We start from the raw sequence: 56359 nt of genomic DNA on the forward strand, positions 1-56359 counted from the left end.
TTTTTCAAATCAAAATGACTTGCTACTGCCGTGATGTAGTTTTTCTCAACAACAGGTAACATTTTTAAATTTAATTCGGTTAAAAATTGAGATGGATCTTTGATTTTCGGTGCAATTTCCAGAAAATTCACTTTCAACATCCCTGCAATGAGTGCGGCAGCAATCCCATGACCCAAAACATCGCATAACAAAAAAGTAAGTGAACCATCCTCGTGAATGTAGTAATCAAAATAATCCCCACCAATCTTTTCCATAGGCATAAACATAGAGGCTACATTTAGAGTTTGGTATTGAAATTCCATAGGTGGGATTAACTTGGATTGTAGACTTGCTGCCATGACCAAATCATCATGTAAAAGTTTATATTGTTTTTGTAATTCTTGTGTTCTGAGAGTTACAATCATCTCCAAGGATTCATTTAAATTACGTAACTCTCTTTTGGTTCTCGAACTTTGTAAGGCAATGGCAAGAACTCCAGAAAATAAAAATGTTAATATTCCATATTGGGTTAAGTATGCATTTTTTCCTGTGATGAAATCTGTTAATACATCAGCAATTCCAAAAAATGTAGCAAGTAATGCACCTAAAGAGACAACAATCGCTTCCGGTGTTTTATTATAATTTCGGGCAAGAAGTTGGACTAATATTGGTACTTTAATTCCAAGTAAAATATACCAAACATACACAAAATAAAACCGAACATCGGGATTGAGTTCCAATAATTGGATCAACGCCAAAATAGAATCGAATAAAAAGGTTAGGAAGGCAATCTTTGTTATCCTCCGTTCAAATAATGTATGAACGAATAACATGATAAATACGGGAAATATAAATTGGCAAAAGAAAAGTAACCTTACCAATATTTCTGGATTGATCCCTAGATAATGAATTTTGTTTAAAGCAGGTAAACGCCAACATACAAAAAAAATAGCAGTTCCAGCAAGATACAATCCAGATTTAGATGAACGATTTAAGGCATATCCAATTGCCTGTTGTAAAAAAATTCCAAAAAACAAGGCCGCCATAACGATTTGATTTACATCTTCGTAAATCATTTTGTCTTTGATCTCATTTTGAGTTCCAAACATTGGAGTTGACCTGAACAATCCACATCGGAATTGAGTTTCTCGGCATTCAATATCTACTTCTAGGTGATTATCACCTAACAATACAAGCGAATTTGGAATTTCATAATAACGAACCTTATGCCAATACGCATAATAATTAGGTGACATACCACCCGTCGTACCAATTCGTTTTCCATTCCAATAAGTTTGGTCTGCGGAATGGACACGATCTAGGTACACTGATAAGGAAGATTCTGGTAATTTTGTGATGGGAATTGTTAGATGGTATTTCCCTTTCAGAGGTACTTTATATCCCTGTTCGACAAGTGGGATTCCAACCTGAATTTGTTTAGGATTGGATTCTCCCTCTAATTGGAAAGTCCAACCTGATTCTAATGGAATCATTTCCGCTGAGAGGGAAACACTAAACAAGGATACACACAAAAGGTACTTCATCATGGTACATGGTGGGAACACCGAGAGGATTGAAATGTGAATCTTGAGAAGTGCAAGGATTTTTTTTTTAGCATGGCAGACTCACAAATAGAATCCCCACTCTCTAAAAAACCATCACAATCAATCATCCCTGATTTGAAAATTAACTAATGTTAGCTGACCATTAGTTACAGATGATCAATTGTAAAGAGTTCCAAATCCTTTGCAAACCGAATGGGTCTCGGAAAGGTACAGTGGTTTTGTAGTAAATTCCACAAGTTAGGAAGAAATTCCCAAGAAAAGAGTCGACTTTTACATTTAGACTTAGTCTAATTATTGACAAAATTAGGTAGGGAGGGAAATTGAAATGGCAATGGATCTAAGTTACCAAAAAACAAAGGAACTTTTGGAATCACATGGAATTCGGCCCACTTCCCAACGATTGGAAATGGCACACCTACTCCTTGAGAAACACCAACATTTGTTTGCCGAAGAAGTTTTTCATTTGGTGAATACTCACTTTCCCCATGCATCCCGAGCTACCATTTTTAATAACCTAAAATTATTCGCGGAAAAAGGTTTGCTCGGAACGTTAGAGTTGAAGTCAGGTGTCACTCATTTTGATTCCAATATGGGTGTCCACCACCATGCACTGGATGAAACTTCTGGAGAGATAGTAGACATCGAACTCAATGATTCCTTGGAAGAAAAGGTTCTAAAAGAATTAAAGGAAAGTTATTTCCAGAAAACGGGAAAAGAATTACAAAACCCAAAACTTGTCATTACCTTAAGAGGGAAATAAATTTCCCCCAAGGATTTTAGAAACTTATTTTTTAACTTTATCTCGGTATTTGATCGCAAGAGCGGAGGCATTCCAAATCACTCGATTCCAAACAACCAGGAAAATACTTTTTTGTCTAATTTCAAATCGATAGTTAATGATATCATCCCCACCTTTTTCTCTCGCTTGTTTTAATAAATCACTGTAACCTGTTTCTCCTGTTAAAACGACTAAAAACCAAGTGACAAATTCACCTTGGGTTTCAACAGGACCAACGATTTGGTAGTCATCAGAATTCATTACATACTGAGTCATGTTGGCAGCAAGACCCGGAGTACGTAACTCTGAGTAGACACAATTCCCGAGTACGGAACCAACTAACAACAATGGTAAAATGCGAAACAGAATCTTTTTCATTTTAGACCCCTTTTTGATGGATTTCTTTTTTTACTGAAATTCAAAAAAGAGTCAATAAAAAAGAGAAGATTTTTCTTTATGATAGCATAGAATCGTTTTAAATATGAACGATGGATATCCTTCGATTGCAATTTGTGGAATTGGCTCTGTTACTGTTACCATAGTACATGCCTTTCACCAAAACAAAGTTCCTTATAAAATCCTTTGCAAAGACCAAAACAGGCTTTTTTCCTTAAAAGAAAAACCAATTCAATTTAAAGGTCCAAATGGTATTACAACCGATATAAACTTAAAAGACCATTTAACATTGGTTCGAGACAACACTGAAACCTTTGACTACATCATCTTAGGATGTAAAAACCTAGTATTGAACGATTATATTGATATCACAAAAAAACATTTAAACCCTAACGGGAAATGGATCTTAATCCAAAACGGCTTACCCGAAGAACATTTTTCGAATCTTAAAAACAAAATCATTTCAGGGGTTGTTGGATGGAACACACAAGTATTGGAAAATGGAGTCTACTTTCAGTCCAATCCTGGTAGTTTAGTACTCGGTGGTTCGGACCAAACCAAACCAAATTCGATCTAGGAAACTCTCCTAAAACCTTGGATCGATGTTGTACTCACCGAGCACATTACTGGCTTTAGGTGGCATAAACTTGCCATCAATTCCATCATCAATGGACTTGCCGCTTCCAAACAATTAAGTTTGGGACAATTATTTCTTAACCGAAATGGTCGGAACCAAGCAATTACGGTTCTCACTGAAATCAAAGAATTGATGTCCAAGTTGCAGATCAAAGAAGGAGTGGTTCCTGGTTCATTTCCCATACAAAAACTTGGCGGAGGAAAAGGATCATTACCACTTTGGATTCGCCATTTGGTTCTGATCTTGCTTGGTTTAAAGTATTTTAAAATCAGAACGTCAATGGTCCAGGACTTAGATCATAAACGAAAAACAGAAATTGAATTTATCAATGGCGAAGTCGTAAGTGAAGCCATTAAAATTGGATTACCAGTTCCCGAGAATGAAAGGATAGTGAATGAAGTATTGAAGATAGAAAGTGAATTCCCCTCGTAACAGATTTGAGAATTACTTTCCTAATTTCAAAAGTTCGGAGATTGTATGATTGGCTTCGACAGGGTGTCTTAGTTTTTGATCCGTTTGGATGATGTATTGATTCCGGCGCCCATCCTTACTTTTCTGTAATACAGACGCATCCACTAAGTCTTTCACAATGGTTTGGACAGCTCTTTCCGTAATCCCAACAAGCACTGCTACATCCTTCAAACGCATTTCGGGGTCTTTACTCAAACAAATGAGTACGTGAGCGTGATTTGATAAAAACGTCCATTGTCCTAATTTTTTAGGACTTTCTTTCGGTTTCCGTTTTAAGTCTTTTGTCATTCGATCTTAGAACCTTAATTTTCGATTATGTAGATTCGGACAATTTGAAATCACGAACGGCCCATGCCCAATAAATAAACAAAAATTGAAACGGTAACCTAACATATAATGCCCAAATTGGAACTCCGAAGTCCTTTCCGTCTAACGCTTCTAACAACATATTGATATTAGCAGGATAAATCGCAAGTAAGAGCAGGATAATTCCATAACATGCCAATTTTCTCATCCTTTCGTATAAAACAAGAAGACCCAGTGTGATTTCAGAAAGTCCACTGGTGACATTGAGTAATTCGTGAAAAGGTAGATAGTCAGGCATCATTTCCAGGTAAAATTCAGGTGAAAAGAAATGGTTTGTGCCTGCGACTATATAAAACAATGCAAGGGAGTACACGAAAAACTTTTTCATCACCGAACTAAATCACAGTTTGGAAAAATTGATACAAATTTTAGAAGGATTAGGCAACAATTTGACCCTCTTTTGATTTGAAGTGGCCCAATTTTTCTTCCAAACGTTTTCTGCTTTTAATGGTAATGCGGTTGGGTTCGATCACAAGATTTGTATCTGCCTTGAATTCATCGATACTTTCCTGTTTTAATTTGATGATCCCACACATATTACATAACTCTTCCATTTGGATATAAATCGTATGGGGAGTGGATAAACTTACATCTAAATTTCGCCCGAGTCGAATATCCTGGTCACGGATGGAATTGTACAAATATGCATAAAGTCTGGTGACTGGTGTTTTCAAACGTAATATGACCAGTCTTTGGTGGGAAAACCAAATACGACGTGCAATACTTTCAAAAATCTTTTGCAGTAACGACGGTCCTACTGACTCAAATAAATTCTCAGGAGTCACTCTTAAGATTTTGCTCTTGGTTTCGGTGATCGCAGATGCCATCCTCGGAGCATTGTCAATGAGGGACATTTCTCCAAAAATCTCACCTGGCCCGAGGACATCGATTACGTATTCAAATCCGCGGACAATTCCAAATAGTTTTACATTCCCTTCTAACACAACGTAGATTTCGTTACTCTTTTCGCTTTCGACAAAAAGAACTTCGCCAGCTTCCAACGTGGACTGCATATTGTCCCAAGGAAATGGTTTGTAGGAAGTTGCAACTGACTTAAATAAGTCGGACGCTTCCTGTACATTTTCATTCGAATTGTTTTCTTTAGACCATTTGAGAAAGGCTTGCAGAGAATAGGCTGCAAGACTTGGTTTTTGCCAGGAAAGATAGGTCCGTGCATTTTGTACCAAACGTTCAGGGTGGTATTCGCGATCCGCTGGCTTATTTGCTTTTGATAGATGTTTTTGAAGGGTTCTTAATTCCCTTGAATAAAGGCCTAAAATTTTCATCGCAAGTTCTTTACGTTCTTTTAGGTAAGAACCAAGTAGGCGGATTGGAATTTGCACCAGTTCTACATCTGTGTCAGCAAATAAAGTGACAAGGAACCTATGTTCCGTGAGTGCAGAAACCAAACCAAAACTATCCCCCGCTTCATAATAAGCAAGTTCATGGTCTACAACGATGTGTTCGGAATCTACCGAAACCCGGCCCGATTTAACGATGAAAAAATTCCCAGTATTGACGGAATTTTGGACAACAATGGCTGCCCCTTTCGAGTATGTTACAATTTTGATATCTTCTACGGACACTGAATTAAAAAAAATGATTTATAAAGGTACGAGTCAAACATTTAAATCTCCGAAGTCATCTGCTCCCAGATGAAATCGTACACTTTTATAGCAGAAATATTTTTCTTAGGGAGAGGGATTTCTGCTGAAAAAATAGGGTAAAAATCTGGACTCTTTGGAAATCCACCATGGGAACCTCTTACCAAACCTGCATCTAATGGAATCACATCCATTAAGTAACGAAAGCCAAGTTTTTTCTTGATTAATGTCCAAATCACCTTCCATTTTACAAACTTTTGACTTGGGTTTAAAAAGAGTTCTGCAGGATCATACCCAGGTTTTCGATGTATGTCCACCAAGCGAGCGTAATCTGGAGCTTCTTTGTCGTTCATCCAATAATAGTAAGTAAACCAAAAGCCGTCTTTTGCAACTAATACAAGATCTCCCGATCTTTCATGCTGAATGTGGTATTTTTTTTGTTCTCTTTTATCAAGGACTAACGCAACACCTGGTATTTGTTTCGCGATTTCTTTTGTAAGTTGTAAGGTTTTTTCATCCTTACAATAAATATGTGAGACTTGGTGGTCAGATACTGCAAATGCGTTGGATGCACCTGGGTCTAAAAGTTCGTACCAACGTTCCTTTCTTACTTGTATGAGATTGTTTTCTCTTAAAATACGATTGATATGAATGGGTGTGTGAACATCACTAATTCCATACTCAGAAAGTAAAATCACTTTGGCATTTTTCTTTCGGTAGGCTTCCACTAACTCTTTTACAATCTGATCCAATTCAAATAGTTCTTTCTTTAGTTTGGATACGTTAGAACCAACCTTTTGTAACCCATAATCCAAATGGGGTAAATACACAAGTGTCAAAGTAGGATCATATTTTTCATCCACATACAAAGTGGCATCTTTGATCCATTTTGTAGAACGAATATTTGCATTTGGTCCCCAAAAATGAAATAGAGGGAATGCTCCGAATTTTTTTTGTAGTTCGTCTCTCAATTCAGGCGGATGGGAATAACAATCAGGTGCCTTAACTCCGTCCGCATGGTATTGTGGCCTCGGTGTTACAGAATAATCTGCCGAAGAGTACATATTGTACCACCAAAACATTTTGGAACACGTAAAATTAGGGTCTATTTTTTTAGCTTTTTCCCAAAGTTTTTCTCCATAGACCAGTTGATTGGATTGTTTCCAAAATTTCACTTCTGAATCAATTCGGTCATACCATCCATTCCCCACAATTCCATGTTCACTTGGCCATTTACCAGTTAGGTATGTACTCTGTACGCTTGTCGTAACGCCAGGTAACATTGGTTCGATGAGTGTATGGTTTTTAGATTTGAGATATTGTTTTAAAAAGGGAGTGTGTTCCGAAATTACACTTTTCGAAAGCCCCACGATATTGATGACTACTGTTTTTTGGAATTTTGTTTTGGTTTGTTTCATTTGGGATCGTTTATCTTCTCGCTCATCATTGTTTGCACCCAATCAAGTTCTCTTATGATGGATGCTTCTAAAGAAATTTGTAAGGGTTTGGGAAGGACATTCCAAGTGTAAGTTTCAATTTCCAATACATTTGTAAAAGGTGATTGTTTCTGCATTTTCAAAACTGTAATCAATTCTTCTTGGGTAGACAAAAACTCACCATACGAATCCAAAAAGATAGGAACATGGAAATGGATTCTCCATTCTTCACCCATCTCTGCACCATTGAGGATCGCTTCCCCTAAATCTTGATATGAAAGCATCGTTCCATTTTGTTTTACGGCCACTACTTGGTGTAAGTATTTTTTTTCATCAAAGGGTTTTAAAAAATTGAGTTTTCCTTCGATCGATCCAGAAAACTCCACCTTTAAAGCGGAACTCACTTGGATCCTACCTACTTTGATTCCAGTTCGTTCTAACTCTGAAAACAAACCATCGTTCATCTCGTGTGTGACTGCTAGGTGGCACACATCCAAACATAGTCGAATGTGTTCTTTGGTATTTTGGATGGCAATTCTTTCATCAAATCCAAATTCTTTACTTAAAATTGGTACTGCCATAGGCAAAAGTTCTTTTTCGTACCAATGGACCAAGTTTGCAAAAGTTCCGAGGAAACCATCAGGTTCTGGTTCAATGTCTAAGTGTAGGATTCGTGATTCCTTTTTTTTAATTCGGATCAAGTCGACTAGTGTTTGGATGATGAAATGATTACATTTATTTTTTCTTTTTTCAAAATCTGTTTCATTGGACTCAAAATAGAGATACGAAAGTGGAGGGGTGGAAACACCTCCCTCTACACCTTGAGGTAACATTTCATTTAATAATAAAAACAATCGTTTTGTATAATCATACCTTTCTAGCGTTGACCAATCGGGATGATAAACTTTCTCTTTCACAACATCAGAATGGAATCCTCCATACGGGAATCCATTGATTGATATCACATACATCGATTCCTGTTTGAGCCAATTTTTCCATTCGAATAGATTTTCTTCTTGGGAAAGGCTTAGCGAAGCTTCATTGGATAAACGAAGGCCTATTCCAAAAGGTTCATTCGGTGAAATTTGTGATTTGATCTTAGGAAGATAGATTTTTAATTCCTGAAAATGGTCTTCCCAAGATTCTCCGATATGGATATTGGAACAATAGGTTAAGTGTCCAAATTTTGTTTTCATCGGAAATTAACCATAATATCAAAAGCAGACATTAAAATAGAATGATCCATGGTATACACTTCTTTCGGTTTTCCGATTCCATCTAACATTAGCAATGTGAGTTTACCACCTAGATGTTCTCTAAACTCTTCCAAGGCTATTTCTAAATTTTCTTTTCCTTTCTCTAATAGAATTGGAAAATTCAATGTAAACCCGAGTCCCAATAACAAACGTAAGATACGCAAATATTCTTTTTCTTCTAAATCACCACACAAAAAAGAATAGATCGAATCGAGTGCAATTCCCACCGCCACTGCTTCACCATGACGAATGGAAAAATTGGAAAGGTATTCTAATTTATGTGCAAACCAATGCCCAAAATCCAAAGGCCTTGAGGAACCAAATTCGAAAGGATCTCCACTCCGAATATGTTCTATATGCAGTCTTGCACAGTCAAAGACTAACTGTTCCATCACACCGATGTCTCGGTTCACGAGTGATTGAACATTCGATTCAATCCAACGAAAAAAAGTTTCCTCTTTAATCAACGATACCTTTACAGCTTCCGCTATCCCAGAACGCCAATCTCTCTCATCCAAGGAAACAAGAAACGAAGAGTCATTAAAAACGGCAACGGGTGGTGCAAACGTACCTAAGAAGTTTTTTTTCCCAAGGTAATTGATGCTATTTTTGACTCCTACTCCCGAATCATTTTGGGAAAGGACAGTTGTTGGAATCCTTATCAAACGAATGCCTCGATGGGATACCGCTGTTGCAAATCCTACCATATCAAGGAAGGCACCACCACCAATAGCCATCACATAGGAGTGCCTATCAATCCCATACTCACTGATGGCAGAGGAAACCAATTCCCAAAATTCATTTTGGTTTTTTGCATTTTCACCTCCAGGGATGGTCAAAATATTTTTTACTAATTGAACAGATGTTACATTAGTTTCAAAATAGGTTTGTATGGCCTCCCGAATGTTTTTCTGATGCAACAGAATTCCATCATCTACAACAACCAAAACTTTCTTTTTGGTTCCTTCTTGTTCCTTTAAATTAAAGAAGTCACATAATACCAAATTATTGACAGCAAACAAATGTTTTGTGAAAAACACTTCATATCGATATGATATTTGAAACTCAGATTGGATACTATTAAATCGATTTGACATTTTATCTGTTATGTGACTGCAAAATACTTTGCGATTAAAAAGGATAAAGGTAACAAAAAAAGAATGAGAATTGCAATTGGTAGCACCCCAGAAGCGGCAGCAAAACTGGCGTTCAAAAGAATTAATGTTAATACTCCCGTTTTCACTGACTTCCCTATCAAAGTTGGTATGGGATTTTGAATGGCACGCCAAAGTGTTGGGAATAAAATCAAAGAATGTAATGTGATAAAAGGCAACGTATAACCGATGTAGTGATTATAAAAGGAATACATCAACTGTGAACAAAATACACCTAGATACAAAATCCCTGCTATAAAAAACCGAATTTTACCACCACCAAAAACTTCATTTTGGCTAATGGATGTAATTGCTGCTATATAAAATATAGGCAATACAGATAAACTAACAAGCGATAATGGAATTGATTTTAGGATTGTCATACCTAATACCAAATTAAGCCCTCTGCATAATCCCATCACGAAGGGACCCAATACCAAATGGTGTTTTGCAAATCGGTTGTAGATGATGACAAATACAACTATACAAATTGCTATGATAAAACTGATTTCACTATAAAGGAAAGAGAAAAGAAGTCCCATACCAAACAAGAAAATTCCCATAGACAATGCATGTTTGGCAGGTACTTTTCCCGATGGGATGGGTCTTTCTGGTCTTTCGATAGAATCGATATTTCGATCAAAATAATCATTGAGGACAACACCACCACCATACAAAAAGATACTCGCGAGTATTAAAAAACTACCTTCTTTCACCCAAGGAAAAGAAACAATCGCCATACCCGCTAAAATATCAGCAATGGCTGTGATAAGATTTGCTGGTCTTAATAAAATGAGATAACTTTTAAAATTCATTTAATCGATGTAGAGAGAGTTTTGATTCCATTTAGGAAGTTGCCCACCTCGCAAAACAGAATTACCATGGAATTTTTCATTTGGATCCGAAGGGGTATTCAATTCAAAATCGGATACTTGGATTTGGCCACTTTTGGCAAATGCCTCAATTGCATTTTCATACGTCACCTTACGAATGACATCATGTGGTATCCCACGGCTTACCATAAGTGCAGCAGTTTTCGGAATGGCAAGTGGATCCGATATGCCCCAATCAGCACTTGAATTGATCATAATTCTTTCAGCACCATATTGTTCTACAATGGATACCATTCTTTTGTTTCCCATTTTTGTAAATGGATAGATTGTGAAGGCAGCATAAAATCCTTGGTCTAACACCGACTTAACGGTTTCTTCATTATTATGATCCACAATGACCCAAGAAGGATCTAATCCATGTTCTATGGCGATCGACATACTCCTTTCAGTACCTCTTTTTTTATCTCGATGAGGGGTATGGATTTGTACTGGTAATTTGGCTTCTTTTGCTAATTCCAACTGTAAACGATAGTATTTTTCTTCTAATTCCGTTTGGTCATCAAATCCGATTTCACCAACCCCAACCACTCCTTCTTTATATATATAAAGAGGTAAAATCTCCATGACTTCTTCCGCCAATCGTTCGTTATTTGCTTCTCTCGAATTAAGACCAATGGTACAATAATGTTTGATTCCAAATTGAGAAGAACGAAACCGTTCCCAACCAACTAAACTACTGTAATAGTCTTTAAAACTTGAGAGACCTGTGCGAGGTTGTCCTACCCAAAAAGCTGGCTCAATGACAGCAACGATCCCTGCTTGAGCCATATTTTGGTAATCATCAGTTGTCCGAGAGACCATATGGATATGAGGGTCAAAAAATTTGAATCCTTTGATTTTATCTTTGTATTCATCCCATTGTAAATCCATGTGCGTTGGTGTATCATTTGTTTTGTTTTGATTCTCAAAATGGGAAGGATTTGTTGTTAAATCTGATTGTTTTTCACACATAAAAAATTAATGATTGTTTCCTAATTTAGACCAATCCCATTTCCCATTTTTGATTTCTTCTGGGAATTTTGGATGTTTTGTTCCTAATAATTGGTATGAGTTCAATTCTGATTGTGAACAAATTAGACTAGCTGCAATCACATCTTCCTTTCTTTGTGATTTGAATAAAGTTTCGACTAGGTAGAGTTCTCCTTCTGAAAGATAAGGAACCAGTAATTGCCAAACATCGGGAGGGACATCTCTACCTGCTGACCACCTTTCTTTTACAAAACTGACTAAACCGATTGATAGGTTTTGGTTATTTCTTTCTAACAATCCATAAATCATTTGGATTGGTTTTTCATTGAAGATTGTTTTTAAAACCAATTGGTTCCAAGCTAACTCTGGAAATTCATGGTAAGGAAATGGGTTATGTAAAGCAATTGCATCAAAAACAAATCCCATATTCGATCGAACTGCATCCGTTGCTCTCGGTAACCAAACTTGTGGATATGGGAGAATCGGTAATGAGGAAAACAAGGCAACCAATTCATTTAATTCCGCAGTATCAAATAAGGTCTCAATTTTTTCGATCAATTCGTCTTTTGGAAGTGTTACTAGAAGACTCAAGAACCAAACACGACTTAAACGAACGAAATTCCAGTGATTCACTTGAAATCCAGGGAGATTTGGAATCAAATTTTGATATTCTAACTCTTCTTGGATAATGGTTTTTGAAAGAAACCTTGGTGCTTTGACAAAGGCAGTCATCAGTGCATTCGGATTATCTTTCGGAATCGAGTCCAACCACTTCATTTCTGATTCGGTTGTATGTTTTTTCAGCAAAGGATAAAAATAGGAAGAATAAGAAGTTGGCATAAAAAACAACTAAGAGAATGATTTTTGGGAACAAAAGTGGAGTAAACCAAATATTAGTGGTTTTACGATGCTTTCCTCCTTCTGCTTAATTTTCAATCATTAGTATGTCTCTTAGCAAAACAAAAAAAATAGTATTCAAAATCTTCAATAAACTGTACAAAAACCATCCTTTAAATTAGGTGTCCTACGCATTCGGAAATTTATGGATAGGAAACAGGTTAGGTCTCATGTTCACTGGCAAAAATCACGGGAGTACCAAATGTACATGCAATTTTATAAACTCATCATCGGACTATTTATCAGCACAACTCTCTTTTTTGGTACAGGAGAGATAGAAGCTCAGTTCATTACACCTGTTAAAAAAGAAACACCAGAACCACAGAATCCGCCACCCGCTCCACCACAGGTATCACCTCCTCAGGAACCAACGAAAGAAACTCCAGTTGTTCCAGAAGAACCAGCCGAGTATGTAAGTCCCATGAAAGGGAATCTATCGGGGGAATATTTCCGAAGTTTTCAGATCACAAATAAACAAAAAAAGGCCATCCAAGAAAACAAAAGTTTATGGTTTGCCGATCGTTTCCGTGTGGGATTTGGATTACGTCCCAAAGCAGATTCCTTGTACAATACCGATTTCGATCGTTCAACTGCGGATAACAGAAATACGGTGACGAACCAAACTCAATTTTATTTGGTAGGAGACGTATCACCTAACATTACCTTTAAACTTACCTTCCAAGATGTAAGGTTATGGGGAGGTGAAATCACGACTGGTTCGGCGGATCAAAAACTTGGTGTGATTTCAAATGTGGGAACAACAATTGATACAACTAAACAGAGAGAATTTGCTTTAAACAATTTTACTGGATTTAGAGAAGCATTTTTGGACCTTAAAACCACAAACCAAATGTTTCGTGTGAGAACCGGACGTCAAATTTTAGACTTTGGTGATGGTAGGATCCTTGGTGCACGGAATGATAGTTTGAATGGTAACTCGTTTGATGCTGTACGAACAACCCTAACTATCCAAAAACAAACGTTAGATGTGTTTGGTGCCATCGTAAGTTCCGAAAACAATGCAAATAGTATGGTTTCCAATAATTCAACTAGGTTAAATGGCCCAGGGAATGCATCTTATTATGGCGTACATTATGGTGTCAAACCTTGGGAATGGTTGGGTATAGAAGTTTATAACTTTACATTATACAAACAAAGGTTAAAGGCAACCAATACAACTCCCTATGGATCTGAAATTTATTACCGTGATCCTGACCAACTGAATACAACGGGATTTCGATTAACCAATCGTACAAAAAGTAATTCATTACCGAAAGAAACAGGGATTGACTGGATGGTGGAAGCGGCTTGGCAAACTGGATTTAATGGCGAAAGAGTATCCCCCGATTGGATCAACCAAAACGGTGCATTAAAATCCAATAAAACAACTGGTGCCCCTCCTCCTTTTTCTGATCCGGTTCGTTATAAGGCAAATATCGTAGCGGCGCAGTTAGGTTACACTCCTGTAAAAGAATTTAGAATTGGGATTCAATATGTACAAGCTTCTGGAGATCCAAATCGAAACGATGGAAGTGTTGCCACATACAACCCTTTATTTGCAACAAGAAGGATGGCGGGAGGTGCTATTCCTTTCGCAGGAAATGGAAATTCGGGTTTAGTATTTTGGCAAAATATCAAAGATTATTCCATTCATATCAAATACGAATCACCGACTTGGGGAACCTTTATCATCAACCCTCACTGGTACTACAAAACGAAATTACAAGATGGTTATTATGAAAACAATAACTATGTGGCAGGAAGTAAGGCAACAGGTGAAACCGCATCTACGGAAGATTTTTATAACACAGAAGCTTACAATCCGAATCGACCAAAACTGGGAAAACATGTTGCTACTGAAATCAATTTGATTTATATCATTACCCCATTTGAAAACGTATCCTTTTGGTTTGGAGCAAGTTCACTTTATGCTGGAGACGCGATTCGAAACCAAAAAAACAATCCTTACCAGGCTGATCCCTACCATAGGTATGATTTCAAACCAAATGCAAGTTTTTTTACATTTCAAACTGTATTTGCTATTTAAAAATCGTTACAATTTGGGATTTGGATGGAATCCATCCAGGATTAAGTCCAACCCAAATTCAAAATTATGTTTTCCATTGTATTTCTTAGTTGCCACATCTTTTGTTAGTTGGTAAAAGTATGGCAACTGATCTTTTGGGATCATTGGTAAGTATTCACTCGCTTTTTCCGAATACTCTTCTGTTTTAAATGGAAAATTCAATTCCTGTAATAAAAAACCATAGATATGTGCATCAATGGCATTGATCATTTGGTCTGCTTGTTTATAAGAAAATCCTGCTTTCACCAAACAACCTAAGGTATCATTAAAATATTGGAGTAAATTTTCTCCTACATTCACTCTTGAAACAAGTAACATAGTCAACCATGGATGTAAAAGGAGGATTTTTCGCACAGATTTTGCACGTTTTTTCATTTCCTTTCTCCAATTGCCACCTATCTTTGGAAAGGCGAAATGTTTTACACAATCCTCAACCATCCCGTCTAACAACTCATCTTTATTTTGAATATGATTGTATAAAGACATGGCTTCAACACCTAACAGATTTGCCAAATTTCTCATGGACAGGGAATTGATCCCTTTTTTGTCTGCAAAAGAGATTGATGTCTCAATCAAAAGTTCTTTCGAAAGTGACTTCTTCGGTTTTTGAATCTTTTTTTGAAAAGTCAAACCACTGATCTCCCTTTTTCATTTTAGTTGATATAACAAATTTTAATCTACCTTTATCATAAAATCCACTACTTATTAAAATTTTCATCGCTTCACTGGAAATATATTTTCTTGACAGACTTACACTGTAAGTTATTTTCATCGGAAGGAGTTTTCCCATTGAGAGTCATCACAAATAGAAAATATGGACCACCAGAAGTATTAAAACTAGAAGAATGGGAAATCCCAATACCAAAAGAAAATCAAATATTGATCCGGATTGTGAATACTACAGTCAATTCTGCTGACTGGAGACTCCGAAAACCAGATCCAAAAGTAGTGCGTTTGTTTTTTGGAATCTTCAAACCTAGATCTGTTATATTAGGCATTAGTTATTCTGGAATCGTTGAAGCTGTTGGCAAAAAGGTTACAAAATTCCAGGTTGGAGATAAAGTCCTCGGTTCACCAGGAATGAATATGGGAACGTATGCTGAATATATTTGTGTATCTGAAAAATCCACGATCACAAAATTTACATCTGGAATTGGTTTTGCAGAAGGAGCAACTCTTTCTTTTGGCGGTCTCACTGCCATTGATTTCCTTCAAAAATGTAATGTGCATACCAAACAAACAATCCTCATCTATGGTGCATCAAGTGCTGTGGGAACATCTGCAATTCAAATTGCAAAACATTTTGGAGCAATTGTTACAACTGTTTGCAGTAAAGAAAATATACCACTCGTAAAATCATTAGGGGCAAACGAATCCATTGATTATGATCAATTTTTTTCACTACCTGATACCAACAAATATGATATTGTATTTGAATGCGTTGGTAAAACTACGATTGATAAAAATTTAAAACATTTAAAGGAAGGTGGTAATTTAGTTTTAGTAGGAGCTACGTTTCGCCAAATGTGGGATGCGTTTTGTTTATCTCTTTTTAAGAGAAAAAAAATTCACTTTGGTCCCATTAAAGAAACATTAGAGAACCTAAATTTCCTTGTTTCCCTTGCCAACCTTGGCAAATACAAAACCTACATTGATCGGCATTATCCTTTAGAAGAAATGGTAGCGGCTCACCACTATGTAGAAGCTGGTCATAAAAAAGGGAATGTTGTGATTGATGTCACTAAAGGTTGAACTTGAAATTTGTAATCCCACCTAATGCAATTTAGGTAGGATTACAACCAAATCAATTGATCTTTGCTTGAGTATGGTTTTCCTGTTTTTTATTTCCACCGAATGTCAAATCAGTATACACTCGATCTGATTTACATACCTTCACATTTGCTGCAGTCGAACAAGAAGCTGTTCCTGAGATTTTGCATCCTTTGGCTTCACAAGCTTTGCGGTCTTTTCCTCGACATTGTTGGCATCCATTTGTGCTTCCATTCCCACACAAAAAACAATCCTCAGCGAAGATTGCCGTTGATGAAAACAATACTATCAAGGCAAAACTAAACGTGACCAATGTTCTCATATATTCTCCTACTTTCCCACCAACTGGTAGAGAAGAAGGGAAATTCTATACATTCGAAATATTTTGACAAACCTAATTTTTATTTTGGTACAGTTGGAATCACATAAAATAAAATCGCAAAAAAATGACAAATGCTCCCTGATAGAACGAAGAGATGCCAAATTGCGTGGTTCATTGGCAGACGGTCCCATAGATAAAAAATCACACCAAACGTATAACTAAGTCCACCGGCGACTAACCAAGACATTCCACCTACTCCAATGGCAGCTCGGATATCTTTTATCACGAAAATGGCAAGCCAACCCATAATGATATAAACCGCCACACGAAGCCCACTATACTTTCCAGGGAACAATAATAATAAAATAACCCCAATGAGTGCAAGGATCCAAATCAAACCAAATAAAACCCAACCCCATTCAGAATTCTCACGCAAACTAACAAGCGTAAATGGAGTATAAGTGCCAGCGATTAATAGATAAATGGATGCGTGATCGATCACTTTAAATACTTTTTTTGTCGCTGTATGGTATATACCGTGATAAAGAGTAGAAGCTAAGTATAAAATGATTAGTGTTGCTCCATAAATGGCAGAACTTACGATATGCCATATATTTCCATATAATACTGCCATGGTTAATAACAAAGAAAGACCAGCAATGCTTAAGCCCCCTCCAATTCCATGTGTCACTGCATTTGCAATTTCATGACCAATCGAATATTCATGAACCGTATCAATCAGTTCTTTCATTGGATGAAGGTTTTCCTCACTTGCAGATTTTGTTTCAGAAATGGGCTGAGGATTGGTTCTATTTTTTTTCGAATTCACATTCGAAGTAGAAATAGTCTTTTGATTCGAAATTGTTTTAGATGTTGGTTTTTGTTTTTTAGGAGAAGGTTTCTGTTTTGCTTTCGCTTTTTTGGCTTTCATTCGTTTTGACTGCTTGTATCACACTCTTATTTTATAAGAAGGTCAATCGAAAGAAAGGTTTCAAAAAAATGATGGAATGGGAAGAAATTGGTTTCCTTTTGCCATTTTGAATTGTTTGAAATTTAAAAACGACAGAATAACGGGTATTCGGATTTCATTCTAATGGAGAACCGTTTCTCTCATTGTTTCCCCTTTGGAAAATTCAATAAGAAACAATTAAACGATCCTCCACATAAATGTTCTAGATTACTCTGAATCTTTGGCTTCGTCTTTTTCTTTCCCTTGTTTTTTCTTTTCTTTGGCTTTATCCTTCATTTTCTCTTTTTGGTCCATCCGTTTCTCTTTTAATTCTTCCATAGAAACAGAACCGTCACCATCTTTGTCCAATTCTTGGAAAAAACCATCATGGAATTTTTGCCATTCTTCTTTTGACACTTTTTTATCATCATTGGTGTCCATCTTTTTAAAATGTTCACCAGCCATAGGATGTTTTCCTTTACCATCATGGTCATGGGCAAATACGGAACTTGTCACAAGGAAAGCGAGACAAACGAATAAGCTTAGAATTTTTTTCATAGAAAAACCTCAGCTGAATTGTTAAACCATTTCTGGAACAAGTCAACACCTTCATGAAATTTTTATGATATTCCTTTTTTTAAAATGATTCTATTTTTTTGATTTCTGAACGACAATTGTTTGTTTATGCTTTTTATAATTTAGTCATCGGCATTCGAAATGAACCTCAAAAAATCTTCCATCCAACTCATTCTTATTGCTCTCACTGTCGCTAACTCGAACATTCATTCGGAACCACCGAAGATTGAAATTTGTCCGAAACCCATTTTAGATCGGGAGTGGCAAATCCTAACGAACGTAGAAACAGAATTTGATCAAAATCTGTTATGCGGGTATGTAAATGAAATTGCTTCCGAAGACAGTGAATTCCATTCCTTTCTCATCGAAAGGCATGGGAAAATCGTAACTGAAGTATACAATACAAGACCCGATCACCCATTTAACAAACGCTATGGAACCAGGTTCCCATTTGACGGGGAAACTCAGTTTGATGCAAATACATTACATGATGTAAGGTCTGTTAGCAAATCCGTTGTTTCTCTTCTTTTTGGCATTGCGATCGATAAAAAAATAATCGATGGAGTGGATGATTCAGTACTTTCAAACTATCAAGAATTACAAATTCCAAAAAATGATCCCAAACAAAATATTACTTGGAAACACCTTCTAACGATGAGTAGTGGCCTTGATTGGGAAGAATGGAGGTATGGATTTTTATTCAGTGATGAAACACGACTTCTTTGGAAAAAAGACCTAACCAAATTCTTTTTTGAAAGGGACTTAATCCATACACCAGGATCTAACTTCAATTATAATGGAGGAGGAACGTCTGTTCTTTCTGATCTTCTAACTAAAAAAACAAACAAATCCTTAAAAGAATTAGCGAAAGAATGGTTATTCAATCCTTTAGAAATCCAAAACTTTGAATGGGTAGAAGATAGAAATGGAAGAGCACTTGCCCATGCAGGCCTCAGGTTAAAACCAAGGGATATGTTAAAATTGGGGAGATTGGTCTTAAATGGAGGAAGTTGGAAAGGAAAACAGATTGTCTCAAAACAATGGTTAAGTGATTCTTTCAAAAAACAAATCAATTCGCAGGTTAAAATATTCCGTAAGGATGGAAATCCCCTATTCTACGGATACCACTGGTGGCTTGGAGAAACCATTTTGGTAGAGAAAAAAATTCCTTGGTCAGTTGCACTTGGGAATGGCGGGCAACTCATTTTCGCCTTCCCTAGTTTCGATATGGTCATTGTCACAACCACTGGCGGTTATGGAGATCCGACTACCATCCAAAGGATATTGGAGGTAGTCGAAAAAATTCTAACCACCGTTAAGTGAAAAGATTCTATCCATTGAATCAATCAAAATATTGGATTCGATACAGGCAAGACTGAGCAGTAGCAGCACTATCAATTACATAAGCACGGCAATCTTTTTGCCAAATTTCTTTGGTATCTGCATCTTTAATTTTTGAAATTGATTTTTCATATAACAAACTACAAAGGTATCTTGCCATTTGAATCATTAAGTTTTCTGCAACTGTTTCTTTTTTTACTTCTTCTTGGATGTTTCGCATCACTCGAATTGATTCTTCCAATACACGTTCTTGTTCTAATAAAAAAGTAGATGGGGATACAATCTCTGCTTTAAGTGAATTGAGATACTTTCTAAAATTTCCATCACCTGCCATTCCTGCAAGGATTGCACCTGTTGCGATTCGCACATGGATTTGTGAAGTTCCTTCGTAAATGGTATTGATCCTTGAATCACGAAACATTCTGGAAATATCATAGTCTTCCGTATAACCAGCACCACCAAATACCTGTACCGCGATACTTGTATTTTTATGGCCTTCTTCAGAACTATAATATTTTGCGATAGGAGTCAAAATGGAAGCAAGTGTAGACCAGTATTTTACTTTTTCATCCTTTCTGATGTCACGATCTGGTTTTCCTTGTTTTTCTAGGCGAATCTGATGGTGTTGGTACATATCAATCACACGAGCGGTCTCAAGCGTCAGAAGTCGCATAGCATTCGTTTCGCGTTTGATTTTATGCACCATCTCATAGACAGCGGGAATCTCATAAATTGGTTTTCCGAATTGGTTCCTTTCATTTGCATACTTCAGGGACTCATAATAAGCCGCAGCTCCTCCACCACAACCACCAGAGGCACTTACAAGTCTCATAAAATTTGTCATTCCAGCAGTATAACGAGTGAGACCTAATCCTTCCTCTCCCAAAATTTCACCGTAACTATTATCATAAACAATCTCACAAGTTGGTGATCCATGGAGACCCATCTTTTTCTCGATACCAGCAACGGAGATGTCAGAACTTTTGACTAAAAAAACAGAAAGTCCACGAGCACCACCATCAGGTTTTCCCGTTCTTGCAAGTGTCAAAAGAAGTGCTGGATACTCACCAAGACCACATCCTTGCGAAATAAATCGTTTTGTTCCTGTTAAACGATAACTTCCATCCTCTTGTTTTACGGCGACTGTCCTAACACTATTTAAGTCCGATCCAAAATCTGGTTCTGTGAGTGACATTGCAAACAAACACTCACCCGTTGCAGCTTTGGTAGCATATGTTTCAATTTGTTCTTCTGTTCCAAACCTAGATACAATTTGTGCTAAATTTAAGAGTGTGGTTGTCATACAAAAAGCAACATCCGCACGAGCCATAATCATCGCATAAAATGCACCAACGGTTGCAGGGAAATTCAATCCACCTGCTTCTCTTGGAAGTGAATAACCCATAAGTCCCGTACTACGAAATTTTTCATAAATTTCTACATTTTCTTTTGGGAAAATTACTTTTCCATTTTCATACTTTAATTCGTTTCGATCCATAATTTGAGATTTTTGAGAGACATCTTTGCCAAAAAAATCTCCCATTGCATCCAAACTGGAAGTGTATAATTCCATAGCTTCTTCTAAGGAAGAAGGTGCCATTTCGTATCGATTATTTTTGGTTTCATTATAAACTTTATGGTCAATAAAACCATCACCTTCTGTTTCTTTTACAATTGATTCCCAATCAATGAGTTGGTTATAAATTAATTGTAGGTCTTTATCATCTGAAAAATAGTTATTTGCGATCATATTTGTTTCCTTAAATGTTATAAGCTGCTTCTAGTCCTTCGAAAAATGCTCGTTTTGCATCGATGTTCTTAGCATCCTTTGCTCCACCGATTAAAATGATTTTTTGGTTTTGAGATTGTTTTACGTATTGTTCATACAATGAATCTTCTTTTTCCTGACCAACACATAAGATGATCGAATCACAAGGATATAAAAACTCTTCTCCATTTTTAAATACAACAACAAGTCCCTCTTTTGTGACTTCCTTATATGTTAAACCTTGGAAAAACTCAACCCCTTCTGATTCTAACTCTTGTTTTAATGCCCAGAATGTGGTTGGGCCTAATCCTGCGCCATGTTTTCCATTCCTACGAAAAACTCCTACCTTTCGTTTTGCTTTTGCAGTTTGGATCACAGCATTTGTAAATGAATTTATATTGTATTTTTGATTGTATGATTCAATTGTCGGATCATTTTCTTCTGTTAAACGATGAGCAACGTCTACTCCAATTCCACCACCACCAATCACTGCAACCGCTTTTCCAGGAACAAATTTACCTGTTAAGTAATCTGCATAACTTCCATGAGGTAATAAATCTAATCCTTTTAAATGAAATTCACGTGGGATTACTCCACTTGCAAAGATAACTACATCCGAGTTTTTTGCTTTGATGTTTTCGATTGTTGCTTCGGTGTTTAAATGAATTTTGACTCCAATCGCATTCAGTTCATTTTTGAAATAACGAATGGTTTCATTAAACTCTGATTTTCCTGGAATATGTGATGCCAATTGGAACTGACCTCCAATTTGGTCTCTTTTTTCAAAGATGGTAACATCATGCCCTAATTCTTTTGCCACTCTTGCGGCTTCCAATCCAGCAGGTCCTGTTCCAATCACTAAAACGTTTTTTGGGTTAGTTGTTTTTTTGAAGTTATACTTATCTTCATTCATTGCCACAGGATTTACAATACAAGAAACATGTTTTTCTTGGAATGCATGGTCGAGGCATGCTTGATTACAAGCAACACAAGTATTAATTCGTGCAGAGTTTCCATTTGATAATTTTTGAACAATAGATGGATCAGCTAAAAACGGTCTTGCCATTGAAATCATATCCACACTTTGTTCGGAAAATACTTGTTCAATTGTGGATGCATCATTTACACGATTGGAAGCAATGATCGGCACACCTGGAGTTTGTTCTTTGATACGACGTGCGATGGGAACCCAAGCTCCTCTTGGTACAAGTTGGCTAATGGTAGGGATTCTAGACTCATGCCATCCAATTCCAATATTCAGAGCGGTAACTTTTTCATCACGTAGGGCATTTGATAATCCGATCACTTCTTCGAAACTAGGATTCCCTGGTATCAGATCTATGCCTGACATTCGGAAAATAATCGGGAATCCTTCGGGAAGATTTTTTTTAACGACACGTAATACTTCGATCGAAAAGTTCATTCGGCGTTTGGCATCACCACCAAAATAATCATCACGGTGATTTGTCACTGGTGAAAAAAATTGATTTAATAAATAACCTTCACTCCCCATAATTTCCACAGCACCAAACCCTACTTCATGAGCGATTTTTGCGGAACGTCCAAAATCTTCGATGGTTCTCCAACATTCGTCTTCTGTTAACGCTCTTGGCACATAACGATTAATTGGTGCTCTTATGGCAGATGGAGCAACACAGTTTCGGTCAAATGCATATCGACCAGCATGAAATAACTGCGCACACATTACCCCTTTTCCTTTTAGGGCTTCGTTGAGTAGTTTGAGTTCATTTGCATGGAGTGGGTCTAAAAATTGAAAAAATGATTTTGATCCCTTCCCTTCTTCATTGACACTAATTCCGCCAGTGACAATCATTCCGACTCCACCATCAAAACGTTTGCCATAAAAGGTAGCCATTCTATGAGCAACTCCAGTCTCTCCTTCCACGCCTAAGTGCATAGAACCCATTAAAAATCGATTGGGTACTGTCACATTTCCTAGTTGGATCGGTGTAAAGGCTGTATTCATAAAACTCCCTCAGAAAACGAATTAATTTACCATCGGTAATATATTCAAATTTAGAAACAAGTATTAAATTACCAACGGTAAATAACTGGTAGTCATAAGATGGAAAACAATCCAAAATGGCAAAAAATGGTAGCAAAAAAACGAAAAGCGAAAGCTAAAACCATCACAAGGGTTGGCCGCCCCAACAAAATGAACAGCGTTAATGTTCGTGAGGCACTGATCCAAGCGGGTGTTGCATTATTAGAAACTACTTCTCTGGAAGAAATTTCCTTACGAAAGGTTGCTGCAAAGGCAGGTGTCAGCCATGTAGCAAGTTACCATCATTTCGAAAACAAACATGCGTTATTTTCTGCAATTGCAGAGATTGGTTTTCAAAAATACTTTGAATCCTATCAAAAGGAATTAGAAAAAACAGAACAAGACTTCAAAGGTCGTTACCGAGCACTTGGTTGGACTTATTTTCAATTCATCATGAATAATCGTCAATTCGCAAGGATTATGTTTGGTGGTATGGGAGTTGAATCTAACCTCAATCCCACTTTGTCTTCTGTCTCAAGAAGAACCTATCGCCAATTACACGAAATCATCAGAATGGGACAAAACCTAGGTCATTTAGAAAAGGGACAAACAAGAGAAAAAACCTTAGCTTCCTGGGCAATGATCCACGGAATTGCTATGTTGTTCTTGGAAGGTCGATTACAAATGAAAAATGATCTAAACGAGATGGAAAAGTTTATCCAAACTGTTACTGAATATGCATATAATGGAATGAAAACTTAATTATTTTCTTGGTTCACAAACTTCAGGAAAATAGTTTAATAAGTAGGATATTGTGGCTTTTTTTGCTTCTGCCACCATCCATGGAGTAAAGTCTCCGTAGGTGCGATAAGAGAGTTTTAACAAAGAATCAGGAATCGAAATAGCGACACCAAATATTTGGTCTAAGTTATCTAAATTTGGTAAAAGGAATCGATCAATTAAACCTTGTTTGGTGAGATTTGCCAATTTTACATCTAACTCTTGACCAACTAATCTCATATCAGGATTACTCATTCTATACCCATAGATTAACCGAGGGAAGGCGATCTCAGAATTTGTTACTTCGATGGCAACATCAATGGATCTTTCAATGTATTCTTTCCATGTTTTGAAAGTTTCCTTTTTTAAGGCAGTGAGTTTTTCAACCATACCTTCTGAATGTAACAATCGGATTCCATGGAAAATTGCCTCAACATTCGGGAAAAAATGGTAAGCGGAAGGCCTCGGAATTTTGGCTTTTTTGCAGATATCCGCAAAACTAATCTCTTCTGGTTTTTTTTCTTTTAAGAGTTCAAAAGCAATAGATAACAATTGGGCACGTCGATTTCTTCCTTGTTTACTTGTGAATTTAAACGGCCTTGAAGCAAGGTCAGGAGAGAGGGACGCGTCTACCAATTTATCCATAGTACGATCATCTCTCGGAATCTCACCTAGTCAATCCCGTTGCGAAGAAAAAATCCTGACCCATTCCTGGGCCAGGCGAGGTGATTGTTCAGATATTCCTATTGGATCGTAAAATTGTTTGTCACTCCTTGGTAGGCAGTGATGGCACCAGTCCAACCCGATTTCCAGTGGCCACGATGGCGAATGCGATAAGTTCCTTTTGGATACGCAGTAGAATCCCAGGATGTTGTAATTTTCGAATATGCGATTCCATCTCGTTGCCATCTATAAGTGGTAGATGGATCGTTGTCTCGGGCAACCACTGTCCATGTGGAACCGTTTTGTCGTTCAATGTCGACAAAGCTACTTCCAATTAACATATTGTTTTTTGGATGAGCACCCCAGAAAACAGCCGTTACTTTAGATCCACTTGCATAACTAGGAGACGGTTGTGTGATCACATTTCCAAAACTTTTAAATAAAGGAACATCATCAAATACAACTCCAGTTTGGAATGTAGCTTGGTTATTTGTCAGATCAGCTGGGGTTGGACCATTCGGAACAGATACACCATTTCGTAAAGCGGATGCTAATTTTCCAAATTCTTGTTCATACGCTTTTAGTGTGTGTGGTCCAAATTGAGTAGAGGCACCTTCATACTGTTGGGAAGAATATTCTTCTCTTGTCGTGAGGTAGGAAGTGTAGGAATTGGCTAATGCTGAAATGACTGTATACTCGTTTTGCATTATATTTTTTACAAGAGAACGAATCCTTCTCCCAGCCATTGTTGAGACTTCTGCAGGGATTGCTAAAATGGATAAATTTCCGATTTTGATAATTTGAATCGGAATGACAGGTGGTGTCCAAGGATTTCCATCAAAACTTGCAACACCCGTTGGAATGAGGACTGGTTTTTCCGCATGACATAACTTATATGATTCACTCACTGAAGTTGGCCATAATACTCCGAGAGCGCCTCCAAGAAAACTCGCTTTGAATGCATCTGCAGTATTTGTATTCCAATCTAAAGAATCTACAGTAGTTCCTTCATCAAAAAAATCAACAGAGACAGCATTGTCTTCAACACTTCCAGCAGAAAAAGATGCACCCATACCTGCAGGACAAGTTGTGGTTCCGACACTACTTACATAGAGATTCGAAAAGTTAACAAATGTATGACGAAAATCAACAGATCCAGTCAATTGAGTATTTGCAGATTGGTATAAACTGACTGCTTTTTGGTATTGTTTATCTGCAATGATATTCTGCCTACTATAATCATTCACACCATCAGCAGGTCCCCATAAATTTGGAGTTACATCACCCGCATTTGACTGAGCAAAGGCAGCAACAAAGGTTTGGTTTGCAGAATAGTTGGTTCCCTTTGTTTTTTCAAACAAATAAGAAGCCAATCCTTTATTATCTCCACCAATGAGTTTGTTTGAAGGTCCAACATTTGTTGGATGAACTGCAAACCAGTTTACCATTCCAAGTTCTCTTCCATCAGAAGCCACAAGTTTTAAGAGAGTCATTGTTTGGTCGACATTGGATGAATAAAAATTACGTTCACTTGCAGGATTTTTATCATATGCCTCAACAGATCGGTTTTTACTCGCATCTGTAAGTTCTCCTTGGTTGATATAAACATTTCCTGGAACTAAATTCTGATGAGCCAATTTGATTGATTGGTATATTCCATTTACTATCACATCAAAGTTTTCTTTAATGAAACCTGCTGTTGTAGCGTTGTATAAAAAATAATGAGAATAACCACCTGGCCCACTATGTGTATGAGTTGCTGATAATAATACATTGGCTTCAGAATAATATGGTGCTAGTTCCCCATCAGTGGCAATTTTTTTGCTTACTGCTTGTTTGATGGATTGGAAAATCATTCCTAAATCAGCACTGACAAACACAACACGTTTGGAAGCATCGCCAATGATGTATGCTCTTGACCAAAGGCGCATATAAATCCCTTCCGTCTTTTGTGCAGTTTCTGCAAATCCCATCATACCAACTTCTGCTGCAGGCCCAGTAATGTCAGAGATTCCAACACCAACTAAGTAAGGAGAAGAACCAAGACTGGGAGCTACGGAACGACTGAGGCCAGAACCAGAATTAAGTTCCGAATCCAAACCATTCGATTGTGCCAATTGGTCGGTTCCAACTAAACCAAGTATGGCGGACTGGGACGGCTTTTTGTCCGAACAAGCCAGCACAAAAAGAAAGGACACGATGGATACACTCAAGCGAACCAAGGGACTTATTTGGGATTTCATATACTCTCTCCGAATCTAAATTTCTGAATCATACAATTTTCGCTTCTATCTGCCGAAGGAACCCTTGGGTCAAATCTGGGGATTAAGTCTAAACGATGTTAAAAATATGGCAAGTGAATAATCGACAATAGTCGGGTTTTATTTGACCAACGTTCAGAAATGCCTCTTTTCGCCGTTTCTAGCGAGTCGATGGAATCTTCCCCGCCAAACTATGGTATTTCTATGTCATTTTTTACTCGACATGTGTCGATTATTGTGAAGGAACTGTCACCTAGTCACAATGAGGGATCAGAGGGGAAAGTATGGAACAACGAATCAAAGGAATCTTTAAGTGGAGACAAATTGTAAGCTGTCTAGTAACAACCTTATGTTTGTTTTGTGCACCAACGAACGAAGGACCCAAACTCCTACTTCCATTTGTACAAACATCTCAAACGGAAACAAACTTTGGTTCTCAGACTTTCGGTAGTGAAAAGTCCATTACAGAACCTACAAATTTGATTCATGATCTAAATTATCTCAATTCCGCAGAAACTCGTGAGTTATTTGTTTCCTATAAATCATTTGGAAATAACACGGATGCCATTTGGATTGATGGACTTGGACGTGAAACTACATTCAGAGGGTTTAATGTATCTGGTAACGTTAAATTAGTCGAACATGGATTCAAACCGTTCAAAAATGTAAATGATATAGAAATTGCATTGAATGGACTAACGAAGACAACTGGTTCCAATATCATTCGTTACACAATTGCATGGGAAGGTGTTCATCCAGAAGTTGATAAAATTGATTATTCTTATTTGGATGAAGTGATTTCTCAAATTAAAAAAGTAACTTCGAAACATATTTACGTTCTACTTGATTACCACCAAGATTTGTTTTCAAGACACTTATTCAATCAGAACTCCTGGCATACGGGAAATGGTGCACCTTTATGGATTACTAAAAATGGTAATTATCCAAAAGAATATTGTGGTATTGTATGTGCCAGTTGGAGTCAAAATAATTTAACAAACGAAGCAATTCGAAGAGCCTTTAGAAACTTCTGGAATAATGCTCCAGTGAATACTGCGTCTGGTGTCCGTTATATGCAAACGGAATACCTTTGGCAAATTGAAAAAACTGTTTCTTATATTAAAAATCAGTTATCATCAGAAGAGTTTTCTTACATCATAGGGTTAGATCCATTTAATGAACCAGTCGATGGAGGGATGGAAGGTTTAACCCCAAAACGATGGGATAATGAAAAACTCTGGCCCATGTACCAAAAAATTAGAACCATCCTCAATCAAAATGGCTGGGCAAACAAATGGGTATTTGCTGAACCACTTGTGTTTTGGAATACAAACATTGGTTCTGCGATTGCTCCTGCTACTGGTGGTGGACATTTAAATGCTCCTCCCGGCCAAGGATTTGTCTTCAATTCCCATTTTTATGATGCAGGGAGGATGGGAACAGATTTAACTGGAATCGACAATGCCACATATTTTAAATACTTAGATGAAATTAGAACAGAAGCAAGGTTCTTAAAAATACCAATGTTTTTAAGTGAATTTGGCATGTGGTTAAAAGGAACTGGTGCCAAAGACACTCCTCGTATGATCAATGCAGTTTACCAAGCCATGGAAATTTCCGACAAAGAACAATCGACAAAAACCAGATTTGCCGATTTTTACAATCCAGTTGTTTCAGGGACTCAGTGGCATTGGGATTATTATTATGACCACCATGCTGAATACAAAAATGGAAATCCAAACAACCTCGTTACAACAAAAGATGCGTGGAATGATGAAGACTTCTCCGTGGTTGGAAATTATGGAACCAGTTTGAATGTAGATCCATTTGTCATCTCAAGAGCCTATGTTCGTAAATCACAAGGCCGTCTATTCACAAGTCATTACAATGCAATTGGGTTTGATACTTGGAATAAAATGTTTTCTTGGGCAGCAATCAAACCAGGAAACAATGAAGTCAAACAATTTGGAGACAAACGATTTTTAATCGTTATCTGGAGAGGAAGGTCTTCTGACGCACCTTCCGAATTTTATCTACCACCACATTTTGATCCTTCAAAAGTCATCGTAATGACTGAAAAAAAATTGTACACAGGTGTAATACCAAATGTTCCAACAAACCAACCAAATGAAGTTGTGATTATAGCTGATCCAAAAAGGGAAATAGGATCTGGAAATGTTTTATACCTTTGGGATGATTTGGATTTGGATGAAAACCAATCTACTTCCTTTCATTATGCACTCATTGTAAACAAGGAAAATACAACGTATCCCACTGCCAACTTACAAGAACTCCAATCTAAGTTAAACCAAAGGATTCTTGTAGAAGGAAAAAGTCCGATTTACCTCATCGGTAAGATGACTTACGCTGGATACCCGAACGAATGATACAATTCAAGAAAGGAATGGTCTTTCACCATTCCTTTGGCAATGAATTTTAAATCTTTTGGAATTTTTGAGATTTGAATCTGAGATGAAACTTGTGGAATTATTGATCAGTCTACTTAGACTGACTTTAGAGAAACATTCGATTTTTTTTATTTTATTTTTCATAAAAAATCAAAGTCACCTCACATAACAAGTGTATTTGATTTTTCTAATGAATCTATTTTTCAAAATTTTCTACATTTACAGAAAATCACTCTTTCTGGGAATGTGATATCATACGTGAAACTTTCAATCTTAGATTTAGTTTTTATCAACCAAGGCCAGACTACAAAAGAAGCAATTCAAAATAGTGTGCGTGTGGCAAAGGTAGTAGAAACATTCGGTTATCATCGAATATGGATCGCAGAACATCATAATTTCCCTTCCATTGCGAGTGCTGCAACATCAGTCGTCATCGGTCATCTAGCGGAACAAACAAAATCCATTCGTGTAGGAGCTGGTGGCATCATGTTACCAAACCACTCCCCACTCGTGATTGCTGAACAATTTGGAACATTAGAAAGTTTATATCCGAACCGGATTGACTTAGGGTTAGGCAGAGCTCCAGGGACTGACCAGCTCACCTTACGAGCATTACGTAGAGACCCGATGGCATCTCAACATTTCCCTGAAGATGTCAAAGAACTTTTAGAATATTTATCTTCAGACAGAAAAGATGGAATGGTAAATGCTATCCCAGGTTATGGAACCAATATTCCGGTTTGGATTTTGGGTTCTAGTTTATTTGGAGCACAACTTGCTGCGCTACTTGGTTTACCATTTGCATTTGCATCTCATTTTGCTCCTACTTATTTAAAAGATGCTGTTACAATTTATAAAAAACAATTTCGTCCATCGCAATACTTACAATCACCCTATGCTATGATTGCAATGAATGTTGTCGCAGCCGACACTGACGAAGAAGCGAATCATCTATTCACAAGTGTCGAACAGTCATTTCTTGGTATACTCAGAAATAAACGTGCTCCTTTTCCACCTCCCGTCCCATCAATGGATAGTTTATGGTCTGAACAAGAGAAACAAATGGCAAAACAAATGTTATCCGTTTCAGCGGTAGGATCCAAAGAGACAATTGTCCAGAAAATAAACAAAATACAAGAAGAGATCCAAGCTGATGAATTGATTGTTGTATCCTCTGTTTACGACACAGATAAAAGGATCCGTTCTTTTGAGATCCTGATGGAAGTCCAAGACCAAATTTTTGATCCCTCTACAGCGAGAGCTGTGAAAAATTAGTTTTGGTACCTTCCCCATTCTATGGTATCCTATACAATCAGTGAGACTTCCTCTAACTTCGCCTGGGAGAAATATATGCCATTTCGAAAACGATTCTATTCTTTGATTTTCATTTTGCTTTGTGTTTTCACTATGGATTCTTGCGAACGAGGTTTCATACGTTCAACCCTCAAAGAAAAATTCCAGAAAAAAATCAGTGATTTACCTGCTCCGAACGCGATAACTGATCTCACCCAGCGCATTACAACCCCAGGTGACTATGTGTTTTCGACCATTCACCAAGAGATCATTCGTTATTATAAAATCCATGTTCCCAAAAGTTACAGTCAAGATACAGCTGTCCCACTTTTATTTGTTTTCCACGGTGGTGGAGGTGATATGGAAATCCAATCAAAGGAAGAGTATTACCACCAAATTTCCAAATCAGAAGAATTAGGACACATCGTTGTATTTCCGAATGGATACAGTGTATACAAATCAGGAAAGTTTGCGACTTGGAATGCGGGCAATTGTTGTGGGGAAGCAAAAAAGGCGAATATAGATGACCTTGGTTTTGTAAAAGTTATCCTCGGCCACCTAACAGAAAAAATGAACATCGACAAAAAAAGAATTTATTCCACTGGAATGTCGAATGGGGCAATGATGTCTTATCAAATTGCATGTTCAATGGCAGATCAATTTTCTGGGATCACTGCTGTGGCAGGAACTGATAATACAATAGATTGCAAACCCTCCAAACCAATTTCCATTTTTCATATACATGCTAAAAATGATGATAAAGTATTATTTTATGGTGGAGCAGGTTCTAGTTTCACTGACAGAACTCTCATTACGGATTTTGTTTCTGTTCCGAAAACTGTATCCAAATGGGTACAATGGAACGGTTGTCATCCAACACCAAAAATTGTGTTACAAAATAAAGATGTCACTTGTGAAGAGTATCACGAATGCAAAGAAGGTGTGACAGTGAAACTCTGTGTGACAGAAGATGGTGGGCATTCTTGGCCAGGTGGTAAAAAACCTTCTCTTCTGTTAGGTGGTGAATCTCCTACAAAAGCGATCATTGCCAATGATGTGATGTGGGATTTTTTCAAATCCCATCCCAATCAGTAACATTCATTATCTATAGTCATAATTTCCAAGGCAATTGAACTAACTTCTGGTTCACTCTGTATTCGAATGCCAATGCCTCCATACATTCGAAACACAAACAATCTGTATACTGAGTTGCCAAATATTCAGTTTCTTCCTTTGTCAATTGAACCTTTGTACATTGGCACAATTGAATGGAACCAACCTTACATTCAAAAATTCGCAAACAGTTGGGGCAAATTTTTTCCTCATGTTTGATCATTGACTCTTGGGAATTGTAAGTTGAATCTTGGATTGGTTTTTTGTTTGGGGTTGATTCTTTCAAATGGTGACTCCTACTGATCTAGAATCACACAATCATATTGGGTGATCCGGCGAATTTGTCCGGGACCCTAATGTGTACAAGGAACGAATGATCGTTTACGGGCGATTCATTTGTGGGAAGATCCGACTTTTTGAATCCGATCAACGAATTCAAATTCACGGTTGCACCGTCAGTTGAGGAGTTTCACCTCATTCCTCCCGGAATGATTTCAGTTTAGAAAGATCCTCTTTCATGTCAATCGACTGTTTTGATTTTGGCATTTGGTCTTTGAGTAAAACACCAGAACGTTTTTGGGAAATACTTTCCTGGATTAAGTACATTGCTTTATCGCAGGCTAAGTGTAGTGGAAATCCAAGTGGTCTGACATTGGAAATACAATTTCTTGTTTCATCCGTTTTTCCTATTTTTGGTTCATACGTAAGATAAAGTCCAAGGCTATCGGAGGAACTAAGACCAGGCCTTTCTCCAATGATCACTAAACAAATTTTGGATTGTAGAATTTCGGAAACTTCATCTCCGATCGCAACTCTACCCCATTGTGCCACTACTAAAGGTGCAAGTTTCAGATGCAAAGATTCAATTTTCGAAAGGAATCCTTCTAAAAATAGAAGTAAGTTTTCATCGATTGCTTTCGCAGACAAACCATCCACACAAACAATACCCAATTCATAACCCTTGTCCATTGCATCCAATTTGAGTATTGATTCTTCCGAAAGCCGTCTTCCTAGATCAGGCCTTAATAGATACTCTTGTTTTGAGGTTACTTGGCTTTTGACAAATTGGTGTTGGATACCATACAATTTTGAGAGTGACTTCAATTTATCAAAAATTGGATCCCAAGAAGGTTCTTGTACAACTGCATCTTTTGCTCTAGCATGGTCCAGCCTAAACTTTAACATGTCTTTGGTGGAAATGGAAACACCATATCTTCCCAGTCCAATCCTTGCTTGTGTGAATTGTTTCCAGCGATCTAAATTTGACATACTTAATCCAACCTTAATTCTTTTTCAAACAAGGCTACCATTTGATTCTCAACTGGTAAAAACTGTTTTCCATTTGAGAAAATTCCTTTCTGAACCAACCATTGTTCAAATTCAGGAGCCGGTTTTAATCCCAATACTTGTCTTAGATACAATGCATCATGAAATGAAGTACTTTGGTATGATAACATCACATCGTCAGCACCAGGTATTCCCATGATAAAATTGCACCCTGCCACCCCTAGGAGAGTTAATAATGTATCCATATCATCTTGGTCTGCATCAGCATGATTCGTATAACAGATGTCAACTCCCATTGGTAAACCCATTAGTTTTCCACAAAAATGATCTTCCAAACCAGCACGAATGATTTGTTTTCCATTATATAAATACTCAGGGCCGATAAAACCAACGACAGTATTCACGAGTAAGGGAGAAAATTTTCTAGCAACTGCATAAGCTCTCACTTCTAACGTTTGTTGGTCAATTCCATGATGTGCCCCTGCTGACAACGCACTTCCTTGCCCTGTTTCAAAATACATTACGTTATTTCCAATGGATCCTCTCTTCAAAGACAAAGCCATATCTCTTGCTTCTGCTAATAAAGAAAGATTGATACCAAAACTCTGATTCAAATCTTCTGTTCCGCCAATGGATTGGAATACCAAGTCTAGTGGTGCTCCTTTTTGCATCACTTGCATAGAGGTGGTTACATGAGTGAGGATACAAGATTGAGTTGGGATGGAATATGTTTGGATGATTGTATCTAACATTTCTAATAATGAGATACAAGTTGGCACATGGTCAGTGGCAGGATTAATTCCGATCACAGCATCTCCACTTCCAAGTAACAATCCATCTAAGATACTGGCAGCAATACCTTTCGGGTCATCGGTGGGATGATTAGGTTGTAAACGAACCGACAACCTTCCAGGTAATCCTATTGTATTTCGAAACTTTGTAATAATTTTGATTTTTTGACTGACTAAAATTAAATCCTGATTGGACATGAGTTTCGATACAGCCGCAACCATTTCTGGAGTGAGACCCATACGAATGGATTCTAAAACAGATAGATCCGTTGTTTCCGATAATAAAAAATCACGAAATCCACCTACTGTTAAATGGGAAATCGTCTTAAATGCAGTAGGATCATGAGATTCTAAAATGAGCCTTGTCACCTCATCCTTGTTTGCTGGAATTAATTCGTTATTTAAAAAATCTGATAAGTATATATCAGCTAACACCATTTGTGCCGCAATTCGTTCTTCTTGGTTTTCTGCGGCAACTCCGCTTAAAATATCTCCCGAACGAAGGGGAGATGCTTTTGCCAAAACTTCTTTTAAGTCACGGAACTGATATGTTTTTTTCCCGATGATGATTTGATAACTCACCCTTTCACTATACCTGATTTTTCTTTTAATAATAGAACTTTTCCCATACTTCGATTCTCATTTTTACAAACAGTTTTGTCTAAAAAATAGACAATGTATGAAAAAAGCCCTTCTCATCCTGGGAAACCAACTTTTCGATTTAGATTCGATTTTGGCCAAAGAAAAACGTTCCGAATACATAGTTTTTATAAGAGAAGACAAAGAATTATGTACATACTACCATTTTCATAAACATAAAATTTTATTTTTCTTTTTAGCTATGAGAGCCTATGCAGAAGAACTAAAAAAATTAGGTTTTTTGGTTCACTACGAACCTTTGGATGTAAATTCCGATTCCTATGATGTGCAACTGTCTAATTTTCTTTTAAAAGAATCCATTGATGAATTACACTATTTTGAAATCGAAGATCGTTTTTTTGAAAATAGAATCCTCTCGTTACTCAAAACGACAAAAGTAAAAGGGATCGAACATAGATCTCCGATGTTTCTGACAAAACGCAAAGATTTTGAAGCCTATTTATTAACTCATAAAAAACCTTTTATGAAGACTTTTTATGAATCTCAAAGAAAAACATTACATTTGTTAGTGAATGATAAAAATGAACCTATTGGTGGGAAATGGAGTTTTGATACTGAAAATCGGAAAAAACTTCCAAAAACTTACCATGCTCCAAATTTACCCAATATCAATTTTACCACAAAAGAGAAGGAAGTTTTCGATTTGGTGGAAACACATTTTCCAAACCATCCAGGAAACACTGAAAATTTTTGGTTACCAACGACTCGTAAGGGTGCCAAACATTGGTTAGATCAATTTCTAAAAAAAAGATTGGATTTATTTGGTCCTTATGAAGATGCTTTTTCACAATCATTTCCCTTTTTACAACATTCGGTACTCACACCATTTTTAAATGTTGGTTTATTAACTCCGAAAGAAGTTGTCGAAGTGACAATGGATCACGTAAAAAAAAATAAAATCCCGATTGAATCGTTGGAAGGTTTCATCCGACAAATCATCGGTTGGCGTGAATTCATTCGGGGAATTGATCAAAATTTTGGGGATATACAAGAATCGAAAAACCATTTTGCTCACAAACGAAAGTTCACAAAACATTGGTTTGATGGCACAACTGGCATACCACCTCTCGATTTTGTCATAAAAAAGTGCAATCAATATGGATACGCTCACCACATAGAACGATTGATGGTACTTGGATCATTAATGGTGTTATTCGAAATCCATCCCAAGGAAGCGTACCGTTGGTTTATGGAGATGTTCATTGATTCATCTGATTGGGTGATGGGACCCAATGTGTATGGGATGGCTCTCTTTAGTGACGGCGGCATTTTTGCCACCAAACCATACATATGCGGATCCAACTACTACCAAAAAATGGGCCAGTTCCCCAAAGGGGAATGGGAAGAAGCCGTGGATGGGTTGTATTGGTCGTTTATCGAAACCCATCAATTCGAGTTTTCCAAAAACCCCAGAACCGCTGTCCTTGTTGGAAATTTACACCGGATGCAAAATGACAGAAAGGAAAAACTCTTCCAAACTGCCAAAATCTGGAAAGAGAAACTCACCTTAGTTTCGTAAAACCCGACGGAACTAGGAATCCGAAACTGGATCAAAACCCATCAGGTTGTTTCTGGCCGAAAAGCGGCTAGTCTCTGTATAAATTTAGATTGAATCTAAAATATTTTGCTTGCCACAATAATTGGATTCAATCTAATTCTATACTATATCTAGAAAGAGAAGGTCAGTATGAGAAATTTCAGACGTTTCACAATCGCTCTCCTTGTGTTGTTCCTTGGCCCAATTGGAGCCGCGGACACCAAAGAGACCCAAGGGATGGACCGCCAAAACACATCCAACCAATTTTGGTGGCCAGAACGCTTGGACTTGGCACCACTGCGCCAACACAGTGCAGAATCGAATCCTTTGGGCAGGCAGTTCAATTACGCCAAAGCATTTCAGGAATTGGACATCCAAATCTTAAAACAAGAAATCAAAACCGTTATGACTACGTCCCAAGATTGGTGGCCATCTGATTATGGACATTACGGCCCATTCTTCATTCGTATGGCTTGGCATAGTGCGGGAACCTATCGCATCTCCGATGGGCGTGGCGGTGCTGGTGGTGGACAACAACGTTTTGAACCACTCAATAGTTGGCCTGATAATGCAAACCTCGACAAAGCAAGAAGGTTGTTATGGCCGATCAAGAAAAAATATGGTAACAAAATTTCCTGGGCTGACCTCATGGTTTTAACAGGGAACGTAGCACTGGAATCAATGGGTTTTAAAACTTATGGATTTGCTGGTGGAAGGACTGACGATTGGGAAGCAGACCTAGTGTATTGGGGACCTGAGAAAAAATTTTTGGAAGACCAAAGATACAAAGGCAATCGCGAATTAAAAAACCCACTCGCTGCTGTCCAAATGGGACTTATCTATGTCAATCCAGAAGGACCTAATGGGAATCCTGACCCACTAGCAGCCGCTAAAGACATTCGTGAGACATTTGGCCGAATGGCAATGAATGACGAAGAAACTGTTGCACTGATTGCAGGTGGACACACTTTCGGGAAGGCTCACGGTAAAGCAGATCCATCCAAACATGTTGGAAAAGAACCAGCAGCTGCTGGGATCGAAGAACAAGGATTTGGTTGGAAAAATAATTACAAAAAAGGAAATGCAGAAGACACAATTACCAGTGGTCTTGAAGGAGCATGGACAGCAAACCCAACGAAGTGGACAACTCAATACCTAAACAATCTATTTGGTTTTGAATGGGTACAAACAAAAAGTCCTGCTGGTGCCATCCAATGGATTCCAAAAGACGGAGCAGGTGCAAACATGGTTCCAGATGCTCATGACAAATCTTTACGCCACGCTCCAATCATGTTTACAACCGACTTGGCATTAAAATTTGATCCAAGTTATAAAGTGATCGCAAAACGATTCCAAGAAAACCCAAAAGAGTTTGAACTCGCATTTGCAAAAGCTTGGTTCAAATTAACTCACAGAGATATGGGTCCCCTCACCCGTTATATAGGAAAAGACCTTCCAAAAGAAGCATTAATTTGGCAAGACCCTGTTCCAAGTGTTTCTCACAAATTGGTAACTGCCAAGGAAATCGAAAGTCTGAAAGGAAAAATCCTTAAGTCTGGACTTACAATCCCACAACTTGTCAGAACTGCATGGGCGTCAGCATCTACGTTCCGAAGTACGGATATGCGAGGTGGTGCCAATGGTGCAAGGATCCGCCTAACACCTCAAAAAAATTGGGTGGCAAATGATCCAGAGGAGTTATCAAAAGTTCTAAATAAACTAGAACAAATCAAAGAGGACTTCAACAAGACTGGAAGTAAAATCTCTCTTGCTGACCTCATTGTTCTAGCTGGGAATGTTGCAATTGAAGAAGCGGCAAAAAAAGCAGGAATAAAAGTTTCTGTCCCATTTACTCCAGGTAGAACAGACGCCAGTTTAGAACAAACCGATGAGTATTCCTTCTCTGTATTAGAACCAAAAGCAGATGCTTTTAGAAACTATTACGGACCAGGCAATTATATGTCACCAACTGAGATGTTAGTCGACAAAGCAAACATGTTGTCACTTTCCATCCCTGAGATGACTGTTCTACTTGGTGGAATGCGTGCATTAGATGCGAATACTGGCAAATCAAAACATGGAATTCTCACATCCAAACCAGGAGTTTTGACTAATGATTTTTTTGTGAACTTACTCGACATGTCTACCAAATGGCAAAAGTCAGAACAAACAGAAGGATTGTATGAAGGTCTCGATCGCAAAACAGGATCAAAACGATGGACGGCAACTTCTGTTGATTTGATCTTTGGCTCTCACTCAGAACTTCGTGCAGTTGCAGAAGTATATGCCTCCGATAATGCCAAAGAAAAGTTTGTGAAAGATTTTGTTTCCGCTTGGAACAAAGTGATGATGTTAGATCGATTTGATGTGAAATAGAACATGAAACCGTTCACACGCAAACAATTTCTGAAACGTTCCATTGTTCTTGCGTCCACTCTCTTCCTTTTAGGGGGAGAGTGGAATTTATTTGCAAAAGGAACAAAAGAAGAAAAAATGACAGAGCCACCAGATGGCTTAAAACCAGTATCAGAAAATGATCCCACTGCACAGGCATTAGGTTTTCACCAAGACGCAAAGAATACCGATTATAATTTGTATCCAGAAAGAAAACACCCAAAAGCAAAAAGCCAAGTTTGCCTCCAATGTGCCCAATTTACAAAACTCAATGAAGGTTGGGGAAAATGTTCTATATTGCCGAATGGTGTTGTGGCAACAAAAGGTTGGTGTTCAGCATTTGCTAAAAAGATGTAAGATTGATTTTGAACAGTTTTTGGTTCACTTCAATGGTTAACCTTTTGGATTTGAACCAAAACTGGATTTTATCTTTATTGCCATTGGCACTGGCTGAGATCCACTCCTTCAAATGTCCATGGTTTGTGTGCAAATTTTGCATTTTTATCTTCAATCAAATCAAAAGACTTTGATTGGGAATTCATACTCGTAAACACCAAATAAAATGGTGTGTCTTTCAATTTTGTCCGTTTCGGGCATAAATCTACACCTTCCGATTTTATAAATGGGTAATTGGTTCCCAACTCATCACGAAAAACCATTCCTTCTTTCAGAACACAAACTCGTTTCCAATCCTTTGTATGGAGCTTTAATTTTGTTTCTGTTTCACTCACACAAATTTGATCGAGAACCACAACTCCTAAAAACTCTGCAGAGAGTTTACAACACAAAGGATTCACAGTCCAATTGCGTTCCATTACCTTTTCTTTTTCAAGAGCGGGAGAATCTGTGATTTGAGTAGTAGGCGAAGAACATGCAGAAAACAAAACAGAAAGAAAAAGAATACCGTACATGAATGAACGATTGGTTTGCATAAACACACCTAGTCACAAGAAATTTCATCAAAATCCTGCATGTGAGAGTTTAAAATTCTATCTTTTTTTTCTGAATTTTTTCCCATCCCTTCTATTTTGTCCTAGGTTTGCCGTAGGATGGAATCCAAGAAGAGGTCAATTATGGATTACGTAGAATCACTTTTAGAAGAATACTTTGATGTTTCTAAACAAATGGAAAGTAAGACAAATGCAGATGGGGATATGGAAGACCATCTAGAAAGTTTACTTGCCATTGAAGAAGAGATCTGCTGGGAATTCAATGTTCCACCTACTCATAAATTTAGAGATTTGTTTCGATTGATTCCAAAAGGAATGACAAAAGAAAATTATGTAACCACTTCCGTTCAAAATCTTTCAAGGGAAAAAGCTAGATATTATTACAGACCGGGTGTGCGTGCCTTTGATCAGTTTAAAGCAGCTTAAGTAAGTTAGTCGCTCTTTAAACAAAGATCACAATTCCCACAAGAAGTAAAAGGGGAATCAAAATACTGGTGGATAAACTTCCTTCTACAATCATTTGCTTTCGTGTATTGGAGCATTTGGTAGAGCCGTTTTCCACCTTCCATTTTTTTAGCCTCCAATTCTTCTTTTGAAAACAGAGAATCGTCCCATTCATTTTCCAGTTGTAAGGTCCCTAGTTCTAAATCACCAGACAAAAGACCCACACGTGATAATAAATTGATAGCGGTTTGTACTCTGTGGTCTGACTTATTTTTATACGTCATAAAGGATTGGATTGTCTCGTAATCAAGGGCAGAAAGTTGGTCTTGTTTTTGGAATAACAACATATAGAGTTTTTTTAAGTAGGACACATCTGGATTTTGCCAATCGATAAAATCCATTTGGATCGCCAAATCGTCTTCTGTATAAAACAGTTTGCATTCAGAAGGTTTACCATCTCTCCCTGCCCTTCCAATTTCCTGGTAATAGGCTTCGATACTTCCAGGAATTTGTACATGGAAAACATTTCTAACATTTGGTTTATCAACACCCATTCCAAAGGCATTGGTAGCAAGTAACACAACAGAATCTGATTGTAAAAATTTTGTGAGTGTCAAACTTCTATCTTGGTTGGATCGTTTCCCATGATACACCAAATGAGGGAATCGTTTGGTATCCAACCATCGACTAAAATTTTCTAACTCTTGGATAAGACTAAAGTATAAAATGGAAACCTCTTTTTTGGACTTTAACTCTTCTAACAACTGTTTGTATTTAGCTTCAACATCAAAACACTCAGCAACAGATAAGTGCAAATTTGGCCGAAACAATCCATCATCAAAAATTTTAATTTCATGCGATTGTAGTCCCATTTGGTTTACGATATCATTTTGTACACGACTCGAAGCAGTCGCAGTTAAGGCAATTGTGGGTGGAAATTTTAAAATCTCACGGAACCAATTAATTTTGGTATAATCAGGGCGGAAGTCATGACCCCATTGGCTGATACAATGTGCTTCATCAATTGCCAATAGAGAAATTTGTAAATTGGACAGAACCTCTAAAAATTCTTTTTTTTGGAATCTTTCAGGAGACACGTAGACAATTTTCAACTTACCAGCTCTTAGTGCTTCATATCGATTTGTCCTTTCTGTGCGGTTTAAACTAGAGTTGATATACGTGGCAGAGATTCCTTTTTGCAACAATGAATCCACTTGGTCCTTCATTAAGGCAATAAGAGGAGAGATGACAATACAAGTTCCTTGCAAAACCAAGGCAGGAATTTGGAAACAAATTGATTTTCCCATGCCCGTTGGCATAATGACCAAGGCATTTTTACCACTAATTACGTGTTTTATGATCAATTCTTGATTCCCTCGGAATTCCTTAATTCCAAAAGTACCAAACAGTAAGTCCGTTTTCATGATCCCCTTTCACCACAATCCAATTTCGTTCTTTTCTTTGAGATCACTTTTTCAAATGATTCAGCACACAATGAATTTTATTTGCAAAATGGATGGGAAACTTGATTCGTTAGTGATTAAAACCAAAACTTTTAACTCTAATTACTAATTAGTAATATACTTACTAATACTATCATACATTCAAATCCTTACACAATCCTTGAGTTTCCGTTTGACGATTCGATTGGAAAAATGAAATAACGAATGAAACTTTTAAGGATACTTGTATGAATCGAATCATTCACTCTATTTTATTCATCCTTATGTTTACCATACTAACTTGTGGCAAACATACAGGAGTCGTAGAAATTAAGTCCTATGTGCACCCACATGGACAACAAACAAAGGGAAAAATCCTAATGGTACTCAGTAGTCCAAGTGTATCCAAACAAACTGGTTGGCCCATTGGATTTTGGGCATCGGAACTCACACACCCAATGAGAGTCTTTATCGAATCTGGATACTCTGTAGAACTTGCTTCTACAGAAGGAGGAAAAGTTGAAATGGATTCTTATTCCAATCCAACCGATCCAAGTGGTTATTCTTCCCACGATGTAATCTCACTAGGTTACTTACAAAAAAAAGATTTCAAAGATTCCTTATCCAATACAAAAAAACTCTCCGATGTAAAGGCAGATGAGTATGTGGCGATTTTCCTAGTTGGAGGACAAGGACCAATGTTTACATACAAAGGAAATCAATTGTTACAAAACTTATTTGTTCAATTTTATGAAAACAATAAACCTGCTGTTGCCGTTTGCCACTCCACTACGATTCTTTTAGAAACAAAAAAGTCAAATGGTGAACTATTAGTGGATGGAAAAACTTGGACAGGATTTTCTGATGAAGAAGAAGAGTATGCTGATAAAGCAGTAGGTCAAAAAATCCAACCGTATCGAATCCAAACAGAAGCAAAAAAAATAAAAAACACTACTTTCAAGGTCGCACCAGCTTTCTCGTCTTATGCGATCAGAGATGGTTTTTTGATCACAGGGCAACAACAAAATTCAGGAGAAGCCGCCGCAAAACTCCTCATTGAACTTCTGAATTGATGATCCATTTTTTGAAACCTACTTCTTCTGAAAATAGAAGAAGTAGAGAATTGTCTATTTTTTCTTTGTTGTTTTTGCATTGGGAAATGATTCCAAATCTTCTGTATAGGCTCCAGAAGTTTTCATAAACGTAATACCAAGTTCTCGTAAGGAAATAATCATTGGGATCGTCTTTTTACCAAGCTCTGTAAGAGAGTATTCTGTACGGGGAGGTACAACCGCATATACTTTACGATGGACAAGACCATTTTCTTCGAGTTCACGAAGTGACTGTGCCAACATTTTATCGGAAATATGGCTCAATGTTTTTTTGATTTCACTATACCTTAAGGTTTTTTCTCTGAGTCTCCAAAGGATGGGCATTTTCCAGGCACCACCTATCCAATCTAAGACAAATTCTACAGGATTATAGTACAATTTACCTTTATATTTAAATTCAGGCATATTCCTCCAATAACCTACCAAATGGTAAGTTTATTACCAAATACGTTGGTATAGTCAAAAACTATTTATTTTAGATACAAATCGAATTGCAAATTCTAAAAATAGAACTCTTTATAGACTAAAAAAAGGAGTATGGTGTATGAAAATTGCAATCATTGGAACAGGAAATGTTGGTGGAGCTTTGGCGACGGGTTGGTCAAAAAAAGGTCATCAAATCTTCTTAGGAGTTCGGAATCCAGAGAATTTTAAAGGGAAAGAACTTCTCTCGCTTCCCAATATTACTGCTTGTCCCATCGAAGAAGCTGTCAAACGATCTGACGTAGTTGTGATATCTACACCGGCCAAAGAAACAATCAATGTTATAAAATCGTTAGGTGATACAACAGGAAAAATCATCATCGACACGATGAATACAGTACAAAAAGATACGTCTACTTTGGACACTTCCACCACAGAAACCATACTTAAAAACACACAATCCAAAGATGTTGTGAAGTGTTTTAATACAACAGGTGCCAATAATTTGTTAAATCCCAATTATGGAGATACTAAACTCGATATGTTTATGGCTGGCGATTCCAAAACAGGCAAAGATATCGCATTACAACTAACATTCGATTTAGGATTTGCCAATTGTTATGATGTAGGTGGAAATGACAAATTTGCCCTGATGGAAGAATTTGCATTTTTTTGGATCAATCTTGCGATGTTTCAAAAATTAGGAAGAGAGATCGGATTTAAGTTACTCAAACGTTAGAATCACAACAACATCAAGGAGTTCTTTCATTTGCTTTTCAAAGATTACTTTTGATTAAATTTGGCCTATCCGGGGAGCGGTTTCGCTACTGCCTATTGGACAAAGCCGACTGATCCCTAGAGCAATTTGATCCTCGTTGCGAAGCTTTGACTTTTTTCCCCTCAATTCTATTTCTCAATAGAAAACAAACCATTGTTTGGTTTCCTCTAACTGAACAATATTCAGTCGTTGCACTAGCAATGAATTCGAATGGGAAATATGTAAAATTTCCTATTTTTTCCCTTCATTCGAAACAATGCTATACAAAATGGGAATCTATCCCTCATTACGTTTTGAATCCCATGCAAACTTCAAAAAAATTCACATACTTCTTTGCTTTAGTAATCAGCGTTAGTTTCATCATCAGTTTCTTCTTATATGGAATTCAGAATAATATCGCTGAAAATAATCCCCATGTAGAATTAAAACCCTTCTCCTATTCTAAAATCTTGTCTCGGACAACAACAGTAATCTTATTTATTTCCTTACTTTGGTTTCACAATAGGATAGAAAAAAAACCAATTCGATCTCTCGGATTGGAAAACATAACAAAAAGAAAGAAAGATTTATTTTTAGGATTTTTCGCTGGGATGGCATCACTAAGTTTTGTAGTAGCCACTAAGGTGATTTTTGGTGTATCCAATTGGGCACCCAAAGAATTTTTGGCATTTGATTATTTGATCTCTTTATATTTTTTACTTTCTGTATTTTGTATTGGATTCGTTGAAGAATTATTCTTTAGAGGTTATCTTCTTCAATCATTTGTTGTCGAATGGGGGGAGAAAAAGGCGGTTATCTTTACAAGTTTGTTTTTTTCGTTCACACATTTTATCCGGCCAATACAAGATATTCTCATCTTGATTCCAGAATTCATAGGATTGTTCTTGGTAGGATATGCTTTGTCTTACGCTTGGGTTTATACTAAATCCCTTTATTTACCAATTGGGATTCATGCAGGTTGGGTGTATATTGTCAAAATGCAATCATTCTTCGTTTCTCCAATACCTCACAACTATCAGTGGTTATTCGGTGGTGAGAGACTCGTTACAGGTCTCATTTCATGGATGTTTATGTTTTTGTTTTTATTTGGGCTCAAATATATTTTTGAACAAATGTTACAAAAAGACAAAATGCCAACTGGATAATGGAATATTCACAATCTCGATACACAATATGAATTTTACCTCAATTTGGTTTATCAATTCAGGTGATTCCGTTTTTTTGTAATGAATTGTTTTCTTCCAATTTTGCCTGGAACATCAAAAATCCTAAAGTTGCAATCACACCGCCAAAAAAGATAAAAAGTTCTGGCCCAAAATTTACTGAATCCCAATTTTCATGAGTTAACATTAGATAAATGATCGGTGCAATGTATTGATTCACAAATAATCCAGAAAATATGAGTTGGTTCGAAGTTCCTGATTTTAAAAATTTCCATAAAAACAAATTTGGATTCGAAAGTACGGTGGAGAGGGCAAGAAGGGCCATAAAAGCCATTTCCAATATAGAAATCCCAACTCTTGGATCGATCGACATACTTAAGTAGTTTGGATTTTGAAATAAATGACCAATCAAACTAAGTCCTCCAGGAACAAGCGCTAGATGAATCAGTATATCATCCAAAATCCAAGATCGATTTGGAGTTCTTCTTAAATACAAAAGGATTTCATAAAAACTAAAAAAAATGAGTCCGATAGAAGTGGAATTTGAGGTCATAACAAGCGTTGACTTAGGGTTGATGTGTACGGCAGGAGCAGATAACAACATTAGAATAGAAGAGATATTCCCTCCCCCAACGATCATGAGAAATGCCAAATTGGCGGTAAAAGGCCAAAGCTGAAAATGCCGAGTTGCTAATCGTAAACCAACAATGACAAGAAGAGAAATGGAAGTAAAAATAGAAAGAACAGGTCCGTCTGTTCGGTAAAAAAATGGAACACCAAAAATCCAAGCTACCAATGTCAAACTCGATCCAATTAAAATTAGAAAATCAAGTATTTCTGCCCATTTTAAAAACCGTTTTTCCATTAGGAGAACTCCTTCTATGTTAGCGGAAATGATTTGCTTCTAAGGGCACAATTTTGCAATTCAAATTTGGATTGGATCAAATAAAATTCTTACGATAAACCTGCGGAGTGACTCCATATTTTTTTTGGAAAAGTGTATGAAATGCTGATTTAGAATTAAAACCAGAGGCATAAATAATCCTGATGATTGTCATATTTGGATTCTCCTTCAAAAGTTTTGCAGCTGTTTCCAATCGAAACTGATTTACATAATTTCGAAAACCGATCCCTAAGTGATAATTTAAAATTTCAGATAATTGATGAGAGTCTAAGTCGAGTCGACTTGCTAATGTTTTTAGAGTCAATTCTTCGTTTGTATATAGATGTTCCGTTTTCATCAAATAATCCAATCGATTAAGAACAGATTGAATATCGATTCCTTTCGTACGGCTCTCTTTATAACGGGCAACACTCGTTTCCTTTTCGAAATTTGGAATGATCTCTAAACGATTTGTTCTCTGCAATAAAATATAAACCAAAAGGACAAGTAATCCACTACATGCGATAAAAAATATTTCCATCAAAAAAATTTGGGCAATTAAAAACAAAAACGTGATAGAATTGGTAAAAACGATTAATCGTAAGAATGGTGGGAACGATGTTTTCAGATCCTCTTTAGAATGGATCCTCCACTTCACGATTTTGTATAAGATTAGGGATGTATAAAAGAAAATCGAAACGACACCAAGTCCCAACAAAATCAATACAGAAATGCTTGCACTTTTGCCTCCAAAAATCGATTTCCCCGCATCCACAGTTTCACTCCCGTTAGATGGTCCAAAAACAATGAGGAAACCAAATGACAGAAGTGAAGGAAACAAATGAACAATAGCGGAATGATTAAAGGATCCATTACTCATTTTATCAAAATAAAGGGAACATAGTGGACCAATGAGTAATAAAAGTGGGATATGAAACCCAAATAAGTAAGGGAACAATGAAAAGCTGTTACCAAATTCTGCAGCCATATGAAACTGCACCAAGGACACAGCTAAAAATAATAACGCCGATGAATAATCATAAAGAAAACTTGTTTCTAATTTTGCAAAATTGTTTTGAAAAAATTGAGAAGGAATTCTGATTTTGTTATTTTGTTTTCCTCGTAATTGGTATGTTTCGAGCCAGTGGGATAAAAAAAGCAGGAATGATACAATCGCACCAGCATAAGGAATTAAAATCATAAGTCTTTTTCTCCTTCATTTTCCGAATGTCTATTTTTTTTAAAAAAATCCACTCATTTCTGTGTCCATCTGTATCCAAAAGGACGACTGGACATTGATTGAATGCGATACTCAATTGTATGAACCGAAACCTATCACAAAACCAAGACAACAATCGTAAAATAAATCTAATTCAATCTCTTACAGTAAGAGTACTATTGAGTATACTTATGTTTGGAATTTTTTACACCCACCTCCTTGCAAATCCCTTTGTGTCCAAAAAAAAGTATTTAAATCAAATTCCAATCAAATCCCAACACAAAAAACCCGTCATTACCATCATCAGTGACAACGAGTTTACTGAACTCACTGATTTCCTTGTCCCCTATGGGATTTTGAAACGAGCAGGTATTTCTGAACTGTATGCGTTAGCACCTGAAAGAGGGAAAGTCCAACTATTCCCAGCATTAGCAGTAGAGGTGGATACTTCCTTTGCTAATTTTGACAAAGAACATCCAGAAGGAGCAGACATTGTCATTGTTCCCGCTCTTCATAATTCACAAAATCCAACGATTCTCAATTGGTTAAAAAAACAAAATGAAATGGGTGCAACATTCATTGGAATCTGTGATGGAGTTTGGACACTTGCTTATTCGGGATTGTTGGATCAAAGGGAAGCAACAGGACATTGGTATGCAAAAGATAAATTAATCGAAACGTTTCCAAATACAAATTGGACTAAAAACAAAAGGTATGTACATGACGAACGGATCATCACTACTTCAGGAGTCACTGCATCCATTCCAATCTCATTGGCGTTAATCGAAACGTTAGTTGGAAAGAAAAAGGCAACCGAAATGGCTATGTTATACGGTGTTGAATCATGGGATCCAGAACATAATAGTGATAGGTTTGAATTTAAATGGAATCATTATTTCATTGCAACTAAGAACTATTTATCTTTCTGGAATCATGATACCATCGGAATTCCAATTGAGGAAGGAATGGATGAAGTTTCATTAGCGTTGGTAGCGGATGCATATGCACGCACGTATCGATCAAATGTGAGTTCGATCGCTTTGCAAACAAAACAAGTTAAATTGAAGTCAGGCATTTCAATTTATCCCGATCGAACCAATTCACAGAGTGAAGGAATCCATGTAAAGGTTTTGATTCCAAATGATGGGAAAGCTTTACCGTTACTTAAGGAAACCTTAGATACAATCCAAAAAAGGTATGGAGGAACAACAATGGAATTTGTTTCCCTCCAAATGGAATTCCCGATCCCATAAGGTTTACGAGTATTGGAACAAACAATCTGATGAGTCTCAGTCCAACCCTATTACACCAGTTAGAGAATGAAGATTCCAAGTGGTTCTTTTCGTATAGGGATTTATCCTTAAATTTTGTTTCGATAAGTTCTGCCACAGTTAAACGCTATTTGTCAATTAATTCTTTACGAAAGACTTCTTCGGGTAAAATGATGATTCAGAGATGGAATACACCTACCAATTGCCTAACATCGAAACCATTGGAGACACTTGGACCTATTTTTGGTTACAACTTCCATATGGAATTCCTGGGATTATTTCCCTAGTCGTTGGGTTCTTTTTAAGTGCCTTCAGTTTTCGAAGGATTTTTCATACCAATGGTGAAGACAGAGTTCTTTCTCTGAATGTAGCCATTTCCTTTTTTGGATATGGCATTCTTGGACTTGTACTTTCTCTTAGAGCATGGATCATGGACCGTGAACTCTTACTGGCATTAAACAATTGGCTTTATCTCTTTATCCTTCTCATTTTACCTTCTAACTTTTATATTTGTTATGCGCTCTCTCGGAAAAAAGTATTTTTGTATTATACCTATCTTTGTTGGATCAGTGTTATCTTTGGTTATGTGGGACTTTTCCAAGGACTCGGTTTTCATAACGAGTGGTTTGATTACCAATTTGGAAAGTATCCCAAAGCAACAAATTATATAAAACCATTTGGCATCATCCCTCTTGTCGGATACTTTGCACTCGTTTTACCTTTTTTTACATTCCAGTGGAAAATCCTTTTAAAACGAATCCATAAATCGCTCTTCATCGGTTATAATGTATTGTTTCTAATGACGATCTCAAATGCGCCCGTTTTACTTGGATACAATGTGTATCCTGGATCCTTTTTTATCTTTATCCCCTTGATTTTAATTGCTTACGGAATTTTCCGATCCGATTTTCTCGATGTAAACGAACTTCTGTTTGATCGAAACGGATTATTTTACATTTTGTTTGGTGTGGTTTCTTTTTCACTGATTGTCCTGAGTGGAACAGTCGCACTAGGTTTAAGCCACAGTGCTTATTTGAATGACAATTGGTTTCCCCATGCTCTCCCTCCTACCATTTCCTTTTTTGTCGCTATTTTTATGGCAATCATTGTAGCAGGGAGTAACCCACAAGCAAAGATCAATCAGCTATGTGCATTTTCACTCATCATCACTGCTTTTTATAACTTACAATCCATTCCTACAAAACTCGAACTTAATTATTTAATTTTACTTCGCATATCGCAGGTTAGTTTTTTAATTTTCTCCCTGGCGCCAAGTATTTTATCACGTTTTGTTTTAAAAGCAATTGGAAGTGAAAGACCCAAGTCTTTACTGGTTGTCGATTTACTTTCAATTCTTTGTTCATTTTTATCCATAACACCTTTTTTACACAATGGTTACTACCGTTACGATTATGGAATCATCCACAAAAGTTCCTTAGTTCCCTACTTACTCGGTATCGCTGGATTTTTCGCATTTATCATTGTCGGTCGAGAAATCCACAAACGATGGGCAATTTTACCCAAGGAATCCAAAGTGGCGCTGGGTTCCGTTTTACTCTCTGGAGTATTTTTATTAACTGCATTTTTTCCGTCCCATGGATTCGCGATTCCCCCAATTTCTGATTATTTATTCATTCCGACCACCTTACTTGGGTTTGCTGTTTTAAAATTAGGGGCATTCTCATTACCAGGAAGGACCATTCGATTCAGCCAAAAACTAGCCAATTTAGGAATCTTTTCTATCTTATTTGCCAGTTTATTACAAATGCCAAAGTTTTTAGAAAAACTAGCATTTGGAGAAAGCCTTTTTCACATAACATTAGTTACCCTACCTCTAGTATTGTTCAATTATTTACTGGTTTATGTTTTTGCAAGACCACTAGCAGAAGAGTTAGATAGAAGTTATATCCTCTTAGAACAAGCCAAAAAAGAAGCAGAACTTGCGGGTGAAGAATCCGAAAAACTTTTGTTAAATATCCTTCCAAAATCCGTCGCTGAAGAAATTAAAATCAATGGGTATTGTGAACCAAAATCTTTTGACGAGGCAACCATCCTCTTCACTGATTTTCGAGGTTTTACAGAAGTTGCAAAAAACATGGAGTCAAACGAACTCATCACGGAACTTGATGCTTGTTTCACCCAATTTGATGAAATCATATCAAGAAACCAATTGGAAAAACTAAAAACCATTGGGGACTCTTATATGTGTGCTGGTGGTTTACCAGATTCAAACTACACAAACCCAATAGACGCATGTCTTGCAGCACTTGAGATCAGATCTTTTATGGACCAAATGAAAGAGATCAAAACCCAATTAAATTTACCTTATTGGGAACTACGAATTGGAATTCACACAGGTTCTGTAATCGCTGGGGTTGTTGGTCGTTTTAAATTTGCATATGACATTTGGGGGAGTAGTGTCAACACAGCTTCACGTATGGAAAGTTCAGGAATTGTTGGTGAAATCAATATTTCACAAACAACTTATGACAAAGTTCGATTTTTATTTCATTGTGAACACAGAGGGAAGATTGTCGATAAAAATGGGGAACGGTACGATATGTATCTTTTGAAACAGATCAAACCTAAGTTTTCCAAAGATGGCCTTGTTCCCAATGAATTATTTTGGTCCATTTATCAAAAAATCAAACAAGGTAGTAAAATGGTTTTAAAATCAAAACAGGAAACAGAAAGGATCACTTAATCTATTTTCATTGTCTTCAATAGAAATTAGATTCAAGTTTACACTATGCCTCCTCAAAAGAGTTCCATTCCATTTTACAACCGTGTCCAGTGGCAAACTTTTAAAACATTTTGGAATTCTCTCAGAGCAAAAGAAATAATCCCTTTTTTAATCCGCTTCCTAAAAGAAAGATTCCTTTTGCAACGATCGACCTTTGGCAAGGAATGGAATGCAAAATGGCAATCCAATGCCAACAAAATGAATCCACTCGACCTCATTGCCTTTTTTATCGCTTACAAAGAAGTCACAAGCCATGAACGCGCGTTAATTTTACTGATTAAAATTCTCAAACAACAATCGACTGAAGCCTTTTTGGAAATGGTAGATGTGTTTCGGAAGTATGGGATACGGGTGATGTAGCAGAATGCCTTCTCGACTCCTGCCAGCTGAACCTCCTGTTCAGACAGACCAGCTCCGCAATGATTTCACTCATCCTCCTATCCTGATCGAAATTCGGTATCGCGTGTGAACCATCAAAAATGTGAAGCAACGAGTTCAATAGAAAGATTTCCAATTCTACTAAATCTGTATTGGATGAATTTTTGGTGCAGTCTTGTAATGATCGATCGAAACTAGAATCATGTCCTTCAATGCTCGATTGGCTCTACAGAATTTAAACGAGAAATGATTGGTGGAGACTAGGAAAGAAGATTTCTTAATTCCTGATATACTGTAAAAAAAAGTTCATTAGGTTTATGTCCCAACCCATCGATGGAATATTCTTTTTTAAACCTCAAAACTTTAAACATTTGCATTTTTCCTTTATTTTTAGCTTCAACAAAGCCCCTAGATTCGCATTCAAAAAAATCACTTACTAAGGAATATGTACTTTCCGAAATATTAATTTTGTTAATTTGCCCTGATGACTCCATTCTAGAAGCAACATTTACCGAGTCACCCCATATATCATACGTATACTTCCACTCACCTACCACACCACCAACAACAGGACCAGTATGAATACCAATTCGAATGTCACAATGAAGCAAATTACGGTTAGATCGAATGTATTGTAAAAATTGAATTGCTGTAAGTATACAATCAATTGCATGTGTCCCATTTACGATAGGTATTCCTCCAGCACACATGTAAGAATCACCTATCGTTTTAATTTTTTCTAAACCTCTCTTTTTAACAATTTTATCAAAATGTTGGAACATATGATTCAAACTACTTACAAGAAATTGAACATCTGTATTCTCTGCAATTTTAGTAAAACCGACAATATCTGTAAAAAGTATGGATACAGAGTCGAAGAATTTAGATTTTACAAAACCATTCAACTTTAGTTCATCAATTGTTTCTCGAGGAAGAATATTATTCAGTAATGCTTCTGTTTTGTTTTTTTGATTTTTTAATTCAATTTCTGCTTCTTTTCTTAGAGTAATATCACGAATGATCCCACTAAAAAATATATTTTCTCCTGATTTCCAACTACCTAATGTAAGTTCAATTGGAAACTCTCTCCCCGTTTTGTGCAAACCTATCACTTCAACTGTATTACCAATAATCCTCCCAGATTCTCCATTGATCATTCGATCCATTCCATCTTCATGTAATTTTTTAAATTGCATTGGTATGATAATAGATATGGGCTTTCCGATTACCTCTTCTTTTGAATATCCAAAAATAATCTCAGCACCTTTATTCCACGAGAGGATTTTTTTACTCTTATCTGAAGTAATAATCGCATCTTTTTCAGATTGGCTGATTGTAATAAACTTTAGATTCTCCTTGACAAGGGCTATCCTTTCCTGATTCAATTGTTCAGCTTGTTCAGTGATTAATTTTTCATTCAACTTACGAATTGAAATATCTCTAATAATGCCACTAAAAAAAAATCTCTCCATTTTCAATGTAATGACCCAAGGTTAGTTCTATTGGGAATTCATTTCCACTTTTATGCAAACCTGTGACCTCTAATGCATTACCCATCACCCTTGGTTCATTGCCATTAATCACATTTTCCATACCTTCATCGTGGTATTTTCTCAGATGTATTGGAATTATGATTGAAATAGGTTTACCTAATATTTCATCCTCAGAGTATCCAAATAAATTTTCTGCACCTTTGTTCCAAGACAAGATGGTTTTACTTTTGTCGGAAGTGATAATTGCATCATTTTTTGAACCCCGAATCGCAAGGTAATGTTTACTCAATTCTTGTAGTTTTAACTTTTTCATCTTGTAAAATAAACAATTTTAATTGTTAAACATATTTGATATATAACTCTCTATCGTTTTAGAGATTCTATATATTCATTGTCCAGATGGTTCAAAAATTCCTTCACATCAAAACCAATACAATTCGCAATCACAACGGACGCAAACTTTTGATTTGGATAAATTCGCATTTCGCTATGATAACCTGCTCCTCCTCCTTCCTTATAAAAAAACGATATTTTATTTGAACGAATCTCTTCAATATGCCATCCTAGGGTCATCGGAATTAGGTATCCATCTTTCGTCTTCTGTTGTTCATAAAACAAAGATTTGGCTTTCGGATTTAAAATTTTGGAATTTTCTTTCAATTGATCGATTAGAAATATACTTACTGCATCAGCTGAAGCAATCATTCCACCATATGCAGGGCCATTCAAATAATGATTTTGGATATTTAACCAATCACCTTCATAAGATCCTATGAATTTTTTATCCAAAAAATATTCACTTAAGAGATCAATGATTGACCATTTTTTAATGTATCCCTTCGCATGAAATTTATCATTAGGAATCTTAAACCCAACTTCAGTTGCTCTCAAACCTAATGGACTCAATATCTCTTTTTTCATATACTCTTCATAAGTGGAACCAGATGTAACACTTATCAATTTTCCCAATAACCAATAGGAAAGATTAGAATAACCATATTTTGTACCAGGTTCAAAACTGAGTTCTGGATGTTTAGCCAGAATTTCCGAAAGCTCTTGATTCTCATTGTATTGAGGATGTTCACTTGCGAGATGGACCCAACTTAATGGTATCGGATTTGGAAGACCAGATGATTGTGAAAGAAGTTGTTTGATGAGTACTTTTGAGCCATAGGGGTTATCTGGCAAATAATCAGATAAAGGACGTTCTATATCAAGTTTTCCCTCTGCATTGAGTTTCAAAATCGCAGCAGCAGTAAATGTTTTTGTCATTGAATAGATCATCTGACTTGTATTCGTTGTCATTAATTGTTTTAATTTTACATCAGCAAATCCCAAACTAAAACTGTGAACAGTACCTTCCGCTGTCACTAGTACATATTGTAAGCCAGGCGTATTGTTTGATTCGATGGATTTTTGAGCAAATTCAAACATTCTTTTTTTCACGTCTTGTTGCTCCGATTTTCGAATTGTAACACATGTTTGACTCATGAATAATTGAATGATTAGGATGTAGGGAATAATTTTCATACATTCCTTCCTTTACTTCGCCTTATATGGCAAAAACTGAAGACGCAATACAAAGATAAGCATAAGGTTCAAAATCGGTAGAATGATTAAACTATACCAACCAGGAAAAATTTTAAACTGATCGACATTATTAGCAAAAAATGATTTAAAATGCAGTGGAACGCTAATCGTAAAATATATGGTTATAAAATTGTAAATCACTTTTGATATCATCCCATGATGAATCACTTTTGATCGGAATGTCCAAAGTAATATAGTAGAGATGACCATGGGGATTACAAATACCATATCAAATTCTCTCGTGAGAAGGTGTTGGATTACAAGTTCGGGACTGAATACGAGTCTTGAAGTATGTAAATAAATTCCGATGATGAGCACCATTGAAACCATAAATTTTAATAAAGTAGAATAAGAATTCATATTTCACCTTTCAATCTTCTAAATTTTTTATCTTTTAAGATCATTCCAATTTCAATAAGGGCAAATAGGAGATGCATATTTGTAGAAAGATAACCAGCTTCTATCATTTTTAGCTGTGAATAGTATGACCAATGTAACAAGTTAACAACCATTAGAAATATATGTAATGAGATTATTAGGCATTGCCAATGCAGAAGGTTTTTACTTCTCGAACCGATAAAACATGCAAGGCCAAGTAAACCAACTAGAAAATAAGCTTCGTGAAAACCGATTGCTGCAACTATATTCACTTGTAAAAACCAAAACATTCCAATCCCATTCATTCTACCTACCAATGTTCCGATGAATAATGTAAATCCTAAACTTGCTATAAATATTCCATGTATCTTAAGTATCGTAGCAGGAACCTTCACCTTTTGATACCTTCTGTACGAGTGACTAGCAGTCCTGAGACCAAAGCAAAGATTTCCAATGTGATAAACAGTAAATGAATACATAAACTCAAATGAAAAGTCTCTATTCCCATTGCATTGACAACTAGTGGTTTAAAAAGTGCTAGTGTTGATAATGGTACAAGATGAGCTGCAATTCCAAGTAAATCAGATGGCCAAATTGATTGACCATTGGCACCAACAATGAGAACAATCCCAATTAAAGACATCAGCAGATAAGCCTGCCAAAGTCCAATTTCTGAAGTTGGATTCGTATATAAAAAGTGAAATGGCCCTAAATTTTCTGTAATCGTGGATCGATAAGAAACACTCGCATTTACTAATGCAAGTAAAATCAAACAAATTCCATGAATCCGTAAAATAGTGACTGGAAACTTTTCCCAAAATGTCTTTCTCATATATCCTCCAATCCTAAAAACCCAACTTTGTGAATATGTATACTAATTTAGTATTTTCAGTATACTGTCAAGTTTTTTTGCTTTCCGTTTTGATCGATTCAAGTTTTAAAGGAAAGGATGAAAGAAGAACTAGTCAGAAATGCTGTTACAATACTAAAGGAGCAAGGATTTGAGGAGTTATCCGCTATTTCAATCAGTGCTGCCTGTGGAGTAAGTAAGCGAACTTTTTACAAAACATTCAATGGATTGGACGAATTTTTAGATTTACTCATGGAAATTATCTGTGCAGAAGTTCGTCAGGAATTTGATAAGTACCTAGTTACTTCTTTGGAATTAAACCAAGAGAAAATTGAAGAGTTCTTTTCGATTATGCCACGACTCTTTGGTAGACATTTTGAATCATTTATGGTTCATTTATTGAAAATTCGACCTGATTTAGTGAAAAAATTTTTAGTATTTCGAAAAACAGAATTTAAAAAAATAGCAGAAAAAATCATTTCTGTAAATGTTAAAAATGTCAAAAAGCGAAAAATCAGCCAACTTGTCGCAACTGACATATTACAAGTATTAGTTGATCAAATAGCGACACCGCAATACTTAGTCGAAAGTGGAGAGAGCATGAAAACCGTTGCGAATTCTATCCTACAAATTTATCTATATGGCATTTATGGAAGTTAAGGAAATTATAATTTAAAATACAATTGTTTGTGGTATTTAAGTCTATCGTAAGTTTGATCGTTTCTGTATTTAAATAACTTCATTATACTTTTACTTCTGACTTAATATCTTTAAATTTTTAAGCAAAATATTAAAAGTAAATACTTCAGAATTTTAATTACGACTTTCCTTTCCCCT

Annotated in this window: 54 protein-coding genes (1 of these 54 only partly in view); 21 read left to right on the forward strand and 33 right to left on the reverse strand. The window is 36.7% G+C overall.

Translation table 11 applies throughout. The features are described 5' to 3' along the window. Window positions 1-1523, reverse strand: the 5' portion of a protein-coding gene (locus ND812_RS14875; RefSeq protein WP_265376222.1) for a PP2C family protein-serine/threonine phosphatase. The gene continues 361 nt to the left of window position 1, outside the view; only the first 1523 of its 1884 coding nucleotides appear in the window; it begins with the start codon at window positions 1521-1523; the stop codon falls past the left edge of the window. 352 nt (window positions 1524-1875) lie between these two features. Here ND812_RS14875 and perRA point away from each other — a divergent pair, with 352 nt between their 5' ends. Next, window positions 1876-2304 carry a peroxide-responsive transcriptional repressor PerRA gene (perRA, locus tag ND812_RS14880; RefSeq protein ID WP_265376223.1) on the forward strand — a complete coding sequence of 143 codons (429 nt, stop codon included), beginning with the start codon at window positions 1876-1878 and terminating at the stop codon, window positions 2302-2304. 24 nt (window positions 2305-2328) lie between these two features. Here perRA and ND812_RS14885 read toward each other — a convergent pair whose 3' ends face one another. Then, entirely contained in the window at window positions 2329-2700 is a 372-nt protein-coding gene (locus ND812_RS14885) for an LIC11742 family lipoprotein (protein WP_265376165.1), read from the reverse strand. A gap of 103 nt (window positions 2701-2803) precedes the next feature. On the opposite strand from ND812_RS14885, the gene ND812_RS14890 reads away from it, so the two are divergent. Beyond that, window positions 2804-3295, forward strand: a complete 492-nt coding sequence (locus tag ND812_RS14890; protein ID WP_265376166.1) for a ketopantoate reductase family protein — start codon at window positions 2804-2806, stop codon at window positions 3293-3295. A 45-nt stretch (window positions 3296-3340) separates the two neighbouring features. Next, window positions 3341-3787: a ketopantoate reductase family protein gene (locus tag ND812_RS14895; protein WP_265376224.1), complete on the forward strand. Its 447-nt coding sequence runs from the start codon at window positions 3341-3343 to the stop codon at window positions 3785-3787. A gap of 12 nt (window positions 3788-3799) precedes the next feature. Here the strand turns inward: ND812_RS14895 and ND812_RS14900 are convergent, their stop codons facing one another. The 9 genes from ND812_RS14900 to ND812_RS14940 are packed head-to-tail and all read right to left on the reverse strand — an operon-like array spanning window position 3800 to window position 12344. Beyond that, window positions 3800-4114: an ArsR family transcriptional regulator gene (locus tag ND812_RS14900; RefSeq protein ID WP_108958888.1), complete on the reverse strand. Its 315-nt coding sequence runs from the start codon at window positions 4112-4114 to the stop codon at window positions 3800-3802. Between the two features lie 25 nt (window positions 4115-4139). Then, on the reverse strand, window positions 4140-4520 hold the full coding sequence (locus ND812_RS14905; protein ID WP_210409702.1) for a DoxX family protein: 381 nt from the start codon (window positions 4518-4520) through the stop codon (window positions 4140-4142). 49 nt (window positions 4521-4569) lie between these two features. Further along, window positions 4570-5778 carry a Crp/Fnr family transcriptional regulator gene (locus tag ND812_RS14910; protein ID WP_265376167.1) on the reverse strand — a complete coding sequence of 403 codons (1209 nt, stop codon included), beginning with the start codon at window positions 5776-5778 and terminating at the stop codon, window positions 4570-4572. 41 nt (window positions 5779-5819) lie between these two features. Beyond that, window positions 5820-7214 (reverse strand): alkaline phosphatase family protein, encoded by a 1395-nt coding sequence (locus tag ND812_RS14915; protein ID WP_265376168.1) that lies wholly within the window; start codon window positions 7212-7214, stop codon window positions 5820-5822. Continuing rightward, window positions 7211-8428, reverse strand: a complete 1218-nt coding sequence (eboE, locus tag ND812_RS14920; RefSeq protein WP_265376169.1) for a metabolite traffic protein EboE — start codon at window positions 8426-8428, stop codon at window positions 7211-7213. Before eboE ends, ND812_RS14915 begins: the two co-directional genes overlap by 4 nt. Next, on the reverse strand, window positions 8425-9585 hold the full coding sequence (locus tag ND812_RS14925) for a 3-dehydroquinate synthase (RefSeq protein WP_265376170.1): 1161 nt from the start codon (window positions 9583-9585) through the stop codon (window positions 8425-8427). The genes eboE and ND812_RS14925 overlap by 4 nt, the downstream gene beginning before the upstream one ends. Before the next feature lie 8 nt (window positions 9586-9593). After that, complete coding sequence (gene eboC / locus ND812_RS14930) at window positions 9594-10457, reverse strand: UbiA-like protein EboC (RefSeq protein ID WP_265376171.1); 864 nt, start codon at window positions 10455-10457, stop codon at window positions 9594-9596. Next, a complete protein-coding gene (locus ND812_RS14935) occupies window positions 10458-11486 on the reverse strand; it encodes a TatD family hydrolase (RefSeq protein WP_265376172.1) in 1029 nt (342 codons plus the stop codon). Window positions 11487-11492: 6 nt separating this feature from the next. Further along, complete coding sequence (locus ND812_RS14940) at window positions 11493-12344, reverse strand: EboA domain-containing protein (RefSeq protein ID WP_265376173.1); 852 nt, start codon at window positions 12342-12344, stop codon at window positions 11493-11495. 259 nt (window positions 12345-12603) lie between these two features. Here ND812_RS14940 and ND812_RS14945 point away from each other — a divergent pair, with 259 nt between their 5' ends. Then, window positions 12604-14448, forward strand: coding sequence for an alginate export family protein (locus ND812_RS14945; RefSeq protein WP_265376225.1), 1845 nt, complete (start codon window positions 12604-12606; stop codon window positions 14446-14448). Between the two features lie 6 nt (window positions 14449-14454). Here the strand turns inward: ND812_RS14945 and ND812_RS14950 are convergent, their stop codons facing one another. Further along, a complete protein-coding gene (locus ND812_RS14950; RefSeq protein WP_265376174.1) occupies window positions 14455-15117 on the reverse strand; it encodes a TetR/AcrR family transcriptional regulator C-terminal domain-containing protein in 663 nt (220 codons plus the stop codon). A 111-nt stretch (window positions 15118-15228) separates the two neighbouring features. Here ND812_RS14950 and ND812_RS14955 point away from each other — a divergent pair, with 111 nt between their 5' ends. Continuing rightward, a complete protein-coding gene (locus ND812_RS14955; protein ID WP_265376175.1) occupies window positions 15229-16239 on the forward strand; it encodes an NAD(P)-dependent alcohol dehydrogenase in 1011 nt (336 codons plus the stop codon). A gap of 52 nt (window positions 16240-16291) precedes the next feature. Here the strand turns inward: ND812_RS14955 and ND812_RS14960 are convergent, their stop codons facing one another. The 3 genes from ND812_RS14960 to ND812_RS14970 form a co-directional block, all read right to left on the reverse strand. Then, entirely contained in the window at window positions 16292-16579 is a 288-nt protein-coding gene (locus ND812_RS14960; RefSeq protein ID WP_265376176.1) for a hypothetical protein, read from the reverse strand. A 79-nt stretch (window positions 16580-16658) separates the two neighbouring features. Further along, complete coding sequence (gene trhA, locus ND812_RS14965; RefSeq protein ID WP_407658570.1) at window positions 16659-17330, reverse strand: PAQR family membrane homeostasis protein TrhA; 672 nt, start codon at window positions 17328-17330, stop codon at window positions 16659-16661. A 426-nt stretch (window positions 17331-17756) separates the two neighbouring features. Then, complete coding sequence (locus ND812_RS14970) at window positions 17757-18086, reverse strand: EF-hand domain-containing protein (protein ID WP_265376178.1); 330 nt, start codon at window positions 18084-18086, stop codon at window positions 17757-17759. A gap of 159 nt (window positions 18087-18245) precedes the next feature. Between ND812_RS14970 and ND812_RS14975 the strand changes: the two genes are divergently transcribed. Then, window positions 18246-19427: a serine hydrolase domain-containing protein gene (locus ND812_RS14975; RefSeq protein WP_265376179.1), complete on the forward strand. Its 1182-nt coding sequence runs from the start codon at window positions 18246-18248 to the stop codon at window positions 19425-19427. 19 nt (window positions 19428-19446) lie between these two features. Here the strand turns inward: ND812_RS14975 and ND812_RS14980 are convergent, their stop codons facing one another. After that, on the reverse strand, window positions 19447-21195 hold the full coding sequence (locus tag ND812_RS14980; RefSeq protein WP_265376180.1) for an acyl-CoA dehydrogenase family protein: 1749 nt from the start codon (window positions 21193-21195) through the stop codon (window positions 19447-19449). Between the two features lie 10 nt (window positions 21196-21205). Continuing rightward, window positions 21206-23200 carry an NADPH-dependent 2,4-dienoyl-CoA reductase gene (locus ND812_RS14985; protein WP_265376181.1) on the reverse strand — a complete coding sequence of 665 codons (1995 nt, stop codon included), beginning with the start codon at window positions 23198-23200 and terminating at the stop codon, window positions 21206-21208. Window positions 23201-23326: 126 nt separating this feature from the next. Here ND812_RS14985 and ND812_RS14990 point away from each other — a divergent pair, with 126 nt between their 5' ends. Continuing rightward, entirely contained in the window at window positions 23327-23980 is a 654-nt protein-coding gene (locus ND812_RS14990) for a TetR/AcrR family transcriptional regulator (protein ID WP_265376226.1), read from the forward strand. Here ND812_RS14990 and ND812_RS14995 read toward each other — a convergent pair whose 3' ends face one another. After that, the gene (locus ND812_RS14995; RefSeq protein ID WP_265376182.1) at window positions 23981-24643 is read right to left on the reverse strand and encodes a TetR/AcrR family transcriptional regulator; all 663 of its coding nucleotides are present in this window, start codon (window positions 24641-24643) and stop codon (window positions 23981-23983) included. A 98-nt stretch (window positions 24644-24741) separates the two neighbouring features. Further along, window positions 24742-26904, reverse strand: coding sequence for a neutral/alkaline ceramidase (locus ND812_RS15000; protein ID WP_265376183.1), 2163 nt, complete (start codon window positions 26902-26904; stop codon window positions 24742-24744). A 302-nt stretch (window positions 26905-27206) separates the two neighbouring features. Between ND812_RS15000 and ND812_RS15005 the strand changes: the two genes are divergently transcribed. From ND812_RS15005 to ND812_RS15015, 3 genes are all read left to right on the forward strand, one after another. Continuing rightward, window positions 27207-29309 carry a cellulase family glycosylhydrolase gene (locus ND812_RS15005; protein WP_265376184.1) on the forward strand — a complete coding sequence of 701 codons (2103 nt, stop codon included), beginning with the start codon at window positions 27207-27209 and terminating at the stop codon, window positions 29307-29309. 279 nt (window positions 29310-29588) lie between these two features. Further along, window positions 29589-30605 carry an LLM class flavin-dependent oxidoreductase gene (locus ND812_RS15010; protein WP_265376185.1) on the forward strand — a complete coding sequence of 339 codons (1017 nt, stop codon included), beginning with the start codon at window positions 29589-29591 and terminating at the stop codon, window positions 30603-30605. Window positions 30606-30680: 75 nt separating this feature from the next. Beyond that, window positions 30681-31718, forward strand: coding sequence for a CE1 family esterase (locus ND812_RS15015; RefSeq protein ID WP_265376186.1), 1038 nt, complete (start codon window positions 30681-30683; stop codon window positions 31716-31718). 16 nt (window positions 31719-31734) lie between these two features. Here ND812_RS15015 and ND812_RS15020 read toward each other — a convergent pair whose 3' ends face one another. The 3 genes from ND812_RS15020 to ND812_RS15030 form a co-directional block, all read right to left on the reverse strand. Continuing rightward, window positions 31735-32022: a cysteine-rich CWC family protein gene (locus ND812_RS15020; RefSeq protein ID WP_265376187.1), complete on the reverse strand. Its 288-nt coding sequence runs from the start codon at window positions 32020-32022 to the stop codon at window positions 31735-31737. A 188-nt stretch (window positions 32023-32210) separates the two neighbouring features. Next, complete coding sequence (eutC, locus tag ND812_RS15025; protein ID WP_265376188.1) at window positions 32211-33005, reverse strand: ethanolamine ammonia-lyase subunit EutC; 795 nt, start codon at window positions 33003-33005, stop codon at window positions 32211-32213. Window positions 33006-33007: 2 nt separating this feature from the next. Next, on the reverse strand, window positions 33008-34396 hold the full coding sequence (locus ND812_RS15030; RefSeq protein ID WP_265376189.1) for an ethanolamine ammonia-lyase subunit EutB: 1389 nt from the start codon (window positions 34394-34396) through the stop codon (window positions 33008-33010). Between the two features lie 97 nt (window positions 34397-34493). On the opposite strand from ND812_RS15030, the gene ND812_RS15035 reads away from it, so the two are divergent. The 3 genes from ND812_RS15035 (at window position 34494) to ND812_RS15045 (ending at window position 38762) form a co-directional block, all read left to right on the forward strand. Then, window positions 34494-35993, forward strand: a complete 1500-nt coding sequence (locus ND812_RS15035) for a cryptochrome/photolyase family protein (RefSeq protein WP_265376190.1) — start codon at window positions 34494-34496, stop codon at window positions 35991-35993. Between the two features lie 168 nt (window positions 35994-36161). Next, window positions 36162-38387, forward strand: a complete 2226-nt coding sequence (gene katG, locus ND812_RS15040) for a catalase/peroxidase HPI (protein WP_265376191.1) — start codon at window positions 36162-36164, stop codon at window positions 38385-38387. Between the two features lie 3 nt (window positions 38388-38390). After that, a complete protein-coding gene (locus ND812_RS15045) occupies window positions 38391-38762 on the forward strand; it encodes a high-potential iron-sulfur protein (RefSeq protein ID WP_265376192.1) in 372 nt (123 codons plus the stop codon). 74 nt (window positions 38763-38836) lie between these two features. Here the strand turns inward: ND812_RS15045 and ND812_RS15050 are convergent, their stop codons facing one another. Then, window positions 38837-39337: a hypothetical protein gene (locus tag ND812_RS15050; RefSeq protein ID WP_265376193.1), complete on the reverse strand. Its 501-nt coding sequence runs from the start codon at window positions 39335-39337 to the stop codon at window positions 38837-38839. A 141-nt stretch (window positions 39338-39478) separates the two neighbouring features. Between ND812_RS15050 and ND812_RS15055 the strand changes: the two genes are divergently transcribed. Further along, entirely contained in the window at window positions 39479-39781 is a 303-nt protein-coding gene (locus tag ND812_RS15055; RefSeq protein ID WP_265376194.1) for a hypothetical protein, read from the forward strand. A gap of 5 nt (window positions 39782-39786) precedes the next feature. Here the strand turns inward: ND812_RS15055 and ND812_RS15060 are convergent, their stop codons facing one another. Next, window positions 39787-41223: a RecQ family ATP-dependent DNA helicase gene (locus tag ND812_RS15060; RefSeq protein ID WP_265376195.1), complete on the reverse strand. Its 1437-nt coding sequence runs from the start codon at window positions 41221-41223 to the stop codon at window positions 39787-39789. Window positions 41224-41489: 266 nt separating this feature from the next. Between ND812_RS15060 and ND812_RS15065 the strand changes: the two genes are divergently transcribed. Next, a complete protein-coding gene (locus tag ND812_RS15065) occupies window positions 41490-42314 on the forward strand; it encodes a type 1 glutamine amidotransferase domain-containing protein (protein WP_265376196.1) in 825 nt (274 codons plus the stop codon). Between the two features lie 54 nt (window positions 42315-42368). Here the strand turns inward: ND812_RS15065 and ND812_RS15070 are convergent, their stop codons facing one another. Further along, window positions 42369-42758, reverse strand: coding sequence for a winged helix-turn-helix transcriptional regulator (locus ND812_RS15070; protein ID WP_265376197.1), 390 nt, complete (start codon window positions 42756-42758; stop codon window positions 42369-42371). Between the two features lie 139 nt (window positions 42759-42897). Here ND812_RS15070 and ND812_RS15075 point away from each other — a divergent pair, with 139 nt between their 5' ends. Continuing rightward, on the forward strand, window positions 42898-43515 hold the full coding sequence (locus tag ND812_RS15075) for an NADPH-dependent F420 reductase (protein ID WP_265376198.1): 618 nt from the start codon (window positions 42898-42900) through the stop codon (window positions 43513-43515). 341 nt (window positions 43516-43856) lie between these two features. Then, window positions 43857-44699 carry a CPBP family intramembrane glutamic endopeptidase gene (locus tag ND812_RS15080; RefSeq protein WP_265376199.1) on the forward strand — a complete coding sequence of 281 codons (843 nt, stop codon included), beginning with the start codon at window positions 43857-43859 and terminating at the stop codon, window positions 44697-44699. A 58-nt stretch (window positions 44700-44757) separates the two neighbouring features. On the opposite strand, the gene ND812_RS15085 is transcribed toward ND812_RS15080, so the two are convergent. After that, window positions 44758-45582 (reverse strand): hypothetical protein, encoded by an 825-nt coding sequence (locus ND812_RS15085; RefSeq protein WP_265376200.1) that lies wholly within the window; start codon window positions 45580-45582, stop codon window positions 44758-44760. Between the two features lie 76 nt (window positions 45583-45658). After that, entirely contained in the window at window positions 45659-46801 is a 1143-nt protein-coding gene (locus ND812_RS15090; RefSeq protein ID WP_265376201.1) for a helix-turn-helix domain-containing protein, read from the reverse strand. 119 nt (window positions 46802-46920) lie between these two features. Between ND812_RS15090 and ND812_RS15095 the strand changes: the two genes are divergently transcribed. From ND812_RS15095 to ND812_RS15105, 3 genes are all read left to right on the forward strand, one after another. Next, window positions 46921-48072, forward strand: a complete 1152-nt coding sequence (locus tag ND812_RS15095) for a DJ-1/PfpI family protein (RefSeq protein ID WP_265376202.1) — start codon at window positions 46921-46923, stop codon at window positions 48070-48072. Window positions 48073-48274: 202 nt separating this feature from the next. Continuing rightward, window positions 48275-50794 carry an adenylate/guanylate cyclase domain-containing protein gene (locus ND812_RS15100; RefSeq protein WP_265376203.1) on the forward strand — a complete coding sequence of 840 codons (2520 nt, stop codon included), beginning with the start codon at window positions 48275-48277 and terminating at the stop codon, window positions 50792-50794. A 177-nt stretch (window positions 50795-50971) separates the two neighbouring features. After that, on the forward strand, window positions 50972-51193 hold the full coding sequence (locus ND812_RS15105; RefSeq protein WP_265376204.1) for a hypothetical protein: 222 nt from the start codon (window positions 50972-50974) through the stop codon (window positions 51191-51193). 278 nt (window positions 51194-51471) lie between these two features. On the opposite strand, the gene ND812_RS15110 is transcribed toward ND812_RS15105, so the two are convergent. The 6 genes from ND812_RS15110 to ND812_RS15135 are packed head-to-tail and all read right to left on the reverse strand — an operon-like array spanning window position 51472 to window position 55504. Next, entirely contained in the window at window positions 51472-52632 is a 1161-nt protein-coding gene (locus tag ND812_RS15110) for an adenylate/guanylate cyclase domain-containing protein (RefSeq protein WP_265376205.1), read from the reverse strand. Window positions 52633-52663: 31 nt separating this feature from the next. Then, window positions 52664-53017 (reverse strand): PAS domain S-box protein, encoded by a 354-nt coding sequence (locus tag ND812_RS15115; RefSeq protein WP_265376206.1) that lies wholly within the window; start codon window positions 53015-53017, stop codon window positions 52664-52666. Between the two features lie 50 nt (window positions 53018-53067). Then, window positions 53068-54234, reverse strand: coding sequence for a serine hydrolase domain-containing protein (locus ND812_RS15120; protein ID WP_265376207.1), 1167 nt, complete (start codon window positions 54232-54234; stop codon window positions 53068-53070). Window positions 54235-54246: 12 nt separating this feature from the next. Then, window positions 54247-54654, reverse strand: a complete 408-nt coding sequence (locus ND812_RS15125) for a hypothetical protein (RefSeq protein ID WP_265376208.1) — start codon at window positions 54652-54654, stop codon at window positions 54247-54249. Continuing rightward, window positions 54651-55067 (reverse strand): hypothetical protein, encoded by a 417-nt coding sequence (locus ND812_RS15130; protein WP_265376209.1) that lies wholly within the window; start codon window positions 55065-55067, stop codon window positions 54651-54653. Before ND812_RS15130 ends, ND812_RS15125 begins: the two co-directional genes overlap by 4 nt. After that, complete coding sequence (locus ND812_RS15135; protein WP_265376210.1) at window positions 55064-55504, reverse strand: hypothetical protein; 441 nt, start codon at window positions 55502-55504, stop codon at window positions 55064-55066. Before ND812_RS15135 ends, ND812_RS15130 begins: the two co-directional genes overlap by 4 nt. Before the next feature lie 117 nt (window positions 55505-55621). Here ND812_RS15135 and ND812_RS15140 point away from each other — a divergent pair, with 117 nt between their 5' ends. Then, window positions 55622-56182: a TetR/AcrR family transcriptional regulator gene (locus ND812_RS15140; protein WP_265376211.1), complete on the forward strand. Its 561-nt coding sequence runs from the start codon at window positions 55622-55624 to the stop codon at window positions 56180-56182. The last annotated feature ends 177 nt before the right edge of the window (window positions 56183-56359 follow it).

Source organism: Leptospira limi (assembly GCF_026151395.1).
Taxonomy (GTDB): domain Bacteria; phylum Spirochaetota; class Leptospiria; order Leptospirales; family Leptospiraceae; genus Leptospira_A; species Leptospira_A limi.

Bases quoted from the DNA above. Each gene is read 5' to 3' on its own strand.
- ND812_RS15005 (WP_265376184.1), top strand. From the start codon at position 27,207: ATGGAACAACGAATCAAAGGAATCTTTAAGTGGAGACAAATTGTAAGC.
- ND812_RS14990 (WP_265376226.1), top strand. From the start codon at position 23,327: ATGGTAGCAAAAAAACGAAAAGCGAAAGCTAAAACCATCACAAGGGTT.
- ND812_RS15120 (WP_265376207.1), bottom strand. From the start codon at position 54,234: ATGAAAATTATTCCCTACATCCTAATCATTCAATTATTCATGAGTCAA.
- ND812_RS14960 (WP_265376176.1), bottom strand. From the start codon at position 16,579: ATGAGAACATTGGTCACGTTTAGTTTTGCCTTGATAGTATTGTTTTCA.
- ND812_RS14975 (WP_265376179.1), top strand. From the start codon at position 18,246: ATGAACCTCAAAAAATCTTCCATCCAACTCATTCTTATTGCTCTCACT.
- ND812_RS14985 (WP_265376181.1), bottom strand. From the start codon at position 23,200: ATGAATACAGCCTTTACACCGATCCAACTAGGAAATGTGACAGTACCC.
- ND812_RS14915 (WP_265376168.1), bottom strand. From the start codon at position 7,214: ATGAAACAAACCAAAACAAAATTCCAAAAAACAGTAGTCATCAATATC.
- ND812_RS15015 (WP_265376186.1), top strand. From the start codon at position 30,681: ATGCCATTTCGAAAACGATTCTATTCTTTGATTTTCATTTTGCTTTGT.
- perRA (WP_265376223.1), top strand. From the start codon at position 1,876: ATGGATCTAAGTTACCAAAAAACAAAGGAACTTTTGGAATCACATGGA.
- ND812_RS15065 (WP_265376196.1), top strand. From the start codon at position 41,490: ATGAATCGAATCATTCACTCTATTTTATTCATCCTTATGTTTACCATA.
- ND812_RS14885 (WP_265376165.1), bottom strand. From the start codon at position 2,700: ATGAAAAAGATTCTGTTTCGCATTTTACCATTGTTGTTAGTTGGTTCC.
- ND812_RS15100 (WP_265376203.1), top strand. From the start codon at position 48,275: ATGGAATACACCTACCAATTGCCTAACATCGAAACCATTGGAGACACT.
- ND812_RS14890 (WP_265376166.1), top strand. From the start codon at position 2,804: ATGAACGATGGATATCCTTCGATTGCAATTTGTGGAATTGGCTCTGTT.
- ND812_RS15000 (WP_265376183.1), bottom strand. From the start codon at position 26,904: ATGAAATCCCAAATAAGTCCCTTGGTTCGCTTGAGTGTATCCATCGTG.
- eboE (WP_265376169.1), bottom strand. From the start codon at position 8,428: ATGAAAACAAAATTTGGACACTTAACCTATTGTTCCAATATCCATATC.
- ND812_RS14905 (WP_210409702.1), bottom strand. From the start codon at position 4,520: ATGAAAAAGTTTTTCGTGTACTCCCTTGCATTGTTTTATATAGTCGCA.
- eutC (WP_265376188.1), bottom strand. From the start codon at position 33,005: ATGTCAAATTTAGATCGCTGGAAACAATTCACACAAGCAAGGATTGGA.
- eboC (WP_265376171.1), bottom strand. From the start codon at position 10,457: ATGAATTTTAAAAGTTATCTCATTTTATTAAGACCAGCAAATCTTATC.
- ND812_RS15095 (WP_265376202.1), top strand. From the start codon at position 46,921: ATGAACCGAAACCTATCACAAAACCAAGACAACAATCGTAAAATAAAT.
- trhA (WP_407658570.1), bottom strand. From the start codon at position 17,330: ATGAAAGAACTGATTGATACGGTTCATGAATATTCGATTGGTCATGAA.
- ND812_RS15090 (WP_265376201.1), bottom strand. From the start codon at position 46,801: ATGATTTTAATTCCTTATGCTGGTGCGATTGTATCATTCCTGCTTTTT.
- ND812_RS15045 (WP_265376192.1), top strand. From the start codon at position 38,391: ATGAAACCGTTCACACGCAAACAATTTCTGAAACGTTCCATTGTTCTT.
- ND812_RS14970 (WP_265376178.1), bottom strand. From the start codon at position 18,086: ATGAAAAAAATTCTAAGCTTATTCGTTTGTCTCGCTTTCCTTGTGACA.
- ND812_RS14900 (WP_108958888.1), bottom strand. From the start codon at position 4,114: ATGACAAAAGACTTAAAACGGAAACCGAAAGAAAGTCCTAAAAAATTA.
- ND812_RS15125 (WP_265376208.1), bottom strand. From the start codon at position 54,654: ATGAATTCTTATTCTACTTTATTAAAATTTATGGTTTCAATGGTGCTC.
- ND812_RS15035 (WP_265376190.1), top strand. From the start codon at position 34,494: ATGAAAAAAGCCCTTCTCATCCTGGGAAACCAACTTTTCGATTTAGAT.
- ND812_RS14925 (WP_265376170.1), bottom strand. From the start codon at position 9,585: ATGTCAAATCGATTTAATAGTATCCAATCTGAGTTTCAAATATCATAT.
- ND812_RS15055 (WP_265376194.1), top strand. From the start codon at position 39,479: ATGGATTACGTAGAATCACTTTTAGAAGAATACTTTGATGTTTCTAAA.
- ND812_RS14980 (WP_265376180.1), bottom strand. From the start codon at position 21,195: ATGATCGCAAATAACTATTTTTCAGATGATAAAGACCTACAATTAATT.
- katG (WP_265376191.1), top strand. From the start codon at position 36,162: ATGAGAAATTTCAGACGTTTCACAATCGCTCTCCTTGTGTTGTTCCTT.
- ND812_RS15050 (WP_265376193.1), bottom strand. From the start codon at position 39,337: ATGCAAACCAATCGTTCATTCATGTACGGTATTCTTTTTCTTTCTGTT.
- ND812_RS15080 (WP_265376199.1), top strand. From the start codon at position 43,857: ATGCAAACTTCAAAAAAATTCACATACTTCTTTGCTTTAGTAATCAGC.
- ND812_RS15060 (WP_265376195.1), bottom strand. From the start codon at position 41,223: ATGAAAACGGACTTACTGTTTGGTACTTTTGGAATTAAGGAATTCCGA.
- ND812_RS15115 (WP_265376206.1), bottom strand. From the start codon at position 53,017: ATGAAAAAGTTAAAACTACAAGAATTGAGTAAACATTACCTTGCGATT.
- ND812_RS14935 (WP_265376172.1), bottom strand. From the start codon at position 11,486: ATGTGTGAAAAACAATCAGATTTAACAACAAATCCTTCCCATTTTGAG.
- ND812_RS14995 (WP_265376182.1), bottom strand. From the start codon at position 24,643: ATGGATAAATTGGTAGACGCGTCCCTCTCTCCTGACCTTGCTTCAAGG.
- ND812_RS14940 (WP_265376173.1), bottom strand. From the start codon at position 12,344: ATGCCAACTTCTTATTCTTCCTATTTTTATCCTTTGCTGAAAAAACAT.
- ND812_RS14945 (WP_265376225.1), top strand. From the start codon at position 12,604: ATGTACATGCAATTTTATAAACTCATCATCGGACTATTTATCAGCACA.
- ND812_RS15070 (WP_265376197.1), bottom strand. From the start codon at position 42,758: ATGCCTGAATTTAAATATAAAGGTAAATTGTACTATAATCCTGTAGAA.
- ND812_RS15140 (WP_265376211.1), top strand. From the start codon at position 55,622: ATGAAAGAAGAACTAGTCAGAAATGCTGTTACAATACTAAAGGAGCAA.
- ND812_RS15075 (WP_265376198.1), top strand. From the start codon at position 42,898: ATGAAAATTGCAATCATTGGAACAGGAAATGTTGGTGGAGCTTTGGCG.
- ND812_RS15085 (WP_265376200.1), bottom strand. From the start codon at position 45,582: ATGGAAAAACGGTTTTTAAAATGGGCAGAAATACTTGATTTTCTAATT.
- ND812_RS15135 (WP_265376210.1), bottom strand. From the start codon at position 55,504: ATGAGAAAGACATTTTGGGAAAAGTTTCCAGTCACTATTTTACGGATT.